Source organism: Blautia pseudococcoides, assembly GCF_001689125.2.
Lineage (GTDB): Bacteria > Bacillota > Clostridia > Lachnospirales > Lachnospiraceae > Blautia > Blautia pseudococcoides.
Genome location: NZ_CP015405.2, coordinates 3,026,805 through 3,084,475, shown reverse-complemented (window position 1 = coordinate 3,084,475; position 57,671 = coordinate 3,026,805). Strand labels below are relative to the sequence as shown.

The following is a 57,671-nucleotide window of genomic DNA, read 5'->3' as shown; positions in this document are numbered from 1 at the left end:
TTATTTTGCGTCCACCAATATTGACGGGGAAGGGAAGACAGGAATTTTTCTCTGCCAGGTGAATCCTTTTACGGGAGAGCGTCTCACGGAAAGTATCATAATAAGCAGAGGGTGCGGCGGCAGGTATGCGGAAGGCCCCCATCTGTATAAATGGTTCGGAAGATATTATCTCATGCTGGCTGAGGGCGGCACGGAATACGGGCACATGGAAACCATACTCCGGTCAGACAGTCCTTATGGACCCTTTGAGCCGTGTCCCCACAATCCTATTCTCACACACAGGGATGACATGAGGGAGGAGATTTATTGTACCGGCCATGCGGATATGATAGAGGATCACAACGGCAACTGGTGGATGGTATGCCTGGCAGTCCGTCCGTGCCAGGAGAAGAAAGACAGGGTGCTGCTTCACAATCTGGGGCGTGAGACATTTCTGGCACCGGTTGTATGGACCAAAGACGGCTGGCCGGTTGTGGGGGAAATGGGGCTGATATCTCCGGAGATGGACGGTCCTCTTCCCGGAGAACCGCCGCTGCCCGTGAACCGGGATTTTACAGATGATTTCTCAAATGACGTGTTCAGTACACATTATAATTTCCTCAGGAATCCATCTATGGAAAACTATTTAAGGGATACGGTGAATGGCCGGCTGATTTTAATTGGGACAAGTACCACGATCAATGAAATGGCAAGCCCTACCTGGATCGGGGTACGGCAGAAAGGGTTTGAAACGGTATCAACGGTAAAAGTCACCCTGCCGGATGCGGTGCAGGGAATGCGGGCAGGCCTTACTGCTTATTATAATGATTCTTATCATTATGAGATTTATTTAAGCAGAGAGACGGACAAATGGAAAATCTGCCTGGCAAAGCATATCCATGATATTTTTACTGTTACGGCATGCGCAGAAATAGCCGAGGCAGAAAATGTGATGCTGCGAATTGTATCGGATAAAACATATTATAGATTTTCTTATAGCCTGGACCAAGAGACATTTGTGGAACTGGGAAGCGGGCTGACAGTAGGGCTGTGTACAGAGAGTACCAGGTATATGACATTTACAGGAACTTATATAGGGATGTTTGCAGAAAACGGCTGTGCTGCCTTTGAGGATTTCCAGGTAAAGGTGCTGGATTACTGAGAACAGATGTACATTTGATCGTGATTTAAGAAAAAAGCAGACCGCCGGGAGAGATTCCGGCGGTTTTGAATGCTTATTTTGTGACTGCCTGCCCCAAATAAATGCTTCCACAGCACAGCGTAAACAGTTTTCAAAGACCCACTGATATTGTTCTTATTTTGTTAGAAAGAAATGCATAACGGCAAAATAGAATAACAGATATACAAAAAAATAGAAACAAAATCAGAACTTACAAAATAAACTTGAAAAATTGTTTGTAATGTGTTAGCATATATTCATAGATGAGAACAAATGTTCTATCTGCGGAAGAGGGGATTGGATGTTAGCAGAAGAGTTGAGAGATCTGGCCGCAAAGGTTCAGATACAGAGAGCAGAAGCCCAGTATATAGAAGTAAAAACTGCAAAGGACGGATGTCCAAAGAGACTTTATGATACTTTATCAAGCTTTTCCAATCAGGACAGCGGAGGCATCCTGCTTTTTGGACTTGATGAGAGAGCTGCTTTTCAGGCGGTGGGTGTGTATGACCTGCATGACCTTCAGAAAAAAGTAACAGAACAATGCAGCCAGATGGAGCCGCCGGTACGTGCTGTATTCACCTTTACAGAATACGAAGGGGTCAATATATGTTCTGCCGAGATACCCGCCATTGATCTGGCAGAGCGCCCCTGTTATTACAAGGGCGCCGGTAAAGTGAAGGGCGCATATGTGCGGGTGGGGGATGCCGATCTTCCCATGACAGACTATGAAATATACAGCTATGAGGTTTACCGCAGACACGTGCATGATGATGAACGGACCGTTGAGAGAATTTCAGTGGCTATGCTGGAACGAACAAGGCTCGAACGTTTTCTGAACGATAAAAAAGCGGAGCGCCCCCAATTCTCCATGCTTCAGGAGTCACAGATGCTGGAGATGCTTAATGTGACCAGAGGCGGTATCCCGACTCTGGCGGGAATTATGAATTTCTGCATCTATCCTCAGGGTATTTTTCCCCAGTACAGCATAACGGCAGTTGTAGTTCCCGGTTATGAGATCGGGGATGTGGGGGAAGATATGGAGCGGTTCATGGATAATAAGAGAATCTGCGGGACTATTCCAGAGATGGTAGAGGAGGCTGTGGGCTTCTGCAAGCGCAATATGAAGATAAAGACAATTATCGACCCGGATACGGGCAGGCGGAGGGATAAGGCGGAATATCCGCTGAATGCAGTCAGGGAGGCTGTCCTGAATGCGCTGATCCACCGGGATTACAGTGAGCATACAGAGGGTACACCTGTGCAGATCAACTTCTTTAAAGACCGGCTGGAGATCCACAGTCCGGGAAACCTTTACGGCAGGATGACAGTAGAACAGCTTGGGGTTGCCCGCCCGGATCTGCGTAATCCGGCACTGGCAGTTATGGCAGAGAGCCTTACCGGAGCGGAGAACCGTTATTCCGGCATCCCCACGATCCGCAAGGAAATGGCGGACGCAGGCCTTCCGGAGCCTGTTTTTGAGAACAGGAGGAATGAATTTGTTGTGGTGCTCTATAATGCTTCGGTCAGCTACAGGAATATTGCAGAGCAGCCTTCCGTAGTGAGAGAAAGCGCGCTGTATGCTGTGTGCGGCGATGATACAGGAGAGCTGCAGGAAGATAAAAATATCCGGGATCTGCTGGGATTTTGTGCACAGCCAAGAACTAAAATAGAAATTGCAGAATTTATGGGAGTAAAAACATTATATTATGCTATGAAAAAATATGTGAACCCGCTGCTGCAGAGCGGGGAGCTGGCGATGACTCTGCCGGAAAAGCCCCAGAGTAAGCTGCAGAGGTACTACACAATAGGGATACGCTGACTGTCTGAGAAGGGGGCATGCAGGAGAATGGATAGTCCTCCACAGGGGACTATCCATTCTTCTCTTTAGTGTAAAGCTGCGCGTTTCCGAAGGTTGATAAGTGCAAGAACATCGTTCATGATCTGCTCGTCCCGTACTTCCAGCATCAGCCATTTCTGCCCGTTACCGGTTTTCGTATCCTTGAATACTGTCTGTACATGATCAGAGCAAAGAGGCATCATGAGTTCAGCTTCTGTGAGTTCACTGTTTCCTATAACAACCAGTGCAATAAAATACCCCTGCATTGGATAAAGGGTGCAGAGCGATTTTCCGCTTTTTTTGTATTTGATATTCCAGCCGGCCTGCATGGAGCAGCGGCTGTATTCCATGCGGGGGGCACTGTGGTAAGCTGATTGGATACGATGATGAAACTCCGGCCAAATGGGACTGTTGATATACTCCGAAATTTGTTCTAAAGACGGTTGTTCTTTGTCTGTGTACAGCGATTTCCAATCCATTCCATCTTCCTCCTGCTTTCATACTTATACGGAATCCGGTAGCTGCCTGATGACTCAGAGTCCGGTATATGCAGCCAGTATACTATACAGTGCCGGAGGGAGTCAATATCTGTTACGGAAAAGACTTTTCTTCCGCCTTCCACTGTCCCGCGCCAGACTGCGGTTTGTGCAGTCTGTGTGCATGCTTTTGCTGCTATGAAGCCGGAAGGCTGAATCGTAACCTTCGGTTCCGGAAAACTATATCATCCATTATAAAAGAGGTCTGATACTGTTCAGTGCATTGAGCATTCTGGGGAATCCCATATACGGCATGGCGTGGAGCAGAGCCGCGAGAAGGTCCTCACTGGTGCTGCCGGATTTCAAGGCCCCCGCAGCATGGCTGTAAACCTGCAGGTCAGCACCCCCCAGTGCTGAGAGCAGGACAAAAATAAATAATTCCCGTTCTTTTTCATTAAGGCCTTTTCTGGTGTAAAAGTCACCAAAGCAGAATTCAGTCAGGAACCTGGGAACAGCCTCAGCGTATTCATCCGGCAGATAGGAATATTTTTCACGGATTTCCGAGCCGTAAAGAGGTTCCTGAACTGCAAGCCCGGCCTGATACCGTTCCTTATCCTGTATTGTTTCCTGGTTTTCGAGGGGGAGCGGTATATTTTGCGCCGTATAAACTTCATTCATGGCGGCTATTGCGTTCAGGGTCTTTGGAAAACCAATGAACGGTGCACACTGATAGATAACCTCCCGGATTTCAACCGGTGTGCAGCCCACATGCAGACCGGCTTTTACATGGGATTTTAACTGAGGGAGCGTTTGATTTACTGCCAGGACTGTAATAGTGATCAGTTCTCTTGTACGGTTGTCCAATTTACCTGTGTAACAGACCTCTCCGAAAATGAAGCGCTGCAGTATTCTCATAAACTCCGGGTCAGTACCTTCATTTTTCACAGGTGTAGTGCCGAATAATTCCATAAATTTTTCTTCACATTGCTGGATCCTATTCAATGTATTATCCTCCTTTTATGATAATGGCAGCGGTGCGTGTCTATAGAACTTACAGCTGCGCATATTCCTCATGTGACACCGGTTCCAGCCATTCGTTGAAAGCACCTTTTGCGGGAATCTCAACGGCAAGATGGGTGAACCAGCAGTCAGGTGCTGCCCCATGCCAGTGTTTCACTTCCGGCGGAATATTGACCACATCGCCGGGATGCAGTTCCTTTGCGGGTTTACCCCATTCCTGATAATAACCTCTGCCATCTGTACAGAGCAGGATCTGTCCGCCTTTGTGATGGATGTGCCAGTTGTTACGGCAGCCGGGCTCAAATGTAACATTACCGATGGAGAGGCGTTCTGTTGTCAGCATTTTCAAATAGCTTTGCCCTGTAAAATATTGGGCAAACGCATCATTTTTTCCTCCGATGGGAAAGAGGGGGTTAAATTCAATTTGATCCATGATCATCCTCCTTATGATATCGTATTTTTATTTGGGTACAGTGCGTTTAAGCGGTGCTCCGATGCGCCTGAAATCTGGGTATACTTTTGATTATGGAACCTATTATAGAGGATATTCCGTTGATGGGGAATCATCAGAATGTTAGTATCGTATTAACTGTCCGTTTATACAATGGGGGACAACTGCCCAATCCGCCCATGGGAATGAACCTGTTAATCTGCAAGGCGGTTTTTGATAGCTGGGGGAAATACCGGCTTTTTGATCTGGAGGGGGCCGTCTATAAAGAGAGCAAAGATGTGAAAGAGATGCTGGATTATCTCTTCGGCCTGGTGACTTATCCACACTATAAACTGAAATCTTTAAAAGAACTGGTGCATTTATTGGAAATGACCTACAGGAAAATAAGAGAAAAAGAAAGTATCACAGGTCTGGAGAAAACAGGATGTGAGAGACGAGCCCGCGGGGCGAAATATGAGATCGTTGTGTGAGATGTATTTGCAGAGATGTGGATACATCTCTTTTTGTGTTTTATAGAGGATCATTGGTGGGGATAAGTTACAGGAAAAGAGACCACTGTATAAAGACAGGGACAGGAGATACATGGACAGTCATGAGAAAGAAACTGGAAGACTGCCAAAGTGGGCCGCTGTAAAAAGAAAGGCCCTTTCACTGATCCGGCAGACAGAGTCCTATGTGGAGGAGGGAAAGGAGCAGCCGTTATACTCTCAATGACTGTAAAGCGAAATGGATGTTCAAGACGGCGCGGCGGAAGAGCCGGAACGTGCGGTGGCGATGTAGACAGGGGATACCCTCTGGCAGGATGCTGTGCCATATATCCTGGCGCTGGCCGGGGCGGGATTGATATCCGTGAATTGGCGGAAAATTTTTCGATTATCCGCATAAATGCTATACTTTCAAGCATTTTGAAGTATAACAAAACACTCATTTTACCACGAATTTACCACGATTGAATGATACCATTCTTCCTCACTGTCAAAGAAGTTGTCATAGTGTCCATGTTTCAATTTGGATTTGTAAAAAAAGAAGTAATTATCAATGGTAAAGTACAACTTCTTGTTATGCAAAGAGTTTGATAACTTTCAGTTTGTCGAGCAGTTAATCAAATAGATTAGTCTTCTGTAAAGAAACATTCAGCTTAATGTGACAGGCCCGCTTCAGCACTTCACATTATGTAAAACCCCTGTAACCGGTGGGCTTCTTCCGGTTACAGAGGCTTCAAAGGGGAGGATAAGTATTTCTACTTTTTCTTTTGTAATCCTCGAAGAGCGTCACATCTTTGTGCCTTCCCTCCGTGGACTACTTATAGTATGACCGGAAACAAACGTCCTATACAAAAGAAACAAAAAAAGTTAAAATAATTTTATATACCAGTTTTACCTCTTACAATATCAGGAGGTTTAAGGAGAAAAAAACGGGATTGGGATCATGACATATTTTACACAGATGAAAATCCGACATGCTATGGAAATGCTGGAAAGCGGAACAGGGATCAATGAGACGGCAAAGCGTCTTGGATTCTGTGACAGGAATTATTTCAGCACTGTCTTCAAACGGGTCACAGGCAAATCCCCCGCATCCTTTCTCCGGTGGTCAGGGCTATGACGGGAGTTTATATCTCCAAATCCATATAGAAATTTGTATACGGGTATGTTACAACTATGATATATAAAATACATAAGGAAAAGGAGCCGTTCAGATGGAAAAACTCAGAGTAGGGGTAATAGGACTTGGATGCAGGGGATACAGTCTTTTAAAAGACGTCATGCTGCATAGGATGGATGTGGAAATTGGCAACCGGATGCTGACTCTGAGCTCCATGGCATCGAAAGCAGAGGGGCTTTCGGAGTATCTGGCAGAATATGGGCAGGAAATCCCGGGATTTTCCCAGGGCGATGTGGTGAACACCACTATAAAATGCGCGGGAGGAGAAACGATCCTTCTCACCCTGAACACCACACTTCCCAGATTTTATAGCCGGGACTTTACGGTGTGGGGAACAAAGGGCATGTATGAGGAGGCAACCGATTCTGTATTTTTAAACGGAAAGGACACGGAGTATGACTTTAAATGGAAAGAGCAGTGGGGCAATGCTGTACGGTATGAGGCAGAGTATGAACATCCGGTGTGGAAAAAATTTCTGAATGACGGTATCCGGGGCGGACATGACGGAATGGACTGGCTGGTGTTTGATGCATTTTTTGACAGTGTGAAGAATCATAAACCATGCCCGATCGACGTTTACGATGCCGCTTCCTGGATGTGCATAAGCGCTTTGTCTGAGGAATCTATTGCCCTTGGCGGACAGCCGGCGGCGATTCCTGATTTTACCAATGGCAGATGGATTCTTTAAGGATTGTTAAGGAAATTTATCAGAAAAAAGTAAGGATTGAAAAAATCGGTCATATCGTATATACTATATCTGTCAGGCGTTTCGGGACGCCTCAAAATACGATAATAAGTAAAAGGTGGTAAAGATACATGGCATTATTACAGGAATGGAGAGATGTTGCCTATTCTCAGGAAGCAGACAAAGCGCAGCTGCAGAAATTCTGGACCAACTATTTTCTGATTGAAAAAGGGATCTATGAAAAACTTCTTGCCAACCCGGACGAAGTAGTTCGCGGCACAGTGAAAGACCTGGCAGATAAATTTGAAGTAGAAGTTATGACTATGGTTGGATTCCTGGATGGTATCAATGACAGTCTGAAAGTTCAGAACCCCATTGAGGAGATGGACGAGAATACAGAAGTCAATCTGGGATTTGACAAAGAATTGCTCTATAAGAACATGGTGGATGCGAAAGCAGACTGGCTGTATGAACTTCCCCAGTGGGACGAGATTTTCCCGGAGGAGAAGAAAAAAGAGCTTTATAAAGAGCAGAAAAAGTCCGGCACTATCGTAAAAGGTGCAAAAATCGGACGTAATGATCCGTGTCCATGCGGAAGCGGCAAAAAATATAAACACTGCTGTGGCAGAAATAAATAATTTTTAAGAGGGGCGGTGGAGAACCGCCTCTCTTTGTTTAGAAAGGATGTAACTGTTCAGTACCCTCACAGTTACAGGCAAAAATCCATGCAGAATCGCCCTTGGCGATGGGATTTTTGCTTGGCCGTGGTGCACTTTCTTACGGTCAGCGCAGTGAATGCGCAGACCTGCTGAATCGTTACGAAAGGATACAAATGAAGATTTTATGCATTATTCTGGGGAGCCTCTGCACCTTTTATTTTATAGGCATTGCCGTCTATGCAGGGCTTTCCTCTTTGTTTCCATGTATATGGGCAGCAGGGGGTGTGTTTTTTTACGGAATCGCGGTATTCCTGCATTTAAACAGTAAGCGCGGAATGCTGTCCGGGTTCGCACTCCCTGTGGCCTTGAAAAACGGACTTTTGGTGCTGGCAGCGCTTTGTGTACTTATTTTTGTGGCAGTGGAAGCCTTGATCTTTACAGGAATGTTTCACCAGCCGTCCAAAGATTTGGATTATATCATCGTATTGGGGGCCCAAGTGAACGGCACAAAACTGAGCAATTCTCTGAGACTGCGTGTGGAGCGGGCCAGGGAGTACCTGGAGGACAATCCTGAGACCTGTGCAGTTCTCTCGGGAGGAAAAGGGACAGGGGAGGATGTCACAGAAGCGGAGGCAATGTACCGTTATCTTGAGAAAAAAGGCATCTCCCCCAAGCGCCTTCTGAAAGAGGAACATTCCACAAACACCAGCGAAAATCTGAAATTTTCTCTGGAGATCATTGACACAAAGGAAGATGAGAAAGGTAAAGAGGCATCCATTGGCGTAGTGACCAACAATTTTCACGTGTACCGGGGCGTGGCCCTGGGGAAAAAACTGGGGTGCTCTTATATAGAAGGAATTCCTTCCAAAAGCAATAAATTTTTACAAGTCAATTACCTTGTGAGGGAGTTTTTCGGAGTGGTGAAGGACAAAGCAGCAGGAAACATGTGACTGTTGGAGGGAAAATACAATAATTTTGTAAATCGGAGAGGGAAAAATGTTAAAAATCAGCACGATCAAAGAAAACTGCTTTCCGGCAATGTATCAGCGGGGAAAACTGCTTGCCGAGAAAAAGGCTTATAAAAGTTTCCTGATCGAGGAAGGCGCGGAGGGGATAAAAGAGGTGAGCGCCCAGGTAAAGGGCAGCGGCAGCAAATGGTATGATGTGACGGTTACTTTTGATTCTCATGATGACATTATGGATTATGTCTGCAGTTGTCCGGCATATGGAAATTATTTTGGTATGTGCAAGCACTGCGCGGCTCTGGCACTTGCCTACAGGGACACCCAAACGCCGCGGGATTCCCGGGGGATCGTGGATTTCCCTGTGAGAAACCCAAGAAAACGGGAGACATCAGACACACTGAAAAATACCATTGCTAAGTATGCTGTGCGCGATAACGCGTATCTGCTGGGGGAATATTATGGCCAGGTCCGTCTGGAGCCAGTCATCACAACCTCATATAACTCTTTTCACATAGAATTTAAAATAGGAACGCGCAAACTGTATATCCTGAGAAATATCTGCAAAATGCTGGACAGCGTGGAATATGGCAAATATGATTCTTACGGCAAAAATCTGGGTTTTATCCATGACCGTTCTGCTTTTACCCCGGATGCCCTTTCCTGGATTGACCTTCTGTCTGATTATATGAAAATCCAGTATAATAATATGGAATTCAGTTCCCAGATATACAGCTCGAATTTCCGGAATCTTTCACTGAACAGTTATGGGATAGACAAAGTCATGCAGAAATATATGGACCAGACCATAGAAATAGACGGAACCCCTTACCACGTCAGACGCGGCAATCCGGAGATCAAAATGGAGATTGTCAAAACAGAGGAGCAGGGAGCCAATATTTATCTGCATTCACCAAAGTGGATAAAAGGAAATGTCCACGATTATCTGCAGAAAGACGGCATCATCTACCAGTGCACATCTGATTTTTCAAGAGATATGATGCCGATTGTCAAAGCTTTGAACACGGACAACGTACATTATTATACATTCCAATCCAGGGACCGTTCGATATTTCTCAACCGGGAAGACTATACAGCATTCTGCGGAACACTGCTTCCTGTTCTGGAGCAGTATGCGGATATTCAGATGAACGATATTGATTTTGACGAGTACCAGCCAAAAGAGGCGGAGTGCAATGTGTACCTGAGTATGGATGAAAAGTATCGGGATGCCATTCAGATGCGGGCGGAAGCTATCTATGGAAATACAGTCTGCAATCTGTTTGCAGAGATAGATCCGGCCAGCCAGTACCGTGACATACAGAGGGAAGGGGCCCTGAAAAAATGTCTGGAAGAATATTTCGACATAGAAGAAAGAGCAGGGGAAATCTATGGGTTCTGTACAGAGGAAGATAAAATATATGACCTTCTGGAACAGGGATTTCCGAAGATCCGGGAACTGGCAGCCCTATTTGTGGATGACAAAATCAAGGGGATGCGAATTCTTCCCACCCCAAAAGTCAATATCGGGATCGGCATGTCCGGGGAGTTGCTGAATCTGGATATTCAGGTGGAAGATATGGATCTGAGGGAGATGGAGCAGATACTCTCTGGATACCGCAGACGGAGAAAGTATTACCGTCTGAAAAACGGTGATTTCATCAGCCTTGAGGACAATGGCCTTTCCCTCATCTCCGAGCTGTCCCAGGGATTGGGGTTTGACAAAAATGATTTTGTAAAAGGCAGCTTTTCCGCACCAAAATACCGGGCTTCCTACATAGCCGAAACTTTAAAAGCGCAGACGGGCAAGGCAGATACCAGAAGAAGTCCGGAATTCAAACGGCTCATCCGTGAGATGAACAGCTATCAGGACAATGATTTTGAGATTCCGGAGGAACTTAATGCAGAACTCAGGGAATATCAAAAAAACGGGTTCCGTTGGCTGGCCATGCTGTCCCAGTGGGGGTTCGGCGGGATTCTGGCAGATGATATGGGGCTGGGAAAGACACTTCAGGTCATTGCACTGCTGGAAATGAAGAAAGAGGGCGCCTTGATCATATGCCCGGCTTCCCTGGTCTATAACTGGGAGAGTGAGATCAGCCGGTTCGCACCGGACCTTCCAGTCAGAGTGGCTGTGGGCAGCAGCCAGCAGAGGGAGGAGATCATAAAAAGCGCATCCGGCTCGGAAATACTTGTGACTTCCTATGACCTGCTGAAGCGGGATACAGAGCTGTATAGAGACAGGGTCTTCCCTTATATGGTCATAGACGAAGCCCAGTACATTAAAAACGCGGGCACACAGACGGCAAAAGCAGTGAAGGAAGTACAGGCTGTCCATCGTCTGGCACTGACAGGGACTCCTATAGAGAACCGTCTCAGTGATCTGTGGAGTATTTTTGATTTCATAATGCCCGGGTATCTTTACAGCTACAAAAAGTTCAGGGAAGAGCTGGAACAGCCTATTGTACAGAATGAGGACAAAAATGCCATGGAACGGCTGAAGCATATGGTAAATCCCTTTATTCTGCGCAGAAAAAAACAGGATGTGCTCAAAGACCTGCCGGACAAGTTAGAGAAGACCATCTATGTGAAGATGGAGGAGGATCAGAAGAAAATCTACGATGCCAGAGTCGCCAGGCTGCAGATGGAATTAAGCAGCCAGAGCGAGGAGGATTATCAGGCCCGGCAAATTAAGTACCTGGCGGAACTGACAGGACTGCGGCAGATCTGCTGTTCTCCAAAGCTTTGCTACGAAAATTACAGGGGAGGTTCCGCGAAACAGGAAAGCTGTGTGGAACTGGTTCAGGATTTGGTGCAGGCAGAGCACAGGATACTGCTTTTTTCCCAATTTACCACCATGCTGGAACTGCTGGCCGGAGAGTTTGACAAGGCGGGGATTTCCTATCTCTATCTTTCGGGAAAGAACACCAAAGAACAGCGCCGGGAGATGGTGAAAAACTTCCAGAATGGAGAGACCCAGGTCTTCCTTATCTCTCTGAAGGCAGGCGGCACGGGGCTGAACCTGACAAAGGCGGATGTTGTCATACACTATGATCCATGGTGGAACGTGGCGGCCCAGAACCAGGCCACAGACCGTACCCACCGTATCGGACAGGAGAATATAGTCACTGTCATGAAGATGGTGGTGAAGAACACCATAGAAGAGAAAATCCTGGCCCTCCAGGAAAAGAAGGCCCGCCTGGCCGAAAATGTTATGGAAGGGCAGGCCGTGGCGGACCACAGGATCAGCAGGGATGAGCTATTGGAACTGATAAAATAGTTGACAAAAATATTTCTGCGGCTATAATGAAAGATAGATTCATACAGAAAACGCGATGACAAGACGAGTAAAATGCGGAGGTTCCCAGAGAGGGCGGCATATGCTGGAAGCAGCCTGTTCAGGAAGCATTTGAAAACTACCTTGGAGCGGCCCTGATCCGGCCCGGTGATTCCGTTACCATCAAATGAGTGGTAAACCGGTCCTTCAAAAAAGGACAGTGTACAACAAGGGTGGAACCGCGAGTAATGACAGTTACCCGTCCCTTGCAGTCAGAAATGGCTGCATGGGACGGGTTTTTTGCGGTTTCCGGTCTGCCGCGTGTGAGCAGTACCGAATTGCACAAGAAATATGCCTAGTACAGCGTTGCATAAGTTCCAGTGATATAGCACCCGCTATTTACGCCAGTGCCGCGTTGCCGGAGCTAGTCGTAGGAACCGCTGCGCCGTCGCTTCGGCGCCTTGCACTGACGAAAATATCAGGCACTCTATCACTGTAACTTACGCAATGCTGTACTAGAGAAAAGGAGAAGCAGAGGAATTATGATTATCACATTAAAAGACGGGTCAAAAAAAGAATACGATCACGCTGTGTCTGTCCTTGATATCGCTTCCGATATCAGCGAAGGCCTGGCAAGAATGGCCTGCGCAGGGGAAGTAGACGGCCAGACCGTGGATTTGAGAACAGTAGTGGACAGCGATTGTGAGCTGAGTATCCTGACTTTCAATGATGAAGGCGGCAAGGCGGCTTTCCGCCACACCGCATCCCATATTATGGCCCAGGCGATCAAACGTCTGTATCCGGATGCAAAGCTGGCGATCGGACCATCCGTCTCTGAGGGCTTCTATTATGATATTGACAGGGAAATTCCCCTGACAGCGGAAGACCTGGAAAAAATCGAGGCGGAGATGAAGAAAATTGTGAAGGAATCCCTTCCCATTGAACGCTTCGAGCTTCCGAGAGAGGAAGCCATAGCGTTTATGAAGGAAAAAGAGGAGCCTTATAAAGTGGAGCTGATCCAGGACCTGCCGGAAGATGCGGTTATCAGTTTCTATAAACAGGGAGAGTTCACAGACCTCTGTGCAGGTCCTCACCTGATGACCACAAAACCAGTAAAAGCCTTTAAACTCACAAGCCTTGCAGGTGCTTACTGGAGAGGCAGCGAGAAGAATAAAATGCTTACCAGGATCTATGGCACGGCTTTCACGAAGAAGGCAGACCTGGAGGAACACCTGGCAAGGATCGAGGAAGCGAAGAAACGTGACCACAGAAAACTGGGCAGAGAGCTGAGCCTGTTCATGATGCGCGACGAGGGACCGGGATTCCCGTTCTTCCTGCCAAAGGGCATGGTGCTGAAAAATACCTTGCTGGATTACTGGAGGGAGATCCATACAAAAGCCGGCTACGTGGAAATCTCCACTCCGATCATGTTAAGCCGCCATCTGTGGGAGACATCTGGCCACTGGGACCACTATAAAGAAAATATGTACACAACCGTTATTGATGAGCAGGATTTTGCCATCAAGCCCATGAACTGTCCGGGAGGCATCCTGGCATACCAGTCTGAGCCACGTTCTTACCGGGACCTGCCCCTGCGTATGGGGGAACTGGGACTGGTGCACCGCCATGAAAAATCAGGACAGCTCCACGGACTGATGCGTGTGCGCTGTTTCACACAGGATGATGCCCATATATTCATGACACCGGAACAGATCCGTGATGAGATCAAAGGTGTTGCCAGCCTTATAGACCAGGTTTACAGCCTGTTTGGTTTCAAATACCATGTGGAGCTGTCCACACGCCCGGAGGATTCCATGGGAAGCGATGAGGACTGGGAAATGGCTACGGAAGCCCTGCGCGGCGCTTTAGATGACCTGGGACTGGATTATGTGGTCAATGAAGGGGATGGTGCCTTCTACGGACCTAAGATTGACTTCCATCTGGAGGACTCTATCGGCAGGACCTGGCAGTGCGGAACCATTCAGCTTGACTTCCAGCTTCCCCTTCGTTTTGAATTGGAATATATTGGGGCTGACGGAGAAAAGCACCGCCCGATCATGATCCACAGGGTGGCATTTGGCTCCATTGAGCGTTTCATCGGCATTTTGATCGAGCACTTTGCAGGTGCATTTCCGACCTGGTTATCCCCGGTCCAGGTGCGTGTCCTGGCTATCTCTGACAAATATATGGATTACGGCAAAAAGGTCCTGGCACAGCTTCAGGAGGCGGGGATCCGCGCGGATATGGATACAAGAGCTGAAAAGATCGGTTACAAGATCCGCGAGGCCAGACTGGAAAAAATACCTTATATGGTAGTGGTAGGCGCCAAAGAAGAGGAGGAGGGTCTTGTGTCCGTGAGAAGCCGCTTCCTGGGCGATGAGGGGCAAAAAGATCTGGGTGAGTTTATCACTTCCGTCAAAAAGGAGATAAAAAGCAGAGAGATCCGTGAAGTAAAGGCAGAAGGGCAGAAATGAATTTATAAAAAAATCCATGGTATAAAATCCAGCGGCCGGACGCATACTATTTCCGACGAAATTATAAGGAGGAAATGACTATGCCATTATTAAGCTGTACTGCAAGAACCTGTATTTATAACAAAGATGAATACTGCTCCAAAGGAGATATCCTGGTAGACGGAACCGATGCAAGAGTTGCGGACGAGACCTGCTGCCGCAGCTTTCAGGAAAGAGGAGAATCCGCGTCAAATAAAGCCGCTGCTGATAGCTGCGGATGCCGTACCATTGATGTGGACTGCCGTGCATGTACCTGTACCTTCAACAAAGAAGAGAAATGTCACGCGGACAAAATAACGATCACGGGCGGAAGTGCCTGCGACTGTGAAGAGACAAAATGCGGAAGCTTTGAAAAACGATAAGATGTAAAAAAGGAGCCATACCTGTAACCGAAATTACAGATATGGCTCTTTTTATCAGACTTTGATCCAGCCCATTGCCTCAGATACTGCGAAAATCAGAATCATGATCAGGCAGATAGGGGCGATCCATTTAAGCATGATCGTATAGAACTTTTTCATTTTAAAAGGCCCGTTCAGCTCCACTTCGTCATACACTGCCTTTGGCTTGATAAAGAAGCCGATGCTGATACAAGTCAGGATAGCCACTATCGGCATCAGCACACTGTTGCTCAGGAAGTCGAAGAAATCCAGAAGTCCCAGTCCGATGATCTGGATGAAATCCAGAGGTCCGAATCCGAGGGATACCAGTGCACCCAGAAGCAATACATATATGGTGACTGTGATCGTTGTTTTCTTTCTGCTCCAGCCCAGTTTGTCACGGATAATAGACACATTAGTTTCCATCAGTGAGATGGAGGATGTCAGTGCCGCGAACAGGACCAGAAGGAAGAAGACCGCACCAATGATGCCGCCCAGTGTCATATTGTCAAATACCTTTGGCAGAGTGATGAACATCAGGGATGGTCCCTTGCCCAGGGCCTCCTCGTTGCCGCCGGAGAATACAAATACGGACGGGATGATCATAAGGCCAGCCAGAAAAGCGATTCCGGTATCGAAGATCTCGATCTGACGGACAGATTTTTCCAGGCTGTTGTCCTTCTTCATATAGGAACCGTATGTGATCATAATACCCATTGCCAGTGACATAGAGTAGAACAGCTGTCCCATGGCAGCCAGCACAGTGGTTGCTGAGAAACGGCTGAAATCAGGCAGCAGATAATACTTTACACCTTCTGCGGCACCAGGTCTTGTGATACAGAAGATAGATATGCCCAGTGTAAGTACGATCAGTACCGGCATTAAAATCCTGCTGGCTTTTTCGATTCCTTTTTCCACGCCGGCGATCACGACGATGGAAGTCAGCAGAACGAAAACTGCAAACCACAGAACCGGTGAACCGGCCTGAGAAATAAAACCTGTAAAATAGTCATCTCCGGCAGCCGCAGATACGTTGCCGCTGACAAAGGTAATCAGGTATTTGATTACCCATCCGCCGATAACACAGTAATAGGGGGTGATGATAAAAGGAACGATACAGGCCAGATATCCAACGAAGCCAAATCGTTTGTCCAGCTTTCTGAAAGCACCTACTGCGCTGAGGCCTGTTTTTCTGCCTATGGCAATCTCTGTTATCATCAGGGTAAACCCAAGTGTTACGGCGAGAATTAGATAGACGAGTAAGAAAATACCGCCTCCGTATTTCGCTGCAAGGTACGGGAAGCGCCAGAGATTTCCAAGACCAACCGCGGAACCCGCAGCGGCAAGGACAAATCCCATCTTGTTAGAAAATGCTCCTCTTTTTTTCTCCATGATTCTCTCCCTTTTTTCGATGCTTTTCGCATCTTTTGTTGTATTGAAACATTATGCCATTTTTTCAGAAAAAAGACAAGAATTTTCTTGTAAAATTATAAATAAATTTATATTTTATACTTGACTCGATGAAATAGCTGTGTTAAACTTATCTAGTCTGAAGAAAAAGAAAGCAGAGTATCCACTCTCACCCTAGCACAATCGCGTGACTATGGTTAATATGGTAATAAACGAAGCGCCTTCAGCGTTTTCTTTATGCGGATATGTGGATAGTCGATTGTCGTCTATCCATTTTTTTCTTGTTTCTTTCAGGATGTTTTATGAGGTGGGGCCGCCTGACCGGCCAATAACAGAGTGTTTTATCAATATTATGGAGGTGCACTACAATTAGCGATTTAATGATCAATGAACAAATCAGAGACAAAGAGGTACGTCTGATCGGGGCGAACGGAGAACAGCTTGGAATCATGTCTGTCAGAGATGCGCAGAAACAGGCAATGGAGGCAGGGCTTGATCTTGTTAAGATTGCTCCGACTGCAAAACCACCCGTTTGCAAAATTATCGATTATGGTAAGTACAGGTACGAATTAGCCCAGAAAGAAAAGGAAGCTAAGAGGAAACAGAAAACCATAGAGATTAAGGAAGTGCGTTTGTCCCCTAATATTGAGGAAAACGACCTGAACACCAAGGTCAATAATGCCAGAAAGTTCTTATCTAAGGGAAACAAAGTCAAAGTGACCTTGCGTTTCCGCGGAAGAGAGATGGCACATATGTATAAGAGTAAACACATCCTTGATGAGTTTGCAGAGTCTGTAGCTGATATCGCGGTGATCGAGAAAGCACCCAAGGTGGAAGGCCGGACAATGACCATGTATTTGACAGAAAAACGTTAAACACGTTCACGAAAAGAGTCTAAGGAGGAATACAAACATGCCAAAAATGAAAACAACGAAAGCTGCTGCTAAGCGCTTCAAAAAAACAGGTACAGGATTATTAAAGAGAAACAAAGCCTATAAGAACCATATCTTAACAAAGAAATCTCAGAAGAGAAAGAGAAACCTGAGAAAAGCAGCTATCACAGATGCAAGCAATGTAAAAGCGATCAAGAAAATTTTACCATACATCTAATTACCGGATAGGTTCTAAAATAGGAGGAAATTCAGAATGGCAAGAATTAAAGGCGGATTAAACGCTAAGAAAAAACACAATAGAGTATTAAAGCTGGCGAAAGGCTACAGAGGAGCACGTTCCAAACAGTACAGAGTTGCAAAACAGTCTGTTATGAGAGCACTGGCTAGCTCCTATGCAGGAAGAAAGCAGAAAAAACGTCAGTTCAGACAGTTATGGATCGCACGTATCAACGCTGCAGCAAGAATGAATGGTCTGTCCTACAGCAAATTCATGTACGGCTTAAAGCTGGCTAACATTGACCTGAACAGAAAAGTTCTGGCTGATATGGCTATCAACGATGCAGAAGGCTTTGCAACACTGGCAGAGCTGGCTAAATCCAAAATCGCCTAACTCGTATGGAACATATGGCCGCTGCCCCAAGGTCTAATCCCGAGGCAGCGGTTTTTCTATGCGCTGAATGTACGCGCTGCACGGGCAGATGTGTGCCGGGTTTTTGTGTCTGTTATAAAAGAGGAGGAAAAGGGATGAAAGTCTACAAAAAAATCATGGATGTACTGGCTTCGGCTGAGAAGCTGATCCTGGCTGCATCCACACTGCTGATTCTGGTTCTGACTGTGGGAAATGTATTTTCCAGGAAAGTAATACACCGCTCCTGGTCATTTACGGAAGAGCTGGTCGTGGCAGTCTTTGTACTGATCACACTCATGGCAGCCGCTCTGGCCAGCCGGGAAGGAGAGCTGGTAAGCCTGACGCTGGTTACGGACAGGCTGCCGAAGAAGACAAAGAAACCCATGGTCATTCTTGTGACAGTGCTCTCTGTGGTATTTACAGTAATACTGTTTCGGTACGGTATGGACAAGGTGCTGACACAGCTTGCCAATGGAAAGAGGACCTATGTGCTGAACTGGCCGGAATGGATCTTCTGGTCTTTTGTACCTATTGGCGCAGTCTTCATGATCCTGCATTTTGTGGAATACTGTATTGATTTCTGCACGGATTTTAAATTTGTTAAGAGAAAGGGGGAGGCCTAAGTGGTAAGTGCGGTTTTATTTATTTCTTTTTTTATTTTCTTGATTCTCAATGTTCCGATCGCTATCTGTCTGGGCTTGTCCTCCGTGTGTGCTATCCTGTACTCAGGCACATCCCTGACGATCGTGGCTACCAATATGTATTCCGGTATCAGCAAATTCCTGCTGCTGGCGATCCCGTTTTTTGTCTTGTCGGGAAATATCATGGCCAAGGCCGGAATCTCCAAACGTCTTATTAAGTTTGTCAATACCTGTGTGGGACACAGAAGAGGCGGCATCGCTATTGTGTGCGTTATTGTAGCCTGTTTCTTCGGCGCTATTTCCGGTTCCGGTCCGGCTACGGTGGCGGCACTGGGCGCAGTTTTAATTCCAGCTATGGTGGAGGAGGGAGGGTTCTCCGCACCGTTTTCCACGGCTATGATGGCCACGTCCAGTTCTATAGCCATAGTCATACCGCCCAGTATTGCATTTGTGGTATATGCGTCCATCACCGGTGTGTCTATTGCGGATATGTTCGCAGGGGGGATTCTGCCGGGGATCCTCATGGGCCTTGCTCTGATTCTTGTCATCATGATCGAGGTCCGCAAAAAAGGCATACAGCCGACTACCCAAAAGGCGGGCTGGGGGGAGAGGCTCCGCGCGTTTGGTGATGCGTTCTGGGGCTTCTTGATGCCGGTCATCATTCTCGGCGGTATCTACGGCGGTATATTCACGCCCACGGAGGCGGCGGCTGTCTCTGTGGTATACGGCCTTTTTGTGGGTATGGTCATTTACAGGGAAGTAAAATTCAGGGATTTGATTGACATTTTCGTGGAATCAGCCAAGACTACCGGCGGTATCATGCTTATCGTGGCTTGTGCGTCCCTGTTTTCCTTTGTCTGCACAAAGTTCGGCATCTCCCAGGCGGCATCCGAGCTGCTGGGCAGTGTGGCTCACAATCAGTTTATTTTCCTTCTGATCGTGAACGTGATTTTCCTTATTGCGGGATGCTTTATTGACGCCAATTCCGCTATGTACATATTTATTCCCATTATGCTGCCGGTCTGCAAGGCTCTGGGATATGATCTGGTAGCCTTCGGTATACTGGCAACGGTCAATCTGGCTATCGGACAGGTAACCCCGCCTGTGGGTGTCAATCTGTTTGTGGCTATCAGTATTAAGATCAAAAAAGGACTGGAAGTCAGTCTGCAGCAGATCTCCAGGGCGGTTGTTCCTATGATAGCTGCCAGTGTAGCTGTGCTGCTGCTGGTCACATACATTCCGCAGATTTCTGTGTGTCTGCCGAAAGCGTTTGCCGGAAGCTCTTATACGGGAACCTCCAAGCTGAAGGACAATACAGGCAGCACAGTGGGAGACAACAGCTCTGAAGATTACAATGAAATGGGCGGCTACAGTGACTTGGGATGGGAAGAACAGACCTGGAACTTTGCCTGTTCTACCACAGAGACAAGCACATGGGCAAAAGCCGGGGAACAGTTCGGAAAGCTGATGGAAAAAGCAACAGGCGGAAAAGTACATGTGAATGTCTACGCAGCCGACCAGCTTACCAATGGAAACCAGTCAGAGGGCATCCAGGCTTTGATGAATGGCGACCCGGTACAGATATCCATGCATTCCAATCTGATCTATTCTGCTTTTGACCCGCGGTTTAATGTGGTATCCCTGCCCTTCATCTTTGATTCTGTGGAGGATGCGGATGCCAGGCTGGACGGTGAGGCAGGAGAGAAGCTGAATGCCCTTCTGGAGGAATACGGGCTGCACTGCATGGGTATGGCAGAGAACGGTTTCCGCCAGCTCACCAACTCTGTCAGGGAAGTGAAAACCGTGGATGATATGAAAAATCTGAAGATACGTGTGGCAGGTTCCAATCTGCTGATGGAATGCTACAAGAGATGGGGCGCTGACGCCACCAATATGAACTGGTCCGAGACCTACACTGCTCTGCAGCAGAACACTGTGGAGGGCCAGGAGAATCCGCTTCCGGCAATTGATGCGGCCAGTGTGCAGGAGGTGCAGAAATACTGCTCCATGTGGAATGCCAACTATGACTGCCTGTTCTTCTGTATCAACGAGGAACTGTACAACAGTCTGACACCCAAACAGCAGAAGGTAGTGGACGAGGCAGGCAGAAAGGCGGTTGATTATGAGCGCCATATTAACCGCTCCGGCGATGATGAGATCAAAGAGCGCTGGACAGAGCGAAACGGCGTGGAGATCACAGCGTATGAGGACCTTGATATTGATTCCTTTAAAAAAGCCGCAGCGGACATTCCGCAGTGGTATCAGGAGGAACTGGTAAGTGAAGGATATGATGAAGGGGAGGTGAAAGAGCTGATCGAAGCTTTTGCCGCCAAAACATCAGACGCCTATCAGGTGGAGGACAGGAGTGACCTTGCCTGGGAAGAGCAGACCTGGAACTTTGCCTGCTCCACCACAGAGACAAGCACCTGGGCCGAGGCGGGACGCAAATTTGGTGAAATGATGGAAGAGGCCACAGGCGGCAAGATCCATGTGAATGTCTACGCAGCCGACCAGCTCACCAATGGAAACCAGTCAGAGGGCATTCAAGCCCTGATGAACGGCGACCCGGTACAGATATCCATGCACTCCAACCTGATTTATTCTGCCTTTGACCCCCGCTTCAACGTGGTGTCCCTGCCCTTTCTCTTCGATTCTGTGGAGGATGCGGATGCCAAGCTGGACGGGGCAGCCGGTGAGAAGATGAAGGAAATCCTGGAGGGGTACGGTGTACATTGTATGGGCATGGCGGAGAACGGTTTCCGCCAGCTCACCAATTCTGTCAGGGAAGTAAAATCTGTGGATGATATGAAGAGCCTGAAAATCCGTGTGGCAGGTTCCAACCTGCTGATGGAGTGCTACAAGCGGTGGGGGGCTGACGCCACCAATATGAACTGGTCTGAGACTTACACAGCCCTGCAGCAGAACACGGTGGAGGGACAGGAAAATCCCCTTCCGGCCATCGACGCAGCCAGTGTCCAGGAGGTGCAGAAATACTGTTCCCTTTGGAACGCCAACTATGACTGCCTGTTCTTTGGCATCAACCGGGAAGTCTATGACAAACTGACTCCCGAGCAGCAGGAGGTTGTGGACGAGATCGGACAGAAGGCTGTCCGGTATGAGCGTGAGATCAACCGTGCCGGGGATGATGAGATCCTGAACCGCTGGCAGACAGAAAACGGTATGGATGTGACTGCTTATGATGATCTGGATATTGATTCCTTCAAAAAAGCAGTTGACGGGATTGATGAATGGTTTATCAAAGAACTGAAATCACAGGGATATGATGACGGCGAAGATTTAGTCAATGCTTTTAAATAACGAAGAATAAGAACTGCCGCTGGTGCCTGCATTCCGGAAAGGGAAGCCGCACCGGCGGCAGTTTTGCTCTGCTCATGAAATGGAAGAGATGCCGGCAGAGATATAATGTTTTACAGAATCAGCTTTACAGAGCAGCGGACTAGCAGCAGAGCTATGATAATATTAAATGCCATATAATATTTGTTGTACCATTTTTGAAAGATACTTCCGATCAAGGCCCAGACCAGATTTCCCGTGGCACCGAAAAATGTCAGGAAAAAAGCAAAGAAAATCAGCGCCGGGACACTGCTCTCGTATGGAAGAACATAGCTGCTCAGGGCAGAGATGCCGTACAGGATGACTTTCACATTGATAAACTGCAGCAGGAAACCCGAGACGAAGGAAGGGTCTTTTCCCGTGCCGTCATCAGCGCGCACAGGCTTTCTTTTGAGAACGGTAAATGCCAGATACAGGATATAAGCTGCGCCTATGTATTTCAGATAGGGAACCGCTCCGGGCAGTAGCCGGCCAAGCCCTACGCTGAAGACTGCACACAGAAGCATAATGGTCAAAAAACCGGTCCATATACCCGTGATCAGTTTCATACTCCGTTTCAGTCCGAATCGGCCGGTGGTACTCAGCAGCAGTACATTATTAGGTCCGGGCGACCAGCCTGTCACCAGAGCGTAGACAGCCAGTGAAGATAATACGTCAAATGTCATGTCAAAAATCCCTCCCTCGGCCTGGATAAACGCTTCTTTGGCCTTCATGAACGTGATAAAAATATTATTTGATATTTTATCATATTGACCTGGGAAGAGAAAGTCTTTTCCCCAAATTCTATACATATAAATAGAAGGAACAGTATGGCCGGAGTTGCAGTATGAGTAAAAATAAAATATGGCTCTGTCTGGCAGTCCTTCTGGTTCTGACAGCAGCGGCAGCACTGAAATACAGTACAGATTCTTTTTCAGAGCTGAATATACAGACAGTGGGGGAACTGTCGGATGAGGAGCACCCGAAAATCGCGCTGACTTTTGACGACGGTCCTCATCCGGTCTATACCCCAAAGCTTCTGGACGGTCTGAAAGAACGTGGTATCCATGCCACCTTTTTTTTGATTGGAAAAAATATAGAAGGAAATGAGGAGCTGGTCAACCGGATCCAGGAGGAGGGACATCTGATCGGCAGCCACACCTACAATCATGTGCAGCTTAATAAATTATCCGAAGCCAAGGCCAGAGATGAGGTGTTAAAAGGTTGCAATAAGATATATGAAACCACAGGCACCTATTCTTCCTTTGTCCGCCCGCCCTACGGTTCCTGGAAAAAGAACCTGGATTTCTGTATCACCATGATTCCTGTATCCTGGAATGTGGACTCTCTGGACTGGAAAACGCAAAATACTGAAAAAATTGTAAAAAGAGTAGTGAAAGATGTGGGGGAAGGTGATATTATTTTAATGCACGATATATTTGACACCTCTGTGGAAGCCGCCCTACAGATAGTGGATACGCTTACAGAGGAAGGGTACCAATTTGTGACAGTGGATGAACTGTTGCTGGAATAGGAGAAAATAATGGATTTATTTGATTATATGAAAGAACAGACTCTGGAGAATGAGTCTCCCCTGGCATCCAGGTTGCGCCCCACAACGCTGGAAGAGGTGGTGGGGCAGGAGCATATCATCGGTAAAGGGAAACTGCTTTACCGTGCCATCAAGGCGGACAAACTGGGAAGTGTACTTTTCTACGGACCTCCGGGTACGGGAAAGACTACACTGGCAAAGGTTATTGCCAACACCACCAGCGCCCAGTTCCAGCAGTTGAATGCAACGGTTGCCGGAAAAAAGGACATGGAGGAAGTAGTGAAAAAAGCCCAGGATTATCTGGGCATGTACGGGAAGAAAACCATTCTCTTTATTGATGAGATACACCGCTTCAATAAAGGACAGCAGGATTACCTTCTGCCTTTTGTGGAGGACGGGACGCTGATACTCATAGGCGCAACCACGGAAAATCCCTATTTTGAGGTCAACAGCGCCCTGATTTCCCGGTCTATTGTCTTTGAACTGAAGCCTTTGGAGCGTGAGGATATCAGCAGGCTTCTGATCCGGGCTGCCACAGATGTGGAGAAAGGGATGGGAAGCTATGACGTGGAGCTTACGGATGAGGCCAGGGAATTTCTGGCGGATATAGCGGGCGGGGACGCGCGTGCTGCCCTGAATGCCCTGGAGCTGGCTGTGCTGACCACCGAAAAGGCAGCAGACGGAAAGATACATGTGACCCTTGATGTGGCTTCCGAGTGTATCCAGAAGCGGGTGGTGCGCTATGACAAGACTGGGGACAACCACTATGACACGGTTTCCGCATTCATAAAAAGTATGCGTGGCTCTGACCCGGACGCGGCAGTCTATTACCTGGCTAAAATGCTGTACGCAGGGGAGGATATTAAATTCATTGCCAGGCGGATCATGATATGCGCTTCAGAGGACGTGGGAAATGCAGACCCCCAGGCACTGGTTGTGGCAGTGGCAGCATCCCAGGCCGTGGAACGTCTTGGGATGCCTGAGGCACAGATCACCCTCTCCCAGGCCGTGACTTATGTAGCCAGCGCACCGAAAAGCAATGCTGCCTGTATGGCGGTTTTCAATGCTGCTGAGTCCGTGAAGTCTGTACGCACAACTGTGCCCCCGCATCTCCAGGATTCCCATTACAAAGGGGCAGCCAAGCTGGGACACGGGATGGGATATAAATACGCCCATGATTATCCCAACCACTATGTGGAGCAGCAGTATCTTCCTACGGAGATACTGGGCAGCCGGTTTTACGAGCCTACGGAAAATGGATATGAAAAGAACATCAGGGATCATCTGGACAGGATCCGCAGAGGCCGGTGACGGGGCATACCTCAGGTTATAGCCTGGCGGACGCCGCGGGCACTGGTTCGGACCCGGAAAGAAAAGCCTTCCGGACATGCCCGGCGGGCATTGTGTAACTTATGGCACAGTCAATATGCCATAAGCCACGCAATGCTCACAGGAGCATATCCAGCAGGCTTTCATATACCTGTTTGCTTTTCTTTTTCCATGCCGCGCACAGAGCCTCTGCGGCTTCTTTTGTGGGCACGGTCAGTGTCATATCTATGAGAGGGATATCACGTTCCTTTGCCTGACAGCGGACAAGATAACCCTCCTTATCACTTTTGTAGTAGTCAGCCATGGCAGAGCGTTCCTCCTTCAGTTCCATGGAGTTCTCCTGGAAGAATTCCCTGATATCCTTTTTTATATCAGCGGAAACCTCCTCCCCAAAGTATTCCAATGTCTGATTCCCCGAATCTGTAATCTTCAGATAAGAGGCATTGCGCACAGTCTCGGAGCGCACCAGACCCGACTCGATCAGCTCAGAGATTGCCTGCTGGAGATGAAAGTAGTTGGTATATCCTTTGTCCAGTATAAATCCGGATATCTGGGCGTTGCTCAGTGGGAAATCCACTTTTTGCAGCATGTACAGTATTATCAGTTTGTATAAAGTGAGTGGTTCAGCCATAAAGAATCCTCCTTTTTCATGCCCTCTTGTGTACATTGGAATCTGTGTAAAGCCGTCCCTGGTAAGCGCCCCGGATCTTGCACTCATGATGCAGGGTGTTGAGGACGGTCTTCTTGGCGCTGCTCCAAAGCGGCGCTAAAAGAAGTTCTCTGGGCCCATCCCCGGTGAGTCTGTGAATGACAATGCGGGGGGACAGGTGTTCCAGGCAGGCAATGACAAGATCTATATATTCCTCCATTGTATAGACAGAGAATCTGCCGTCCTCATAATCCTTTGCCAAATCTGTGCCTTTCAGGACATGCAGAAGCTGCAGCTTGATTCCCTGGATATCCTGTGTATTCAGATAGGAGATGGTCTCCAGAATATCATCCTTAGTTTCACCGGGAAGTCCCAGAATGGTATGCACGATAACTTCCAGATTCCGTGCCCTCAGTCTTTGTACTGCATCCTCAAAAACTGAGAGGGGATATCCCCTTCGGATGTAAGCCGCAGTGCTGTCATGCATGGTCTGCAGTCCAAGCTCCACCCATACAGGCTTCTGCTCATTCAAACCAGCCAGCAGATCCAGCACATCCTCACCCAGACAGTCAGGCCGGGTCCCAATGGACAGTGCCACAATATCGGGATGGGAAACTGCCTCCGTAAAAATTTTCCGGAGATATTCCACAGGTGCGTAAGTGTTGGTGTACGCCTGAAAGTATGCAATAAAGTGGCCGGCATTCCTTTTGCTGCGTATTTTAGCAGCCTGTTCATCAATCTGCTGAGTGACAGGCAAATCCCTGTCGCCGGCAAAATCCCCGGAACCTCCTGCGCTGCAGAAGATACAGCCGCGGCTGTCCAGAGAACCGTCACGGTTAGGACAGGTCATCCCTCCGTTCAGAGCTACCTTATATATTTTCTCCGAAAACCATTCCTTCAGCATATGATCAAAAGAGTGATAGGGTTTTCCATTCCATGTATTCATATCCAGAGACCTTTCCGTTGTTAGCTGTAACAGTTCTATATTCTCACATTTACTGTTTGCTTTCTATTATCATACCAAAAGGAAAAATCTTTTACAAGTAAAAAAACAAACGTTCGGATTTAGGTATCTGATATCCCGCTCTAGTCTCATTTTCTTAAAATTTCCAAAGCCATTTGACAAAAAGTAGCAGGCATGTTATGTTTTTTTACGTGGATATGTTAAAATGCCGGGCAAAAGCAGACTGCCTCCGGACAGCCGCAGAGCCTGCACAAACATACCATTTATGATATTGTTATAGAAAGCAAAGAAAATGAGGTGGTTATCATTGAAGAAAAATAAATTTCGCCGTATCATCTGTGTTCTGGCCGCAGCCATCCTGACAGCCGCAGCCCTGACCGGATGCGGAACCAAAAAAGACTGTGAAGGGGAGGGAAAGATCACAACCATAGAAAAAGGCGTCCTGAAAGTAGGCATACATTTAGACGACGGTTCCATGGGTTATGTAGAAGAAAGCACAGCGAAACCAGCAGGCTTCGCCCCGGAGACAGCCGCCAAAATAGCAGAAAAACTGGGCCTGACCCTGGAAATCATAGACACAACAGAAGAAAACCTGTTAAATTCCTTAGATGCTGACCTATATGACTGCGTCATTACCGTAGGCACCACTGACTGGAACCGGGAACACTATTCCGCCACCAAACCCTACGCCGACGTCTCCGGCATCCAGGACAAGCTGGGCAAAAAAGCCGCTTACCCAAAACTTGCCATATTCGGCCCAAAAGGCAGCTGCCTAATCCCCGCCATCCAAAACCAGGCCCTGACCCCCCTGATAAAAGACGGCACCCTGACAGAAATCTCAAAAAAATACTTTGAAAAAGACATCATATTAAAATAACCGGACAAGACAGAACGCAGAGGACTGAATTCTGTCTTGTTTTTTGCCCTTTATCCCGCTTACAAAAGTGACATGCTTTTCACTTCCGGCAGAGAACGTCAGGGAGGAGGGGCGAACGTCTTAGCCGCAGTTATTGGTTAGCTCACAGGTTCTGGAACGTCGAGCAGCCGCAAATATCCACACCCCGCCCCTCCTCCAAAAAAACATTCACTTTTTTAAAAAAACATCTTGATTTTTCCCTCCGTCAATGGTAGCATAAGCATATAGTTTAATGGATAAACTAATTCCCAAGGAGGTCAATTCCCATGAAAATTTTAAACGTCAGGGATGCCCGGTTCAAGGCCTATGGTAAGGTCGTGGAAGGTCTTGATGTGAGCAGTCTTCTGAAAGCACTGGAGGAAACTCCGAAGCCGGACGATGTCATCTACGTTGCATCAGATGAGAAGCTGGAAGCCTGTGACTGTGCTGAGAAAATTGCTGATAGCCTGTTCGGCGGAATGCCCATTCAGATTGGCTACTGCAATGGCAGCAACTACCTGCTGAACGCTGTGGAATACCACAGAGACAGTGAAGTGAACGCAGCGCTGACAGACTTGATCCTGATTCTCGGAAAAGAGCAGGACATCGAAGCAGACAATACATATGACACATCGAAAATGGAAGCATTTTTAGTACCGGCAGGAACCGTGGTCGAAGTTTACGCCACCACCCTGCACTATGCCCCATGCAATGTAAACGGAAATAAATTCTGTACTGCAGTGATCCTTCCAAAGGGAACCAACACAGACGCGCCTGCTGTGCAGAACAACACCAGTGAAGATAAGCTCCTCTTTGCCAGAAACAAATGGCTGATCGCCCACAAGGACGCCAAGATCGAAGGCGCGTTCGAGGGACTGACCGGTGAGAATCTGTCCGTAAAAGACTGTTAATTTCGCTTCATCATAGGAGCAGGCAGCGAAGCGGATTACGAATATCCGTTTTGACTTGAAAGAAAAATCAATCAATATAAAATCAGGAGGATTAAGATTATGAATTTAACAAACATGCCGGAATTAAAACTGGGTATTGTGGCTGTAAGCCGTGACTGTTTCCCCATGTCTCTGTCTGAGAACAGAAGAAAAGCGGTAGCAGCCGCTTATAAGGGTGAAATCTATGAGTGTCCAACAGTTGTAGAGAGCGAGACTGACATGCAGAAAGCTTTAAAAGAGCTGCGTGAGGCCGGATGTAACGCACTTGTTGTATACCTGGGCAACTTCGGACCTGAGACGGAAGAGACTCTCCTGGTAAAATATTTCCACGGACCGTCTATGGTAGTGGCTGCTGCTGAGGAGAGAGGCGACAACCTGGTTCAGGGCCGCGGTGATGCATACTGCGGAATGCTGAACGCAAGCTATAACCTGAAACTGCGCAGCTTAAAAGCATATATTCCGGAATATCCGGTAGGAACTCCTGAAGAAGTGGCTGAGATGATTGCTGAGTTCGCACCTATCGCCCGTGCGCTGGTAGCTGTAAAAAACCTGAAGATCATCAGCTTCGGACCTCGTCCCACAAACTTCCTGGCATGTAACGCACCTATCAAACGTCTCTATGACCTGGGCGTAGAGATTGAAGAGAACTCTGAATTAGACCTGTTCGAGGCTTTCAACAACCACGCAGGGGACCCTAGAATCGCAGATGTTGTGAAAGAAATGGAAACAGAATTGGGCGAAGGCAACATGAAACCAGAGATTCTGCCTAAACTGGCTCAGTATGAGATCACGCTCCTTGACTGGGTTGAGGCTCACAAGGGCAGCAGAAAATACGTGACACTGACCACAAAATGCTGGCCTGCATTCCAGACTCAGTTTGGATTCGTGCCCTGCTATGTAAACAGCCGTCTGACAGGCCGCGGTATTCCCGTATCCTGTGAAGTAGATATCTGGGGAACTTTAAGCGAGTACCTGGGAACTGTTATCAGCCAGGATGCCGTTACTCTTCTGGACATCAACAATACCGTTCCGGCTGATATGTATGAGACAGAAATCAAAGAAAAATACAACTATACACATAAAGATACTTTTATGGGCTTCCACTGCGGCAACACAGCATCAGGAAAACTCTCCTTCTGCTCCATGAAATATCAGATGATTATGGCAAGAACTCTGCCGGAAGAAGTGACTCAGGGAACACTGGAAGGAGATATCATGCCTGGTGATATCACATTCTACCGTCTCCAGAGCACAGCAGACTGTAAACTGCGCGCTTATATCGCACAGGGCGAGGTTCTGCCGGTTGCAACCCGTTCCTTCGGAGCCATCGGTATCTTCGCAATTCCGGAGATGGGACGTTTCTACCGTCACGTGCTGGTAGAGAAGAATTACCCGCATCACGGCGCTGTAGCTTTCGGACATTTCGGAAAAGCACTGTATGAAGTATTCAAATACTTAGGCGTAGAAGTGGAAGAGATCAACTATAACCAGCCAAAGGGTGTTCTGTATCCAACAGAAAATCCATTTGCTTAAACCATAGAGCTATTTACTGACAAAATTCAGGAGGCTGCCCGAAAGAGCAGCCTCTAATAAGGAGAATATAGCATGTTATATATTGGCGTGGATTTAGGAACTTCTGCCGTAAAGCTGCTTTTGATGAACAGCGAAGGCAAAATAGAAAAGATTGTTTCCAGGGAATACCCCCTTTCCTTCCCCCATCCCGGCTGGTCTGAGCAGAAGCCGGAGGACTGGTGGAAAGAGAGCCTGGAAGGGATCAGGGAACTGACTGCAGACTGTGACAAGAGCCAGGTAGCAGGTATCAGTTTTGGCGGACAGATGCACGGTCTGGTTATTTTAGACGAGCAGGACAATGTCATCCGTCCCGCTATTCTGTGGAATGACGGAAGAACAGGCAGGGAGACAGAGTATCTGAACCAGGTGATCGGAAAGGATAAACTGTCCCGGTATACAGCAAACATTGCATTTGCCGGATTTACCGCACCTAAGATACTTTGGGTAAAAGAAAATGAACCGGAAAACTTTAATAAGATAAAAAAAATCATGCTTCCAAAAGATTATCTGGCATACAAACTGTCCGGTACACACTGCTGTGACATGTCAGATGCCTCCGGTATGCTGCTTCTGGATGTAAAGAACCGCTGCTGGTCAAAAGAGATGCTGGATATCTGCGGTATCACAGAAGAGCAGATGCCAAAGCTTTTTGAAAGCTATGAGACAGTAGGCACACTGAAGCCTGAACTTGCAAAGGACCTGGGTATCCCGGCTTCCTGTAAAATCGTGGCAGGGGCAGGCGACAATGCAGCCGCAGCGGTAGGTACAGGAACTGTAGGAGACGGCATGTGTAATATTTCTCTTGGGACCAGCGGTACCATCTTTATCTCCAGCAAAGAGTTCGGTGTGGACCCTAACAATGCCCTTCATGCCTTTGCCCATGCAGACGGATGTTATCACCTGATGGGCTGTATGCTCAGCGCCGCATCCTGCAACAAATGGTGGATGGATGAGATCATCGGAACCAAGGACTATGCAGAAGAGCAGGCAAAAATCCAGAAACTTGGCGAGAATAATGTATATTTCCTGCCATATCTGATGGGAGAGCGTTCTCCGCACAACAATCCAAATGCCAGAGGTACTTTCATTGGCCTTACCATGGACAGCACAAGAGCTGATATGACTCAGGCTGTACTGGAGGGGGTTGCTTTTGCCATCCGTGACTCTTTTGAAGTCGCAAAATCCCTTGGTATTAAAATTGAGCGCACAAAAATCTGCGGCGGCGGCGCAAAGAGTCCGCTGTGGAAAAAGATGATCGCCAATATTTTAAATATCAAGGTGGATGTCATCGAATCCGAGGAAGGCCCGGCTCTGGGCGGCGCCATGCTGGCCGCTGTGGCAAACGGGGAATTTACCTCTGTCCGGGATGCAGCCGCTAAGATCGTAAAGGTCACAGGCACCGTGGAGCCGGAACCGGAACTGGCAGCAAAATATGAGGAAAAATACCGTAAGTTTGCAAAGATTTACCCTACTGTAAAAGATCTTTTCAGTGAAATCATTTAGAAAGAACCGGTTAAAAAGCCAGGCGGACGGGAAACAGCCGTTTGGCGAGACACAGCGATAACTGCTGTCACAGGGCCTGACAAGTCCGTGACAGCAGTTTATTTTTGTCTCAAAATGCCTCCGCCTTTCCTCTGTATAGCAAACAGTCCTATAATTGTTGCTTTTCCACGGCAAAGTGTGATATACTGTCACAGTGTAATTGAGTGACAGATTTTTTACATAGAAAGCCGGTATCCTATGTTTTCTATTCAAATATGAGGTGAAGAAAATGAAATACGTTCTGGATGTACATACTCATACCCTTGCCAGCGGGCACGCATACAATACAATCCGCGAGATGGCAATGGCCGCTTCTGAAAAGGGGCTGGAACTGCTGGGGATCACAGAGCATGGGATTGCCATGCCAGGCACCTGCAATGCATTTTATTTTGATAACACAAAAATGCTGAACCGCAGCATGTTTGGAGTGGAGATGCTGTTTGGTGTTGAAGCGAACATTATGGATTATGATGGGAAACTGGATATGGAGGAACGTCTTATAAAGCGGATGGATGTGGTCATTGCCAGTATGCATATCCCCACGATCAAGCCGGGAACCAGAGAAGAGAATACCCATGCCTATCTGGGCGCTATGAAGAATCCTTATGTGGATATTATCGGGCACCCTGACGACGGGCGTTATCCTGTAGATTTCCTGGCACTTGTGCAGGCCGCCAAAGAGCACCATGTCCTGCTGGAGCTAAACAACAATTCCCTGGATCCCCGCTGCAGCAGGGAAAACGGGGAGGAGAACGTGAGGACCATGCTCCGTTACTGTATGGAATATCAAGTCCCCATTGTCATGAACAGCGATGCCCATGTGGATGAACTGATTGGCTGCCGCTGTTATTCGGAAAAGATTGTGGAGGCCATGGAGTTTCCGGAGGAGCTGATCGTGAACCGTTCTGTAGAAGAATGGAAGAAATATGTGCACAAATACAAAAATTAATAAAAATTTAATAGTTTAGCACAAAAAAATCGCACAAGACTGCTTTACTTTAAAATTTTAGTGTGCTACTATATATACGGGTAATGTGTTACCACACTTGGGGTGGAAACTAAACAATAAGGAGAATGTATGTATATGAGCAAGAAAATTCATACGGAGGCAGTAGACTCCCTGTTTGATGCTGTCCTCAGTTTAAAGAACAGAGAAGAATGTTATCTTTTTTTCGAGGATGTGTGTACAATAAATGAGATCCTTTCACTTTCACAGCGCTTTGAGGTTGCCAAAATGCTGAAGGATAAGAGGACATATCTGGATATCTCTGAGAAGACAGGAGCTTCCACAGCTACGATCAGCCGTGTAAACAGAAGCCTGAATTATGGCAATGACGGTTATGAGATGGTTTTTGAGAGATTAGCCAACAAAAAGGATGAAACAGAAGTATAAAAGGATGAGGCCGGAACTTTGAAAAAAGTTCCGGCCTTTCTGCATACAGACATTAAAAAACGCTTTGCGAGGGACAGGACGCACCATACATACTTTAGCGAAATAAAAAGGCAGTGTTTTACTTGACACTACTGAACATGTTCAGTATAATATAGACAAGATTCGACTGAACGCGTACAGTGAAAGAGAAGGCAATTAAATTCCAGCTCTTTTTTGGAAGTGCACACCAGGAAAGCGCTGCATATGGGAGGTAATAAAATGGGTAATAGGAAATGGGAACATCTGATCATTTCTCCGGATTATATACCGCCGGTCATGGACGATGTAAGGGACGACAAAGGAGATATCAAGACTGGAAGAACACTGGGGCAGACGTACAGCTCTTCGGATTTATTTCCTGATTGTAAGGTGAACATGAGCCTGTCTTGGTTCTATGAGATTCCCAATAAGAATCCTTATGTGGATGAACACGTTCATGATGTGGATGAACTGGTATTTTTCATGCCGAACTACAACGGCGTGGAGGATGACATCAACGCAGTGTGGGGGGAAGCGGATTTTTATATTGACGGAGAACCCTACACCATTACGAAAAATACATGTATCTACTGTCCGGCAGGGGTAAAACACTGTCCGATCGTTTACAAAAAGATTATCCGTCCTCACTGTTTTATGACTATTCTGCTCACCAGTGAATATGTGAGAGAGCAGGCCGGCAAGATTGTAAAGAATATTGGCGGAAAGTTTATTGAGGTAGGATAGGGAAAGTAGACAAGGGGAACATGCGTATGGAAGAAAAAGAGATTTTATGGGGCCTTACGGATGCCGATTCCATGGAGGAAATAAGGGAGAAGGCATTTGCGCTTATTGGAAAAATTCGTTTTATGCCTGCGGCAACTGTAAATGAGGGACAGCCTGAAAACAGGATTCTGGATTTCAACCGTTTGAGCGATGGAAACCTGTATTTCATGACATCCAAGGGAAAACCCACATATGAACAGCTTTGCAGACGCCCTCAGCTTGTGATGAATACGCTGATCGACGAGCGGTATTCCCTGCGTCTGCGTGCCTGGGTCAGCGAGACAAAAGACCAGGCGGTATGGGATGAATTTTTTAAATTAAATCCCGGCACAAAAGAAATGTACCGGAAAAATTTTGATATGGTGGCACTTTATAAAATTGACAGAGGGGAAGGGGAAATCTTCCACCTGTATGCCAATGAGAGAATACGCCGTCTGCGTTTTGCGTTTGGCGGGGAAGAGATAAGGCCCATGACCTACCGCATTACAGAGGAATGCGTGGGCTGCGGGATCTGTCAGGAAAACTGTGTAGAGCGTGCGGTCCATCAGAAGGAAGACGGGAAATATTACATAAAAGAGATGGACTGCGATGACTGCGGTATCTGTTACACCAAATGTCCGCAGGCAGACACGGCACTGATCTGCCGTTTGAAGGAAAAAAGGAAAACTTGAGGTTTGGGATGCGTGTGAGAGGTGAAAAATTATGGCTAAAACAAACGCTGATGGTTCAAAAAGTTTAGGCCGCGGGGATCTGCTTGCGATTGCGATCGGCAACGTGATTGGCGGCGGTGTTATGACAATGACAGGCCTTGCCATTGGAATTACGGGACGTTCTATTGTCCTGTCTTATATTATCTGTGCGGTTATGGTGACCATTGTGGCGCTGCCGCAGTTCTTCTTATCAGGAACGATCCGTATGAACGGTGGTTTCTATACACAGGCGGCTATGTTCGGCGGCAAGTGGTTCGCAGGCCTGTATTCTGTGGTATTTGTCAGTTATTTCTTCGGTGCGACTATGTATTCTGCATCCTTTGCAGACTACGTGCTCTCCGCATTTCCGGAGATTAACGGCAAGCTGGTTGCTTTTGCGATTCTGACCATATTTGTGGTTCTGAATCTCTGCGGTATCCAGGTGGCAGCAAAAGTACAGTATGCATTGGTGATCATTCTGGTTATCGCACTGCTTGTGTTTACAGGGTTTGGTATTGTCCATCTGGAACCGGGGTATTTTGATGAGAATCAGTTCTTTACGAGCGGATTTACGGGTGTGATGTCTGCGGCAGCATTGTTGTCCATGGCGACCAGCGGCGCAACCTTTATTATCAATATGAGCCGCGAGGCAAAGAATCCGAAAAAAGATATTCCGTTTTGTATTGTTGTAGGTACTGTGATCGTTACACTTCTGTACATCGGTGTGGGCGTAGTTGCAGCAGGTGTGTTCCCGGTTGAACATGTAGCCGGTCAGAATCTTTCTAAGGTGGCAAGGGAAATCCTGCCTACCCCGCTGTACATATTCTTCATCGTGGGCGGTGCCATGGTGGCTTTGGTCACATCCCTGAACGCGAACCTGGGATGGCTGCAGGCGCCTATCGCACAGGCCGCAGAGGACGGCTGGTGGCCAAAGATTTTTGCGAAACGTAATGATAAATTTGGTACGCCTCATTATATCATCCTGACCATTTATGTGCTCTGTTCTGTTATTATATTAAGCGGCATGAATGTGGGAGATATTGCGAATATCGGAAATACTTTGGCTAACTGTGTACAGGTTATCCTGTGTCTGGCAATTATCACTATGCCTAAGAAAATACCGGAAATCTGGAAGCGCTCTCAGTTCCATATCAATGACAAATTATACACATTTTTATGTGTGATGGGTGCCATTGTCAGCGCGGCATTTGTATACTATGAATGTCTGGAGATCCACATGAATTATGTGATAGGGATTTTAGTTTACCTGGCTGTGGCATGTATTTACCCGATGATCCGCCAGAAGTTCCATAAGGTGGAGATTGAGGTAAGCTACGAGGAAGCATAGAGGATACCAGAGATAAAATGTGATTGGGAGGAATTGTAATGTCAGATTTTGATCCAGCTCCGGCTTTGGGGCTGACAGAAGAAAGTTCCAATGAAGAAATAAAAAACGCAGCCTTTCAGTTTGTCCATGAAGTGGGCTATATGGTGTTCGGCACAACTGCGATTGATGGGAAAATGCCTACAGCCAGAGGTCTGGAGGTACACTATCTGGATGATGCAGGCAACTTTTATATTGGTATTGCAAAGGGAAAACCCGTGTATTATGAGCTTCAGAAAAATCCTTATGTGGTAGGGACCATTATCCGTGACACGGTGAAACGCTTATCTGCAAGTGTCAGGCTGAGTGCCCATGTGACAGAGGTTGACCCTGAAAAACATCCGGAAATTTATACAAAATACTGGGAGCTGAATCCCGGAACAAAGGCACTGTACAGGAAAGACCTGGATATGTTCCGCATATTCATACTGGACAGCGGGGAAGGAGAAATCTTTCACCTTCCGGATGATGACATTGTCTGCCGCCTGCGTTTCTGTTTCGGCGGCGCCTGCGTTCGTCCCTGGGCTTATGTGATCGCTCAGGAGCGCTGTGTGGGATGCGGTACCTGCGAGGAGGCTTGTATGGAGGATGTGATCCATCCTACGGCTGACGGCAAATATGAGATCAAACATTTTGGATGCCTGGAGTGCGGACGTTGTGCCATGAACTGTCCGAATGATGCCATAGACTGCAACTGCAGGTAAGAGAATATAGGTAATTGGTTGAAATAAAGGATTAAGCGGGAATCTCTCTGCCGGGGCAGGGGGATTTTCCGATTCACGGCAGAAAAGACAGTTGTTGTCCTGTCTCTTGGGTGTTTGTGGGGGATGCGTAGCTGCGGAAGTAAAGAGGTGGAAAGTGGACAATAATGGTTGACTTCTAAAAACAGGACTGCTATTATGGGAGTGCCGGAATATTTAAGAAAAGTCGAGGAAATATTTATGGGAGCAGCTGCAGGGGAAGGGAAAAAACAGGAAAACAAGAAAGAAGAGATTCTGAACGTATCCCGGAAATTTTTTATAGAGCAAGGATATGAGAAGACAAGTATGCGGCAGATTGCGGCTGCCGCGGATGTGAGTCTGGGGCTGGTAGCCTATCACTTTAAGACAAAACGTGACATTGCGCTGGAGATCGTACAGCGGATGTACCACCGGTTTGCTGCCTTTGCCAAAATGTATGTGAACCGGCACAGAAACCCCATCTTATACTCCGGGCTTCTGGTCAATCTGAATTACATGGTGTTATCCTCAGAAAAATATGAGGCCTTCTACAGAGATATACTGCGCAATGACATACTGCTTGATGTGATAGCCAAGTCAGGCGTGGAGACTTATATGAGTATCCGTGACAATTACAGACAAGATCTGTCTGATGAGGAAGCGGAGAAGATGGGATGGTACGGCAATTTTATTTCCGTCAGCATGGAGCGGACACTGGTGCTCTATGATGACAGCCTGGAGATGATGGAGGGAAGCATACCGGACGTTATCTTCAAGTCCTATATGGGCTTGTGGAGGTTTCCCGATGTGGATAGAATCATGGATGAGGTCTGTATAGAGAGCCAGGAACTGGCGGAAAAGATCCTGAGAGAGCATCCGGAGATCTACGGGTAGATTTGGGGATATGGGAGAGGCATGGAAAGGCTGCTGAAATTGTGGGCAGTCTTTCCATACCTTTCCTTTTTTTTGTTATAAAGGCAACTGAAAGTAACAGAATCTGTTAAGACAGATTGGTAGAACTATATGGAATCAGGGATTATACTGGATGGAAAGGAGTGTGAAAAATATGATTTCTGCGAATTTGAATACACTGCGCAGACAGAGGGGCTACTCCCAGGAGGAGGTAGCCGAGAAAATAGGAGTTTCCCGCCAGGCAGTGGCGAAATGGGAGCGCGGGGAGACGGTGCCGGATTTGGATAATACCATGGCGCTTGCCGAACTGTATGGGGTAAGTTTAGATGATCTGGTGAATTATCAGGCAAAAAAGGAGGGACTTCAGATACCGCCAAAGGGAAAACATGTATTTGGTTCTGTAAATGTTGGGGAGCGGGGACAGATCGTCATACCTAAAAAAGCGAGGGACATTTTTCGGATCAAACCCGGGGACAGTCTTTTGATACTTGGTGATGAAGAACAGGGGCTTGCCATGGTGAAGACGGAAGTTTTTATGGAGCTGGCAAAAGAGATCCTGGAAAAAGGGGGAAGATTTGATGAAGGCTATCGAGACGAATCATTTGATAAAGAAATATAAGGACGTGACCGCTGTGGACGCCCTGTGTCTTTCTGTGAAACAGGGAGAGTTATTTGCACTTCTGGGTGTAAACGGAGCGGGAAAAACAACCACCATTAAAATGTTATCCTGCCTCACCGCGCCCAGCGGGGGAGACGCTCATCTTTTGGGGGACAGTGTGGTGACTGCGCCTATGAAGGTGAAGGAAAAAATCAATCTTTCTCCCCAGGAGACAGCAGTGGCCCCCAATCTGACCGTGCGGGAAAATCTGGAGTTTGTCTGCGGTATTTACGGAATCGGAAAAGCGGAGGCTGGCGTTAAGGCAAAGGATATGATAGAGAGATGCAGTCTTGGAGAAATTGCGGGCAAAAAGGCCAGGATGCTTTCCGGAGGGTGGCAGAGACGGCTTTCTATCGCTATGGCGCTTATCTCAGAACCGGAAATTCTCTTTCTGGATGAACCCACACTGGGACTTGACGTGCTGGCAAGAAGGGAACTGTGGGACATGATTGAAAAATTGAAGGGGAAAGTGACAGTGGTGCTAACCACCCATTATCTGGAGGAGGCGGAGAACCTTTCCGACAGGATCGGTATTATGGCCGGAGGCAGGCTTTTTGCTGTGGGAACAGCAGAAGAACTGACAAAAAAGGCGGGTAAGGAAACATTTGAGGAAGCGTTTGTTGTGCTGTGCAGAGGAGGCGGTATATCATGAAAACAATGGCGTTTGCGTCACGTAACGCGAAGGAGATTCTGAGGGATAAAACGAGCCTGGGATTCGGCATTGGATTTCCTGTGATCCTTCTGCTGCTTTTGTCTCTTATTGGAGCCAATGCTCCGGTGGATATGTTTCAGATAGATAAGCTGACGCCGGGTATTGCTGTGTTTGGTATGTCATTTATATCGCTGTTTTCCGGTATGATCATTGCAAAAGACAGAACGAGTTCCTTTATTATGCGGCTGTTTGCCTCACCAATGAGGGCAGGGGATTTCATAGCGGGTTATACGCTGCCGCTGATCCCAATGACAGTAGTACAGGTATTGATATGCTTTGCAGCTGCAATGATCCTCGGACTTTCCCCCAGTTTCAATATTCTGCTGACTGTGGTGGTCTTCATACCGGCAGCGCTGTTGTTTATTGGAATTGGCCTGTTGTGCGGCAGTGTTTTTAATGATAAACAGGTGGGCGGTGCCTGCGGCGCACTGCTCACCAACCTGAGTGCATGGCTTTCCGGAACCTGGTTTGATCCGGCTATGGTTGGCGGAGTGTTTGAAAAGCTGGCTGAATGCCTTCCGTTTCTGCACGCTGTGGACGCGGGAAGATATGCGCTTGCAGGGGAATACAGCAGGATCATACCGGAACTTACATGGGTGCTGGTCTATGCGGCTGTAGTGGATGTGATAGCTGTGCTGGTGTTCAGACATAAGATGAAAAGTGAATAGCAGATAAAAATGCTGCTTTGGGGCATGTCCCCCAAAGCAGCATTTTTATTGTTTGTGACGTTGGAAAGCACTGAAGCGACAGCAGGTATGCGGAGCGTGCTTTTTCTATTTTTTTGGCTTGGCCATGTCATCAATGAGTTTTTCAATTACTTGTTTTTTTAGATATACGTCAAAGCTGAGCATACAGATAAATGCGAACTTTTTTAGAAAATCCTGGTTATCTGCCTCTGCATTTTCGTAGGAATCGCAGGCCATTTTGTATTTGCGCACAATGTCTTTTGTCAAAGGGTCTATCTGCTTGAGCTCCAGGCGCATGATTTCTTCATATATGTCCGTCAGGCTCATCTCACCGTTATGATTGAAGTATTTTTCCGTGAGCGGCCCCAGGAGAACCTGGATATCACTGATAGACAGAATGTTTTTAAAATAATAAATAAAGGTCAGCATCAGCAAATGTTCTTTTGAGTATTTCTTCTTCACTGGCGGGGGTAGAATGTCGTTCTTGGCATAGTTGTTTATCATGGTTTTGGTCAGGATCTTGTCGTCCGCGTGGCGCTTGGAAGCGGACAGTTGACTCTCCATGAATGTGGTTACCTGATCCATATATAAATCAATGCCCGGAATTTCCTCGGGTTTTATATAGTCAATGCGGGAAATACTAGCCAGAATACTGTTCAACATGTCTTTTGTATCAATTGTCATCTCATCACCTCTACGCTTTATTATATAGTTTTAAATACTCTTTGTAAATGGATTTTTCTGAAAACGGCAGAAATCCCCGGCAAATGCTTGCCTGCCCCGGAGAGCTGTGTTATATTGTAGGAACAGGTGTTTTGATGTTACTGCCAACCTATGTAGCCAGCGACACACTTTGCGATGCACAGCGCTGCCTTTTAGGGCAGTTCCGCCCTTCAGGGTGAGAATGCAGGAACCTGCATTTGGTGCTGGCTGACGCGGGGTTTTGCTGGGCATGGTGCAGCATCCCCTTGGGGAGACCGCGTCCAGGGATGGCGGCCTGTGAACAGTAAGGGTTTGATTTTCGGAGACAGAAAGTTCAGAGTATGCTGCTGCTATTCACAGCCCTGCCAAAAGAGCAGGCCTGTGAACAGTAACAGTGTGCTTTTTATCGTTATGGATTATGGAGGGACATTTTATATGAGTATATATGATACGTTGAATCCCCAGCAGAAGGAAGCTGTCCTACACACAGAGGGACCGGTGCTGATTCTGGCAGGGGCAGGTTCGGGAAAGACCAGGGTGCTGACCCACAGAATTGCTTATTTGATCGAGGAAAAAGGTGTAAATCCGTGGAATATCATGGCAATCACATTTACCAATAAGGCAGCAGGTGAGATGCGTGAACGTGTGGACAAGATTGTGGGATTTGGAGCGGAGAGTATCTGGGTTTCCACCTTTCATTCAAGCTGCGTGCGTATTTTGAGAAGATACATAGACAGACTGGGATTTGACCACAATTTCACCATTTATGATACAGATGACCAGAAAAGCTTGATGAAAGACATCTGCAAACGTCTGCAGATTGACACAAAGGTACACAAAGAGAGGGCAATTCTGTCTGCCATTTCCTCGGCAAAGGATGAGCTGGTGACTCCGGAGGAGTATGAGCTGAATAATATGTCTGATTTCAGCAAGAAAAAAATTGCCCAGGCCTATAAGGAATATCAGAAAGAGCTGAGAAAAAACAATGCGCTTGATTTTGATGATTTGATCGTGAAGACTGTGGAATTGTTTCAGGCATGCCCGGATGTGCTGGATTATTACCAGGAGCGTTTCCGTTACATCATGGTGGATGAGTATCAGGATACCAACACCGCGCAGTTTAAGTTTGTGAGTCTTCTGGCAAGCAAGTATAAGAATCTGTGCGTGGTGGGTGATGATGATCAGTCGATCTATAAATTCAGGGGGGCAAATATTGGCAATATCCTTGGATTTGAGAAAGTATTTTCTAATGCAATGGTGATTAAGCTGGAGCAGAATTACCGTTCCACCCAGAACATACTAAACTCCGCCAATGAGGTGATACATAATAATATGGGGAGAAAAGAGAAATCTCTGTGGACAGATAATGAGGAAGGTTCTCTGGTGCATTACAGGCAGTTCATGAATGCATATGAGGAAGCAGAATTTATTACAGGGGATATCAGCAGGAGGGTGCGGGAAGAGGACTGTCAGTATAAGGACTGCGCTATTTTGTACAGGACCAATGCCCAGTCACGTCTTTTCGAGGAGAAATTCCTTATGGCAAATATTCCTTACAAGCTGGTGGGGGGCGTGAACTTCTATGCCAGAAAGGAAATCAAGGATCTGCTGGCCTACTTAAAAACTGTGGACAACGCAAGAGATGACCTGGCTGTGCGCCGTATCATCAATGTGCCGAAACGTGGAATCGGGGCAACTACACTTGCGAAAGTGCAGGATTATGCGTCTGAGCATGATATGAGTTTTTATGATGCACTGAAGGAAGCGGAAAGTATTCCTACGCTTGGAAGGGCGGCTGGTAAGATTGAGCCGTTTGTTACATTTATCCAAAGCCTGAGGAGTAAAACAGAGTATTATTCTCCCTCAGAACTGCTCAATGACATTATTGAAGAGACAGGATATGTGATGGAACTGAAGGCAGAGGGGACGGAGGAAGCTGACGCCAGAATTGAAAATATTGACGAGCTGATTACAAAAATTGTTTCCTATGAGGAGGAAAATGAGGACCCCACGCTCAGCGGATTTTTAGAGGAGGTTGCTCTGATCGCGGATATTGATACTGTGGACGGGGATGGAAACCAGGTGCTTTTGATGACGCTTCACAGCGCAAAGGGGCTGGAATTTCCTTTTGTTTATCTAGCTGGTATGGAGGACGGGATCTTCCCCAGTTATATGACCATCACCGCGGATGATCCGACAGAGATTGAGGAGGAGCGCAGGCTTTGTTATGTAGGCATCACAAGGGCCATGAAGGATTTGACGCTGACTTGTGCGCAGCAGAGAATGATCCGTGGAGAGACGCAGTATAACAAGCCGTCCCGTTTTATCCGGGAGATTCCAAGGGAACTGGTGGATCTGGGAAGAGATTTTAAAGAGCAGAAGATTAAAGAAATTCCCCTTCCCAATACGATGAAACAGATGAAGCAGGCATTTAAGCAGCCGGCATTTATACCGAAGCAGTTTGAGGTGAAGAAATCAGCGGGGCTGTCCTATGATGTGGGCGATACAGTGAAGCATATTAAATTTGGTGTGGGCGTTGTGAAAGGCATTGTGGAAGGCGGCCGGGACTACGAGGTGACGGTGGATTTCGACAAGGCAGGGACCAAGAAAATGTTTGCATCTTTTGCAAAGCTGAAAAAAGTGGAATAAGGATTTAGGGTTTTGCAGAAGCTGTAGAAAGTGGAGGATGATTCCAGGGGTTTGCAGAGGGATCCTAATTACAAGATTTGCATAAGCGGAATTTAACAGAACTTTTTTGGTGGGTCTATGAGCAGATGAAATTGAGATTACAATTTATATTTCCGGAAATCAATATGAAAATATTGAATAAAGGATAGTAAAATTCTGCCTATCGTGATATAATATTAAAAACAAGCCGAATGAAATTTTTTTTATTAGGAAACCATAATAGAGAAATTAGAATCACATTCGGCACAGATTGACAGACAGCCGGCAGCAACTCCGGATAGGCGGGGCAGCAGTGCAGGATGTCATATGTAAGAGAGGATGGTGCAGGCTATGAATCGTATTGAGGATTTAATCACAGCATTACAGAAGAAAGAAGAAGAAAAAAATAAGAATACCGTCTTATGGATTCTGGCTATTATCGGAGCAGTAGCTGCTGTTGCCGGAATAGCATATGCAGTATACCGTTTCTTCACTCCGGATTATCTGGAAGATTTTGACGAGGACTTCGACGAGGACTTCGATGATTATTTTGAAGACGATGACGAGGATGAAGACAAATAGAAAAGAGTAATAGGGAGCTTCGGGAAACCGGAGCTTCTTTTTCTGTTCAATAATATCGGGAGGAATAGTTTTGAAAAAAGGAGAAATTTACGAAGGAATTATCGAAAAAGTGGACTTCCCCAACAAGGGACGAGTTGTGATAGATGGAAAGACCGTGATTGTGAAAAACGGAATTCCGGGCCAGAAGGTACGGTTTCTGATAAATAAAAAGAGGGGAGACCGCCTGGAGGGAAGGCTTCTGGAAGTGCTGGAGAAATCCCCCATGGAGAAACGCGGACCGGTATGCAGTATTTTTCCGGACTGCGGGGGCTGTATGTATCAGACTATGGAGTATGGAGAACAGCTGAAAATGAAGGCAGAGCAGGTTAAGAATATGCTGGATAAGGCCATAGCAGATGCCGGGCAGGTGGACGATGACGGGAACCCGGATTACGTGTTCGAGGGGATTAAGGGAAGTCCCATGGAGTTTGCTTACAGGAATAAGATGGAGTTTTCCTTTGGGGACGAATATAAGGACGGACCGCTGGCCCTGGGGCTGCATAAGAAAGGAAGCACGTATGATGTGCTGAATGCTTTTGACTGCAAGCTGGTGCATGAGGATATGACGAAGATCCTACGGTGTGTGGGCGGGTATTTCAGGAGCAGAGGTGTGAGCTTTTATAAGAAAATGCAGCATGTGGGGTATCTGCGGCATTTGCTTTTGAGGAGGGCGAATACTACCGGAGAGATTTTGGTGAATCTGGTCACTACAAGCCAGGAGGAGCATGATCTGGAAATGCTGAAGGAAGAACTGCTGTCGCTGCCCTTGGAGGGGGAGATTGTTGGATTTCTTCATATTATCAATGATTCGCTGTCGGATATGGTACAGAGTGATGAGACGCGGGTTTTGTATGGGAAAGATTATTTTTATGAGGAGATTCTTGGGCTGAAGTTTAAAGTGACGCCGTTTTCGTTTTTCCAGCCGAATTCATATGGGGCAGAGGTGCTTTATAATACGGCCAGAGAGTATATTGGGGATACAAAGGATATGACGGTGTTTGACTTGTACAGCGGGACGGGGACGATTTCACAGATTCTTTCGCCAGTGGCAAAAAAGGTGATTGGGGTTGAAATCGTGGAGGAGGCTGTGCAGGCGGCAAAGGAGAATGCAGAGCTGAATGGAATCTCAAACTGCAGGTTTATTGCGGGGGATGTGCTGAAGGTGATTGATGAGATTGAGGAGATGCCGGATTTCATTGTGCTGGATCCGCCCAGGGATGGGATTCATCCGAAGGCGTTGCCGAAAATTGTGGGGTATGGGGTGGATAAGATGGTTTATATATCCTGTAAGCCGAGTAGTTTGGCTAGGGATTTGGATTTGTTTTTGAGGGAAGGGTATCGGGTGGAGAGGATTTGTTGTGTGGATCAGTTTTGTCAGACGGTGCATGTGGAGACCGTCACGCTTCTCGTGCGGAAACCTTGATTCTAGGCGGGTTTGCGAGACTATTTGGAGAAAATGGAGTTGTGTTTTTGCGGAAGGTGAGATGGATAAGTTTCCGCAGATAAGGGGACGGGGTTAACGCCGGATAGTTTGAAAATGAGGGTTTTGTCGGGCAAAAGATACAATCTGGCAAAACCCATACTATTTGGCAAAAGTGTATACAAACTGGCAGAAGATATACTCTGCGGCAAAAATCCATATAACATAAGCTTATGTATTTGTTAATTAATCTTTACAATTACTTTATGGGGACTATAACGGAAATGGAAAACATGGAAGGAATAAATTGGTGTATAATGTAACTATTAATATCAGAAATGTGGTGGTTGTATGGATGTCCTTACTAAAGAACAACGGCGAAAAAATATGCAGAACATAAGGTCAAAGGACACTTCGATTGAATTGGCATTAAGAAAGGCTTTATGGAATGATGGTTATAGATATCGGAAAAATTATAAAAAACTTCCTGGTAAGCCAGATATTGCACTAACACAATACAAAATAGCTGTATTTTGTGATAGTGAATTTTTCCATGGGAAAGACTGGGATGCTCTAAAAACCCGGTTAGGCCGTTCCGAAAAAGGGGAATACTGGATAAAGAAAATTGAGAGAAACATGAACCGCGATAATGAAATAGAGAAAGAGCTTCATTATCTTGGATGGAAAGTAATACGTTTTTGGGGAAAAGATATAAAGAAAAACCCGGAAGCATGTGTTCAGGTCATAAGAGAAGCCATTTTTGAGCAAATGATGGAAAAAAGTGAATTAGAATAGAAGGGCTGGGTAGTACCGTTATGATAATCATAAAATATTATAACTAATGATTAAAGCACATCACATAATAACGTAAAAAAGATTGTAATAGTGAAAAGTATTTGATATACTTGGTACACTGGTTTTTTCCGCATTAAATTAAGGAAAAACCTAGAAAATTATAAATAAAAGACTTGCAATTTTTGGCTTTTTACGGGATATATGGTAGCAGTATATGCCTGTGAGAGGAGGATAAAGTTTACTTTTCTGTATACAGATGAAAAGTAAGGCAAGCTGTTAATATGAACGATACATAAAGGAGTTGACTAGATGAAAGTTTTTTCTTTCTTTTCTGGTAGTGGATTTTTGGATTTAGGATTTGAAACAAATGGTTTTGATGTAGCCTTTGTAAATGAGTATGATTCTGAATTTATGAGAGCATACCAGTATGCAAGGCAAAATATGGGAATTGAACCGCCAGAATACGGATATTATAGAGGAGATGTAAATGCATTTTTGACTGATGCAGAAAAGCGTGATGAACTTAGCAGAAATATCGAAGCAGCAAGGGCACGGGGGGAATTGGTTGGATTCATAGGTGGTCCCCCCTGCCCTGACTTTTCGATTGCAGGAAAGAACCGTGGCAGGGAAGGAGATAATGGAAAACTGTCACTTTCATATGTTAATTTAATAGTGGAAAGAAAACCAGACTTTTTCCTTTTTGAAAATGTGAAAGGATTATGGAGTACCAAACGCCATAAAGCATTTTTCGAGGAATTAAAAAATATGGTTCATGCAGCGGGATATAGTACCGCTGAGCGATTGACAAATGCTCTTGAATATGGAGCTCCCCAAGACAGAGACAGAGTTTTGTTTTTTGGAATAAAAAATGAACTGTTAGGTAAGAATCACATGGGAAATGAATTGATAGATTTTCCGTGGTTAAGATATCAGATATACACTATGGAAGAGATTAATGCATATCCTTGGCCGGAGAATCAAGATTTTGTAGAGGGAGGTACAAGGCCAGTGCCCGATGGCATTCCGGAAGAACTGACGGTACAATATTGGTTTGAACGGAATCATGTTGAAACTCATCCGAATGCACAACACCATTTTGTTCCTAGAGCAGGACTTGCTAAAATGCAGCTATATCAAGAAGGTGATGTTAGTAAAAAGTGTTATAAACGGCTTCACAGATGGAGATATTCGCCTACTGCTGCCTATGGTAATAATGAAGTTCATCTTCATCCGTATCATGCAAGGCGCTTGTCAGCAGCAGAGGCATTAGCGATTCAGTCGCTTCCAGAAAAATTTGTTTTACCGTCAGATATGACGCTGACAGCAATGTTTAAAACTATAGGGAATGGAGTACCTTATATGTTGTCAAGTGGAGTTGCAAGAACGATTCATGACTATCTAGATGAAATGGTTATTGGACAATAATTTATAGCCTGTACCCCGTTTATGAGGTACAGGCTTATTTTTAACGGTTTGTATAAACATCATCCAGAAAAGTTTCAATAAAAGCTTCGGTAATCCCTTTGAGCTTACGTTCCTGACAAAGTCCAAGAAGTTCACTGACTGCGGAATATGGAAAGTAGTACGCGTGAAGATGGGCAAATTCTGGCTTGTTGATTTCACGGGTTACTTTATCACGATATTCATCAGGTGCAACGATAATATATCTCATACCACGGTATTCAGGAAGAGTTTTCTTGAAATTTGACATGCGGGTCAGTCCTGACGTTACTCCGGTGGATTGCTCAACTTCAAAGACAGCAGGAATACTTTTGTTTCCTAACCAAATTGCATCAATAAGTTTTCCGGCATTAGCTGCACCATCAAAAGCCCCAATAGTAGGTATCTCGCTTAGACTTGTTACGATGTTATCGTGTTCAGTTAACATTTTTCCTTTATAACGTATACTGGAATCATTTTGAGCTATATAGGTTTTCAAGGAAAAACTGCACCCGATTTCATATATAGCCATTTGCATTTGAGAATGGATTCGGTCTTCATTTGTATCTACTTTACCCAATCGCGGAGTGTGAGCAGGTAACTCTAAAGCGTTGTAAACGACATTTTTGGAAGGTATTTCATTAATTTCAAGATGTTCTAATTTTTTTTCACACAGTAATCCCATTTCATGAGGTTCTTCTGGTAAATAAATAACATGCTTATGCCCGGACTTGATTTTTGTTTTTCCGTGAATCAATTCGATTCTTCCGGGATAGCAGTAGTAAAATGGCGGAGTATGACATAAAAGCGTTTCTAAGGCAGATCTCGTATTATACGATGCACCTAACAGCCTGTCGATATTAATTGGGGTTCCGCTCGTTATTGCATTTGCGACACGATTCATCATTGCCATTGAAATTGACAAAGGTTCTGCTACTTTTTTTGTTTCGCCTTTTGTGGGATCCCAACGCTTAATGGTTATGGGACCATAGTGGGATATAATCTCTTCAATTGTGACAACCGTATGTGTTGAATTATTTATATACGGATATTCTGCTCCTTTGGGAAGGGCACTTAATAGATTGATCATTTCTGCAACTGTAAATCCATTGTTTGTAATAACGCTCATATTTTTTCTCCTTTATGTGTTGGACAAGTTTTTGATGAATATAGAATAACATATTACAAAGGTTTTGTATACAATAAAAACCCTTAAAAATTATTAAAATTTTATAAAATATATCATATATAAATAAAAAAATGGAATAAAACTGGGTTTTTTAAAATAGAAAAACCTAGATATTAAACAAAAATAATAAAAGAAGTGTCCTAATATCTTGCTGAGACAGTATTTAAAATTTGTTTTGGAAATGTGGATTAAAGAGAAGAGTAGGTGAACAAATAGAAATTCTCCGAAATTAACGAGATAATACTTGAAAAATACTTGTCCATCATTTACACTATTTCTATCTGACATCACGGTTCTTAAATCACATCGTTCTGGGGTTCCCCGGTATATTCATTCATACAAAAAGACAAAGGAGAAACAGGTATGGCGTTTGGTTTTATTGATTTTGCAAAAGAGGTATTAGAGGCTTCGAACAGGCCATTATCCGTGGAGGAGATGTGGGCGGCGGGATGTAAACGGGGGCTTGACGGGAAGCTGGGTTCATCCGGAAAGACACCTGTCCGCACGTTATCGGCCAGGATTTACGTTGATCTAAAAAATAATCAGGAGTCGATATTTACACAGATAAGTAAAAGACCAGCGAAATTTTATCTGAAAGGAAAAGATTTCACATCAGACCTAGAAGAAATTCAGGAAACGGATAGCAGCAGGGAGACGGGCAGGTTTCATGAACGGGATTTACATATTCTTCTGTCCAGCTTTGTCTGTGCAGATGAGCATTTTAAATGCATGACAAAAACCATTTATCACGAAGTTTCCAAGAGGGAGAAAAGCGGTAAGAACAGATGGCTGCATCCCGATATCGTAGGGGTTCATTTTCCGTTTGATTCTTATACGGATAATACACTGAAGCTGTTCGATGTGCTGAAGGTCAATCCATATAAACTGTATTCCTTTGAGATGAAGATTAGTCTGAGTTTGTCCAACCTGCGGGAATGCTATTTCCAGGCAGTATCAAATTCAAGCTGGGCGCATGAGGGATACCTGGCTGCGCTACATATATCGGAGGAACCGGAACTGATGGATGAGTTGCGGAGGCTGAATAATGCCTTTGGCATTGGGGTAATCCGGGTGGACGCTGAACACTTTATGCAGAGTGAGATACTCTTTTCAGCGAAGGAGAAGGATTCCCTTGACTGGGATACGATAAACCGGCTGGTGGATGATAACCGGAATTTTAAAAGTTTTCTCAATGATTTGATGGAAGATATCAAGGTCGGGAAAATAAAAAGCAGATATGACAGGGTTTATGAAGACGAGGAGACCGCCAGCAGGGAGTTAAGAGAAAAAGGAATTATTGAATAACAGGAAGGAAAAGAAACAGTCAGATTATTTGGATTGTTTCTTTTTTATTACTTTGACCACAGACAAATTAATATAAGTTTTACCTGGAAGGGAATACTTCATATACATGGAAGTTTATGGTAAATAGGCTCATGCAACGAGCCATAGAAAACCATAGGCATTCTATGAATATGTGCGGTACTGCCGGAAAGGAGAGAGACAATGCCTGAAAATCAAAGGTGTTTATTCAAAATAAATATTTTTTATGAGATGGCAGTTACCCAAAAGACAATTATGATAAATATAGAATATATGTGCTATGTAATAGGAAGCACTTTTAAAAAGCGAATAAAACATCCACCGGGGCATGCCCCATGTGATAGTCATAAAATTTCAGACCGTAGGAAATCCGACCAATGGATTCCTGCGGTCTTTTTTTGCGCTTTGAAAGATGGCAGTCAGTTTTTCTGGCTTTACCGCAAGGTAAAGAGAGGAATGCTGAATGCAAAAAAGAAAGATCACTATCAAATATGGCAGGGAAGAAATCCAGATGGAGGTTACGGAGGAGGAATACCAGAGGTTTTATCGGCCATGGTGGCAGCAGAAAAAGAAGGAACAGAGGAATCGGGAGGCTATGGAGGCACAGGGATACAGGATGGAGTCTTATGAGGAATGGAATTTGGGTGTTCGGGGAGGCTACCGAGGGCATGGAACAGGAAATACGGTTTGCTGTGGAGCATGGCATCCACATCTGGTTTAAGGAAGATGCGGAAGGAGACAGTGGGGTATGAAACTGGCGATGGTTGTGACAAAGTTGACAGGAAATGAGGAGAATGACTGGGCGAGGGCGCAGGAGTATTGCCGTTATGCGGCGCATAAGGGTGTTATCCCGGTCAGTGCCTATCTGAACTTCCACGGAATGTTCCCGGATGAGCTTGGCGGGGCGGTGGAGCATCTTTTAATTTCCCGTCTGGCAAAATAGATGGATGAAATATGGGTGTTTGGGAATGAGACAGATGCGGAAAAAAAGAAACGAATGGAAGAAGCCTGCCGGGAGTACGGCGGCAGGGCAAAGTATTTTGACGCAAGGGAGATTGGGGAGGATTTATTGCGCTGTACCATGTTCTCCGAGGAACTGATTGAGAAGCTGGAAGAAATGGAGGAGTTTTAGATGGGAAGTGAATTGTTGAAGATGGCGGACGGGTTTGCTTTGGTTGCGGAGAGCCTGCGGGAGCTGGCAGAACAGGCTGTGGAAGAAGCAAAGGCGGAGACGAAACAGGAGAGCAAAACAGAGACGGGAATAGCAGATAAGAAAAAAAAGGAACAGAAGGTGGCTGTGGAGGATATCCGCGCGGTGCTGGCGGAGAAGTCACAACAGGGGAAGTCTAAGGAAATCAAGGGGCTGCTGGGAAAATATGGGGTGGAAAAGCTGTCTGCCGTGGAGGAAAAGGATTATCCGGCGCTGCTTGCGGAAGCGAAGGTGCTGTGATGGGGAGACATGCGCTGTTGTCTGCTTCTTCATCTAAGCGGTGGCTGAACTGTACGCCGTCCGCAAGGCTGGAGGAGCAGTTCACAGAAGATACGGGAAGCGTGTATGCGGAGGAAGGAACTGCCGCCCATGCTTTGGCGGAGCATAAGCTGAAGCGGATGCTGAAACGGCGTTCCAAACGCCCGGTATCGGATTATCAGTGTGACGAGATGGAAGAATGCACGGATGGGTATGTGGCTTATGCCATGGAGCAAATTGAACTGGCGAAGCAGAACTGCAAAGACCCGGTGGTGCTAATCGAGCAGCATCTGGATTATTCAACCTATGTACCGGAAGCGTTTGGAACCGGAGATTTGGTGATTGTTGCGGACGGGGTTTTAACAGTCATTGACCTGAAATATGGAAAAGGCGTGGCAGTGGAGGCGGAGCGGAACCCGCAGATGATGCTGTACGGGCTGGGAGCCTTGGAACTGTTTGATGCCATTTATGATATTGATACGGTGCGGATGACCATTTACCAGCCGAGACTGGAGAGCATCAGCACCTGGGAGATTTCTGTTTCTGAACTGATGGGCTGGGTGGAGAAGGAATTGAAGCCGAAGGCTGCGCTTGCCATTAATGGTGAGGGAGAATTCCGGTGCGGCTCCTGGTGCCGTTTCTGCAAGGCGAAGAATACCTGCAGGGCAAGGGCGGAGGAGTACCTGAAGTTGGCACAGATGGAGTTTCGGCCTCCGGCGCTACTGTCGGATAAGGAGATTGCGGAAGTTTTGAAAGTTGCGGATGACCTTGCCAAGTGGGCGGCAGATGTGTATGCCTTTGCCATGGATGAGGCAATCACCCATGGGAAGCAGTGGGCAGGCTTCAAGCTGGTGGAAGGCCGGAGCAACCGTAAGTATACGGATGAGGAGGAAGTGGCGGAGGCGGTAAAGGCTGCCGGGTACACGGATATTTATAAAAGTACGCTGGTGGGCATCACGGAGATGGAGAAGCTGATGGGCAAGAAGAAGTTTGCGGAGGTACTTGGGAAGCTGGTGTACAAGCCACAGGGCAAGATTACCCTGGTGACGGAATCGGATAAGAGGCAGGCAGTAGAAACGGCAACCGCAGAGGCGGATTTTAAGGAGGCAGAATAAGATGGGAAATGAGAATGCGAATGTAAATGTAACAAAAGTGATTGTACCCTGCAGGTTTTCTTACCTGCATTGCTGGGAGCCAAATGCAGTGAACGGGGGAGACCCGAAGTATTCGGTGTCAGCCATCATCCCAAAATCGGATGCGGAGACTGTGGAGAAGATTAAGAGGGCGATTGAGCAGGCGAAGAAGGATTCCGATTCCAAATGGGGCGGAAAGGTTCCGGCCAATCTGAAACTGCCGCTCCGTGACGGGGACATTGACCGCCCGGAGGATGAAGCCTATGCGGACAGTTATTTCTTAAATGCCAATAGTAGGCAGGCCCCACAGGTGGTGGATAAGAACGTGCAGCCCATTCTTGAGCAGTCAGAAGTGTATTCCGGGTGTTATGGCAGGATTAGTATGAATTTTTATGGGTTTAACAATAACGGAAACCGTGGGATTGCGGCGGGGCTGGGGAATATCCAGAAACTGCGTGATGGGGAATCCCTGGGTGGCAGGAGCAATGCGGATGAGGATTTTGATGCAATAGCAGATGAGGAAGATTTTCTTGGATAATGAGAACAGGGCGGCGGGTGACCGCTGCCCGTTATTCAAAATGCGGAGGAAAGGAGTTCTGTCATGGGAAGGATTTTAGAAATAGACATTGAGACATACAGCGATGTGGATTTGATTAAATGCGGGGTTTACGCTTATGCGGACGGCCCTGCTTTTGAGGTCCTGCTGTTTGCCTATTCCTTTGATGGAGGGAAAACGCAGGTGATAGATCTGGCGCAGGGAGAGGAACTGCCAGAAGAGGTGACAGAGGCTGTATTTGATGAAGGTGTGGTAAAGACGGCATTTAATGCAAATTTTGAGCGGATTTGTCTTTCTAAGCACTTTGGAAGACAGCTATCTCCAGAGAACTGGCATTGCAGCGCGGTACAGGCGGCCATGCTGGCATTGCCCCGTTCCTTGGAGGACGTTGGGGTGGTGCTTGGATTGGAACAGCAGAAGATGAAAGAGGGGAAGGAGCTAATCCGGTATTTTTGTGTACCGTGCAAGCCCACAAAAGCCAATGGTGGGAGAACACGGAACCTGCCCTGCCATGCGCCAGAGAAGTGGGAAATATTTAAGAACTACTGCATCCGGGACGTGGATGTGGAGAAGGGAATACGGAGAAAACTGCAGCATTTTCCGATTTCTGAAGGTGAGATGGAACTGTACTGTCTGGACCAGAAAATCAATGACAGGGGTGTTTTGGTGGACAGGGAACTGGTACAGCAGGCGGTATCCTGCGACCTGCTTTATAAGGATATCGTGACGAAACGGGCATATGAACTGACCGGGCTGGAAAATCCCAATTCGGTGGTGCAGATAAAGTCATGGCTGGAGGAGAACGGCGTGGAGATGGAAAGCATGTCAAAAAAAGCAGTGGCCGGGCTGATTGAAGAATCAGACGGGGAGGTGCAGGAGCTTTTAAGGCTTCGGCTTCTCATGGCAAAGACTTCTGTGAAGAAGTATGAGGCTATGGAGCGGTCTGTCTGTTCAGACGGGCGGGTGCATGGCTTATTGCAGTTTTATGGAGCCAACAGGACAGGCCGGTGGGCCGGGAGGCTGGTGCAGGTGCAGAATCTGCCACAGAACCATATCCCGGATTTGGAACTTGCCAGGAGCCTTGTAAAGCAGGGGAGGTTTGAGGATGTGGAACTGCTTTATGATTCCACGCCGAATGTGCTGTCGGAGCTTATCCGTACCGCTTTTATCCCAAAACCGGGATACCGATTTGTTGTGGCAGATTTTTCTGCCATTGAAGCAAGGGTGTTGGCATGGCTGCCAGGTGAGAAGTGGAGGTTGGATGTGTTTGCTTCCCATGGGAAAATCTATGAGGCTTCGGCATCTGCCATGTTCCAAGTGCCAATTGAAGAAGTGACGAAAGGCTCGCCGCTCCGGCAGAAGGGAAAAATTTCAGAACTGGCTTTGGGATACGGAGGTTCTGTAGGTGCGCTGACTTCCATGGGTGCTTTGGATATGGGGCTGGCAGAAGAGGAACTGGCTCCGCTGGTATCCACCTGGAGAAGTGCCAATCCACATATCACACAGTTCTGGTGGGATGTGGATGCGGCGGCAGTAAAAGCAGTAACAGAGAAAAAGAAAACAAGGGTAGGGAGAATCACCTTTGAATATAAAAGCGGGATTCTGTTTGTGGAGCTGCCATCAGGTAGGAAACTGTCCTATGTGAAGCCCAGGATGGCATTGAATAAGTTTGGCAGGAACGGGCTGACCTATGAGGGAATTACGGAGAACAAGAAATGGAGCCGGATAGAGACTTACGGTCCGAAGTTGGTGGAGAACATCGTGCAGGGGACGGCAAGGGATTTGCTGGCGGAAGCCATGCTCCGGGTGGAGGAAAAAGGCTATTCCATTGTCATGCACTGCCATGACGAGATTATAGCGGAGATGCCGGAGGGGTATGGTTCCGTGGAGGAGATGTGTGCGGTCATGACCGTACAACCAGAGTGGGCGGATGGGCTGCCGCTCCGGGCAGACGGCTATGAGTGCGCTTTTTATAAAAAGGAATAGGAGGCAGAGGAACATGAAGCTGTTTATTTCAACAGGGAACTCACGGATGGAGAAGCAGTGGAACGGCAGGGAGATGGAACTTGAGGAATTTATAGGGCGTATCTCCACCACCATCCGTACTTCGGAGACGGTGGGGCAGTACCGGAAGCTATCAAAAACAAAACAGGATAACATCAAGGATGTGGGTGGCTTTGTGCTGGGGAAGCTGAAAGGCGGCAGGAGGAAGAAGGACTGCGTGGTGTTCCGGTCTGCCCTCACATTGGATATGGATTATGCCACAGTGGATATCCCGGAGCAGATAGAACTGTTTTTTGATTTCCGTTGCCTTATCTATTCCACCCATAAGCACACGCCGGAGAGTCCAAGGCTCCGGCTGATTATCCCGTTGTCTAGAACAGTCACGCCAGATGAATATGTTGCAGTGGCGAGGAAGGTGGCAGAAGATATCGGCATGGAGCTGTTTGACGATACCACCTATGAACCGTCCAGGCTGATGTACTGGCCGTCAACTTCTGCAGACGGGGAGTTTGTGTTCCGGGACATTGAGGGGGAAATCCTGAACCCGGATCAGGTGCTGGCAAGATATAAGGATTGGAAGGATTCTTCGGAGTGGCCGGTGAGCAGCCGCCAGCAGGCAGTGGTGCAGAGGGAGATGAAGAAACAGGCGGACCCGCTGGAAAAGGATGGGGTGATTGGGGCGTTCTGCCGGACCTATGGCATTGAAGAGGCGGTTGCCGCTTTTCTGCCGGAGGTGTACCAGCCAAGTGCCATGCCGGGAAGATTTGATTATATCCCGGCGGATTCCCAGGCGGGTGTGGTGGTCTATGAGGGGAAGTTTGCCTATTCTCATCATGCCACAGACCCGGCCTGCGGGAAGCTGATGAATGCTTTTGACATGGTGCGCATTCATAAATTCGGGGAACTGGACAGCCACTCATCCAAGGATACAGACCCTGCAAAGCTGTCTTCTTTTAAGGCAATGAGTGAATTTGTAGTAAGTGATGAGAAGGTGAAACGCCAGTTGATGAGGGAACGGGAGGAATCAGCACAGGCAGAGTTTTCACAGGAAGAATGGCAGTCTGCTCTGGAACTGGACCGTCAGGGGAGGGTAAAGGATACGCTGGATAATCTGGTGACAGCCATAAGGTATGATGAACGTTTACAATCCATTGCGTTCAATCTCCACCGGGACGGCATTGACGCGGGGAAGGAATTGCCCTGGAAGCAGATCAAGCCGGGGTGGAATGATTCTGATTTTGCATCCCTGAAAGTGTACCTGAATAAAGGCTATGGCGTGTATTCCCCGTCCAAAACGAAGGATGCACTGCTTGCGGTGGCTTCGGAGCGGGCATATCATCCGGTGAAAGAATATCTGGATGGGCTTCCGGTCTGGGATGGGGTAAAACGGGTGAATACGCTGCTCACGGATTATCTTGGGGCAGAGGATTCTGAGTATACAAGGGCAGTCATACGGAAAACACTGGCGGCAGCGGTAGCAAGGATTTACCAGCCGGGGGCGAAGTTTGACAGTGTGCTGATTCTGAACGGTCCCCAGGGGATTGGGAAGTCCACGTTGTTTGCAAAGCTGGCGGGAGCCTGGTTTTCCGATAGCCTGACGCTCACGGACATGCGGGATAAGTCAGGACCGGAGAAACTGCAGGGCTATTGGATTCTGGAGTTGGGAGAATTGGCAGGAATGAAGAAGACGGATGTGGAGACGGTGAAATCCTTTTTATCCCGTGTGGATGATAAGTACCGTGCCAGCTATGGCCTGAATGTGGAGAGCCATCCAAGGCAATGCGTGATTGTGGGAAGCACCAATACGGAGAGCGGATTTTTAAGAGATATAACAGGAAACCGGAGATTCTGGCCGGTGCGGGTGAACGGGCAGAGCGTGAAGAAACCATGGCAGATTACACAGGAAGAAGTAACGCAGATTTGGGCGGAGGCTGTGGCAATTTTTAAAGGTGGTGAAAAACTGTTCTTAGAAGGGGATGTGGCGGCAATGGCAGCCTCAGAACAGGCGGAAGCCATGGAGACGGATGACCGGGAAGGTCTGGTCAGGACGTATCTTGAAAAGCTCCTGCCGGAAAATTGGAATGCCATGAGCCTTTATGACCGCAGGAATTTTTTAAATGGAAGCGAGTTTGGTGAGATGCAAAGAGAGGGTACTGTGAAACGCAGCAGAGTGTGCAACATGGAAATCTGGTGTGAGTGTTTTGGACGGGAGTCTTCCACTCTGAAAAAGATAGATTCCTACGAAATTAGCGGTATCATGCAGAAGATTGAAGGTTGGGAAAAGGCGGAGCGGGACACCTTTCCCCTTTATGGCAGGCAGCGGTGTTACCGGAAAAGTTGAGGACAAGCGGGACAAAGTGCAGAGATGTCCCGATAGGCTGTCCGCTAGGAAATATAAGCAAAAGCAGGAGTTTTGGACAAGTGGACAAGAAATCCATATTGGGATTAAAAAATAAGAAAAGAAGCTGATTGTGCCTGTGTAATATGTGTATGCGCGTATATAGGAAAACACTGTCCGCCCTGTCCGCTTGTCCTGAAAATAGATAGGTTACTATGAACAGCAGGTAATAGAAAATGAAGGAAAATGTAATTGAAAGACAGTTTGCTATGGCTGTGAAAAAGATGGGAGGCATGGCAGTGAAGTTCGTTTCTCCCGGATTGGATGGGGTGCCGGACAGAATTGTCCTGTTGCCGGATAAGAAAATGGCGTTTGTGGAGTTGAAGGCTCCGGGAAAGAAGCTCCGGCCTTTGCAGGAGAAACGCAGAAGGCAGTTGGAAGCTTTGGGTTTTTCGGTTTATGTGATAGATGGGGCGGAACAGATTGGAGGTGTACTGGATGAAATATGTTCCACATAAGTATCAGGAGTATGCAAAAGAGTTTATTGTGAAACAGAATATCAGTGCTTTATTTTTAGATTGTGGTTTGGGAAAGACCATCATTACTCTGACTGCCATAT

Annotated in this window: 56 protein-coding genes and 1 pseudogene (2 of these 57 cut by a window edge); 48 read left to right on the top strand and 9 right to left on the bottom strand. The window is 46.7% G+C overall.

Features of this window, described 5'->3' with window-relative positions; translation table 11 throughout:
* Both A4V09_RS14745 and A4V09_RS14740 read left to right on the top strand, forming a co-directional pair.
* Window positions 1-1,141: the 3' portion of a glycoside hydrolase family 43 protein gene (locus tag A4V09_RS14745; RefSeq protein ID WP_065543020.1), read on the top strand. 392 nt of this gene lie to the left of the window's left edge; the window shows 1,141 of its 1,533 coding nt (coding positions 393-1,533); its start codon lies off the left edge, out of view; the stop codon is at window positions 1,139-1,141.
* Between the two features lie 319 nt (window positions 1,142-1,460).
* The gene (locus A4V09_RS14740) at window positions 1,461-2,978 is read left to right on the top strand and encodes an ATP-binding protein (RefSeq protein ID WP_065543019.1); all 1,518 of its coding nucleotides are present in this window, start codon (window positions 1,461-1,463) and stop codon (window positions 2,976-2,978) included.
* Window positions 2,979-3,043: 65 nt separating this feature from the next.
* Here the strand turns inward: A4V09_RS14740 and A4V09_RS14735 are convergent, their stop codons facing one another.
* From A4V09_RS14735 to A4V09_RS14725, 3 genes are all read right to left on the bottom strand, one after another.
* Complete coding sequence (locus A4V09_RS14735; RefSeq protein WP_065543018.1) at window positions 3,044-3,475, bottom strand: DUF3788 domain-containing protein; 432 nt, start codon at window positions 3,473-3,475, stop codon at window positions 3,044-3,046.
* A 249-nt stretch (window positions 3,476-3,724) separates the two neighbouring features.
* Window positions 3,725-4,474, bottom strand: coding sequence for a carboxymuconolactone decarboxylase family protein (locus A4V09_RS14730; RefSeq protein WP_065543017.1), 750 nt, complete (start codon window positions 4,472-4,474; stop codon window positions 3,725-3,727).
* A 49-nt stretch (window positions 4,475-4,523) separates the two neighbouring features.
* Window positions 4,524-4,931 (bottom strand): cupin domain-containing protein, encoded by a 408-nt coding sequence (locus A4V09_RS14725; RefSeq protein WP_089280620.1) that lies wholly within the window; start codon window positions 4,929-4,931, stop codon window positions 4,524-4,526.
* A 116-nt stretch (window positions 4,932-5,047) separates the two neighbouring features.
* On the opposite strand from A4V09_RS14725, the gene A4V09_RS14720 reads away from it, so the two are divergent.
* The 8 genes from A4V09_RS14720 to A4V09_RS14680 all read left to right on the top strand — a co-directional run bounded on the left by A4V09_RS14720 (window position 5,048) and on the right by A4V09_RS14680 (window position 15,066).
* Window positions 5,048-5,413, top strand: coding sequence for a hypothetical protein (locus A4V09_RS14720; RefSeq protein ID WP_065543015.1), 366 nt, complete (start codon window positions 5,048-5,050; stop codon window positions 5,411-5,413).
* 958 nt (window positions 5,414-6,371) lie between these two features.
* The gene (locus tag A4V09_RS14710; protein WP_242963847.1) at window positions 6,372-6,548 is read left to right on the top strand and encodes a helix-turn-helix domain-containing protein; all 177 of its coding nucleotides are present in this window, start codon (window positions 6,372-6,374) and stop codon (window positions 6,546-6,548) included.
* 94 nt (window positions 6,549-6,642) lie between these two features.
* Window positions 6,643-7,296 carry a hypothetical protein gene (locus tag A4V09_RS14705; RefSeq protein WP_330396434.1) on the top strand — a complete coding sequence of 218 codons (654 nt, stop codon included), beginning with the start codon at window positions 6,643-6,645 and terminating at the stop codon, window positions 7,294-7,296.
* Between the two features lie 128 nt (window positions 7,297-7,424).
* Window positions 7,425-7,931, top strand: coding sequence for an SEC-C metal-binding domain-containing protein (locus A4V09_RS14700; protein ID WP_065543013.1), 507 nt, complete (start codon window positions 7,425-7,427; stop codon window positions 7,929-7,931).
* A 107-nt stretch (window positions 7,932-8,038) separates the two neighbouring features.
* Entirely contained in the window at window positions 8,039-8,902 is an 864-nt protein-coding gene (locus tag A4V09_RS25480) for a YdcF family protein (protein ID WP_242964139.1), read from the top strand.
* Between the two features lie 46 nt (window positions 8,903-8,948).
* Window positions 8,949-12,194 (top strand): SNF2-related protein, encoded by a 3,246-nt coding sequence (locus A4V09_RS14690; protein ID WP_065543012.1) that lies wholly within the window; start codon window positions 8,949-8,951, stop codon window positions 12,192-12,194.
* A gap of 539 nt (window positions 12,195-12,733) precedes the next feature.
* A complete protein-coding gene (thrS, locus tag A4V09_RS14685) occupies window positions 12,734-14,665 on the top strand; it encodes a threonine--tRNA ligase (RefSeq protein ID WP_065543011.1) in 1,932 nt (643 codons plus the stop codon).
* A gap of 80 nt (window positions 14,666-14,745) precedes the next feature.
* Window positions 14,746-15,066 (top strand): DUF1540 domain-containing protein, encoded by a 321-nt coding sequence (locus A4V09_RS14680; RefSeq protein WP_065543010.1) that lies wholly within the window; start codon window positions 14,746-14,748, stop codon window positions 15,064-15,066.
* 54 nt (window positions 15,067-15,120) lie between these two features.
* On the opposite strand, the gene A4V09_RS14675 is transcribed toward A4V09_RS14680, so the two are convergent.
* The gene (locus A4V09_RS14675; RefSeq protein ID WP_065543009.1) at window positions 15,121-16,476 is read right to left on the bottom strand and encodes a sodium-dependent transporter; all 1,356 of its coding nucleotides are present in this window, start codon (window positions 16,474-16,476) and stop codon (window positions 15,121-15,123) included.
* Window positions 16,477-16,874: 398 nt separating this feature from the next.
* Between A4V09_RS14675 and infC the strand changes: the two genes are divergently transcribed.
* From infC to A4V09_RS14650, 5 genes are all read left to right on the top strand, one after another.
* Entirely contained in the window at window positions 16,875-17,369 is a 495-nt protein-coding gene (gene infC / locus A4V09_RS14670; RefSeq protein WP_065543008.1) for a translation initiation factor IF-3, read from the top strand.
* Between the two features lie 37 nt (window positions 17,370-17,406).
* Window positions 17,407-17,604 (top strand): 50S ribosomal protein L35, encoded by a 198-nt coding sequence (gene rpmI / locus A4V09_RS14665; RefSeq protein WP_065543007.1) that lies wholly within the window; start codon window positions 17,407-17,409, stop codon window positions 17,602-17,604.
* 36 nt (window positions 17,605-17,640) lie between these two features.
* Window positions 17,641-17,997 carry a 50S ribosomal protein L20 gene (gene rplT, locus A4V09_RS14660; RefSeq protein WP_065543006.1) on the top strand — a complete coding sequence of 119 codons (357 nt, stop codon included), beginning with the start codon at window positions 17,641-17,643 and terminating at the stop codon, window positions 17,995-17,997.
* A gap of 134 nt (window positions 17,998-18,131) precedes the next feature.
* Window positions 18,132-18,638, top strand: a complete 507-nt coding sequence (locus tag A4V09_RS14655; protein WP_065543005.1) for a TRAP transporter small permease — start codon at window positions 18,132-18,134, stop codon at window positions 18,636-18,638.
* On the top strand, window positions 18,639-21,974 hold the full coding sequence (locus tag A4V09_RS14650; RefSeq protein ID WP_065543004.1) for a TRAP transporter large permease subunit: 3,336 nt from the start codon (window positions 18,639-18,641) through the stop codon (window positions 21,972-21,974).
* 110 nt (window positions 21,975-22,084) lie between these two features.
* Here A4V09_RS14650 and A4V09_RS14645 read toward each other — a convergent pair whose 3' ends face one another.
* Window positions 22,085-22,675 carry a LysE family transporter gene (locus A4V09_RS14645; protein WP_065544797.1) on the bottom strand — a complete coding sequence of 197 codons (591 nt, stop codon included), beginning with the start codon at window positions 22,673-22,675 and terminating at the stop codon, window positions 22,085-22,087.
* A 161-nt stretch (window positions 22,676-22,836) separates the two neighbouring features.
* Here A4V09_RS14645 and A4V09_RS14640 point away from each other — a divergent pair, with 161 nt between their 5' ends.
* The gene (locus A4V09_RS14640) at window positions 22,837-23,523 is read left to right on the top strand and encodes a polysaccharide deacetylase family protein (protein ID WP_089280619.1); all 687 of its coding nucleotides are present in this window, start codon (window positions 22,837-22,839) and stop codon (window positions 23,521-23,523) included.
* A gap of 9 nt (window positions 23,524-23,532) precedes the next feature.
* Window positions 23,533-24,852 carry a replication-associated recombination protein A gene (locus A4V09_RS14635; RefSeq protein WP_065543003.1) on the top strand — a complete coding sequence of 440 codons (1,320 nt, stop codon included), beginning with the start codon at window positions 23,533-23,535 and terminating at the stop codon, window positions 24,850-24,852.
* 136 nt (window positions 24,853-24,988) lie between these two features.
* Here the strand turns inward: A4V09_RS14635 and A4V09_RS14630 are convergent, their stop codons facing one another.
* Complete coding sequence (locus tag A4V09_RS14630; RefSeq protein ID WP_065543002.1) at window positions 24,989-25,501, bottom strand: DUF4364 family protein; 513 nt, start codon at window positions 25,499-25,501, stop codon at window positions 24,989-24,991.
* A gap of 16 nt (window positions 25,502-25,517) precedes the next feature.
* Entirely contained in the window at window positions 25,518-26,465 is a 948-nt protein-coding gene (gene mnmL / locus A4V09_RS14625; RefSeq protein ID WP_065543001.1) for a tRNA modification radical SAM protein MnmL/YtqA, read from the bottom strand.
* A 325-nt stretch (window positions 26,466-26,790) separates the two neighbouring features.
* On the opposite strand from mnmL, the gene A4V09_RS14620 reads away from it, so the two are divergent.
* From A4V09_RS14620 to A4V09_RS14555, 14 genes are all read left to right on the top strand, one after another.
* Window positions 26,791-27,360: a transporter substrate-binding domain-containing protein gene (locus tag A4V09_RS14620; protein ID WP_157766960.1), complete on the top strand. Its 570-nt coding sequence runs from the start codon at window positions 26,791-26,793 to the stop codon at window positions 27,358-27,360.
* A gap of 305 nt (window positions 27,361-27,665) precedes the next feature.
* Window positions 27,666-28,289, top strand: coding sequence for a DUF4867 family protein (locus tag A4V09_RS14615; RefSeq protein WP_065542999.1), 624 nt, complete (start codon window positions 27,666-27,668; stop codon window positions 28,287-28,289).
* A 99-nt stretch (window positions 28,290-28,388) separates the two neighbouring features.
* Entirely contained in the window at window positions 28,389-29,861 is a 1,473-nt protein-coding gene (locus tag A4V09_RS14610) for an L-fucose/L-arabinose isomerase family protein (RefSeq protein WP_065542998.1), read from the top strand.
* 72 nt (window positions 29,862-29,933) lie between these two features.
* Window positions 29,934-31,403, top strand: a complete 1,470-nt coding sequence (xylB, locus tag A4V09_RS14605) for a xylulokinase (RefSeq protein ID WP_065542997.1) — start codon at window positions 29,934-29,936, stop codon at window positions 31,401-31,403.
* A gap of 268 nt (window positions 31,404-31,671) precedes the next feature.
* Window positions 31,672-32,391: a phosphatase gene (locus A4V09_RS14600; RefSeq protein WP_065542996.1), complete on the top strand. Its 720-nt coding sequence runs from the start codon at window positions 31,672-31,674 to the stop codon at window positions 32,389-32,391.
* 135 nt (window positions 32,392-32,526) lie between these two features.
* On the top strand, window positions 32,527-32,835 hold the full coding sequence (locus A4V09_RS14595) for a YerC/YecD family TrpR-related protein (RefSeq protein WP_065544795.1): 309 nt from the start codon (window positions 32,527-32,529) through the stop codon (window positions 32,833-32,835).
* Between the two features lie 258 nt (window positions 32,836-33,093).
* Window positions 33,094-33,597 (top strand): cupin domain-containing protein, encoded by a 504-nt coding sequence (locus tag A4V09_RS14590; protein WP_065542995.1) that lies wholly within the window; start codon window positions 33,094-33,096, stop codon window positions 33,595-33,597.
* 26 nt (window positions 33,598-33,623) lie between these two features.
* A complete protein-coding gene (locus A4V09_RS14585; protein ID WP_065542994.1) occupies window positions 33,624-34,307 on the top strand; it encodes a 4Fe-4S dicluster domain-containing protein in 684 nt (227 codons plus the stop codon).
* 31 nt (window positions 34,308-34,338) lie between these two features.
* On the top strand, window positions 34,339-35,673 hold the full coding sequence (locus A4V09_RS14580) for an APC family permease (protein ID WP_065542993.1): 1,335 nt from the start codon (window positions 34,339-34,341) through the stop codon (window positions 35,671-35,673).
* A 38-nt stretch (window positions 35,674-35,711) separates the two neighbouring features.
* Window positions 35,712-36,413, top strand: a complete 702-nt coding sequence (locus A4V09_RS14575; RefSeq protein WP_065542992.1) for a 4Fe-4S binding protein — start codon at window positions 35,712-35,714, stop codon at window positions 36,411-36,413.
* Window positions 36,414-36,650: 237 nt separating this feature from the next.
* Window positions 36,651-37,322 carry a TetR/AcrR family transcriptional regulator gene (locus A4V09_RS14570; protein WP_157766959.1) on the top strand — a complete coding sequence of 224 codons (672 nt, stop codon included), beginning with the start codon at window positions 36,651-36,653 and terminating at the stop codon, window positions 37,320-37,322.
* A gap of 172 nt (window positions 37,323-37,494) precedes the next feature.
* Window positions 37,495-37,959 carry a helix-turn-helix domain-containing protein gene (locus tag A4V09_RS14565; RefSeq protein ID WP_242963846.1) on the top strand — a complete coding sequence of 155 codons (465 nt, stop codon included), beginning with the start codon at window positions 37,495-37,497 and terminating at the stop codon, window positions 37,957-37,959.
* Window positions 37,919-38,650: an ABC transporter ATP-binding protein gene (locus tag A4V09_RS14560; RefSeq protein WP_065542989.1), complete on the top strand. Its 732-nt coding sequence runs from the start codon at window positions 37,919-37,921 to the stop codon at window positions 38,648-38,650. Before A4V09_RS14565 ends, A4V09_RS14560 begins: the two co-directional genes overlap by 41 nt.
* On the top strand, window positions 38,647-39,378 hold the full coding sequence (locus A4V09_RS14555; RefSeq protein WP_065542988.1) for an ABC transporter permease: 732 nt from the start codon (window positions 38,647-38,649) through the stop codon (window positions 39,376-39,378). The genes A4V09_RS14560 and A4V09_RS14555 overlap by 4 nt, the downstream gene beginning before the upstream one ends.
* 105 nt (window positions 39,379-39,483) lie before the next feature.
* On the opposite strand, the gene A4V09_RS14550 is transcribed toward A4V09_RS14555, so the two are convergent.
* Window positions 39,484-40,080 (bottom strand): DUF1836 domain-containing protein, encoded by a 597-nt coding sequence (locus tag A4V09_RS14550; RefSeq protein WP_065542987.1) that lies wholly within the window; start codon window positions 40,078-40,080, stop codon window positions 39,484-39,486.
* Between the two features lie 453 nt (window positions 40,081-40,533).
* Here A4V09_RS14550 and pcrA point away from each other — a divergent pair, with 453 nt between their 5' ends.
* From pcrA to A4V09_RS14525, 5 genes are all read left to right on the top strand, one after another.
* Complete coding sequence (gene pcrA, locus A4V09_RS14545) at window positions 40,534-42,747, top strand: DNA helicase PcrA (protein WP_065544794.1); 2,214 nt, start codon at window positions 40,534-40,536, stop codon at window positions 42,745-42,747.
* 369 nt (window positions 42,748-43,116) lie between these two features.
* Entirely contained in the window at window positions 43,117-43,347 is a 231-nt protein-coding gene (locus A4V09_RS14540) for a hypothetical protein (RefSeq protein ID WP_065542986.1), read from the top strand.
* A 70-nt stretch (window positions 43,348-43,417) separates the two neighbouring features.
* Window positions 43,418-44,809, top strand: coding sequence for a 23S rRNA (uracil(1939)-C(5))-methyltransferase RlmD (rlmD, locus tag A4V09_RS14535; RefSeq protein WP_065542985.1), 1,392 nt, complete (start codon window positions 43,418-43,420; stop codon window positions 44,807-44,809).
* A 348-nt stretch (window positions 44,810-45,157) separates the two neighbouring features.
* Window positions 45,158-45,601, top strand: coding sequence for a very short patch repair endonuclease (locus A4V09_RS14530; protein ID WP_065542984.1), 444 nt, complete (start codon window positions 45,158-45,160; stop codon window positions 45,599-45,601).
* Between the two features lie 309 nt (window positions 45,602-45,910).
* Window positions 45,911-47,026, top strand: coding sequence for a DNA cytosine methyltransferase (locus A4V09_RS14525; protein ID WP_065542983.1), 1,116 nt, complete (start codon window positions 45,911-45,913; stop codon window positions 47,024-47,026).
* Between the two features lie 40 nt (window positions 47,027-47,066).
* Here the strand turns inward: A4V09_RS14525 and A4V09_RS14520 are convergent, their stop codons facing one another.
* The gene (locus A4V09_RS14520; RefSeq protein ID WP_084043606.1) at window positions 47,067-48,170 is read right to left on the bottom strand and encodes a type II restriction enzyme NmeDI-related protein; all 1,104 of its coding nucleotides are present in this window, start codon (window positions 48,168-48,170) and stop codon (window positions 47,067-47,069) included.
* A 423-nt stretch (window positions 48,171-48,593) separates the two neighbouring features.
* On the opposite strand from A4V09_RS14520, the gene A4V09_RS14515 reads away from it, so the two are divergent.
* The 12 genes and pseudogenes from A4V09_RS14515 to A4V09_RS14470 form a co-directional block, all read left to right on the top strand.
* Window positions 48,594-49,535, top strand: coding sequence for a COG2958 family protein (locus A4V09_RS14515; RefSeq protein ID WP_065542982.1), 942 nt, complete (start codon window positions 48,594-48,596; stop codon window positions 49,533-49,535).
* A 201-nt stretch (window positions 49,536-49,736) separates the two neighbouring features.
* The gene (locus A4V09_RS24525; protein ID WP_065542981.1) at window positions 49,737-50,183 is read left to right on the top strand and encodes a hypothetical protein; all 447 of its coding nucleotides are present in this window, start codon (window positions 49,737-49,739) and stop codon (window positions 50,181-50,183) included.
* Window positions 50,180-50,305: a hypothetical protein gene (locus A4V09_RS25785; RefSeq protein ID WP_274537174.1), complete on the top strand. Its 126-nt coding sequence runs from the start codon at window positions 50,180-50,182 to the stop codon at window positions 50,303-50,305. The genes A4V09_RS24525 and A4V09_RS25785 overlap by 4 nt, the downstream gene beginning before the upstream one ends.
* Window positions 50,302-50,496 (top strand): hypothetical protein, encoded by a 195-nt coding sequence (locus A4V09_RS25475; RefSeq protein ID WP_242963845.1) that lies wholly within the window; start codon window positions 50,302-50,304, stop codon window positions 50,494-50,496. The genes A4V09_RS25785 and A4V09_RS25475 overlap by 4 nt, the downstream gene beginning before the upstream one ends.
* Complete coding sequence (locus tag A4V09_RS25470) at window positions 50,497-50,685, top strand: hypothetical protein (RefSeq protein WP_242963844.1); 189 nt, start codon at window positions 50,497-50,499, stop codon at window positions 50,683-50,685.
* Window positions 50,686-51,003 (top strand): hypothetical protein, encoded by a 318-nt coding sequence (locus A4V09_RS14500; protein ID WP_065542980.1) that lies wholly within the window; start codon window positions 50,686-50,688, stop codon window positions 51,001-51,003.
* Window positions 51,003-52,136, top strand: coding sequence for a DUF2800 domain-containing protein (locus A4V09_RS14495; protein WP_065542979.1), 1,134 nt, complete (start codon window positions 51,003-51,005; stop codon window positions 52,134-52,136). Before A4V09_RS14500 ends, A4V09_RS14495 begins: the two co-directional genes overlap by 1 nt.
* A gap of 1 nt (window position 52,137) precedes the next feature.
* Window positions 52,138-52,692 carry a DUF2815 family protein gene (locus tag A4V09_RS14490; RefSeq protein ID WP_065542978.1) on the top strand — a complete coding sequence of 185 codons (555 nt, stop codon included), beginning with the start codon at window positions 52,138-52,140 and terminating at the stop codon, window positions 52,690-52,692.
* A 63-nt stretch (window positions 52,693-52,755) separates the two neighbouring features.
* On the top strand, window positions 52,756-54,696 hold the full coding sequence (locus A4V09_RS14485) for a DNA polymerase (RefSeq protein WP_065542977.1): 1,941 nt from the start codon (window positions 52,756-52,758) through the stop codon (window positions 54,694-54,696).
* 13 nt (window positions 54,697-54,709) lie between these two features.
* A complete protein-coding gene (locus A4V09_RS14480; RefSeq protein ID WP_198168544.1) occupies window positions 54,710-57,055 on the top strand; it encodes a virulence-associated E family protein in 2,346 nt (781 codons plus the stop codon).
* Window positions 57,056-57,288: 233 nt separating this feature from the next.
* The gene (locus A4V09_RS14475) at window positions 57,289-57,570 is read left to right on the top strand and encodes a VRR-NUC domain-containing protein (RefSeq protein ID WP_065542976.1); all 282 of its coding nucleotides are present in this window, start codon (window positions 57,289-57,291) and stop codon (window positions 57,568-57,570) included.
* Window positions 57,551-57,671: pseudogene (locus tag A4V09_RS14470) on the top strand (SNF2-related protein) (it continues 1,247 nt past the right edge of the window). Before A4V09_RS14475 ends, A4V09_RS14470 begins: the two are co-directional and overlap by 20 nt.

Bases quoted from the DNA above. Each gene is read 5' to 3' on its own strand.
- A4V09_RS14560 (WP_065542989.1), top strand. From the start codon at position 37,919: ATGAAGGCTATCGAGACGAATCATTTGATAAAGAAATATAAGGACGTG.
- A4V09_RS14570 (WP_157766959.1), top strand. From the start codon at position 36,651: ATGGGAGCAGCTGCAGGGGAAGGGAAAAAACAGGAAAACAAGAAAGAA.
- A4V09_RS14740 (WP_065543019.1), top strand. From the start codon at position 1,461: ATGTTAGCAGAAGAGTTGAGAGATCTGGCCGCAAAGGTTCAGATACAG.
- A4V09_RS25475 (WP_242963845.1), top strand. From the start codon at position 50,302: ATGAAACTGGCGATGGTTGTGACAAAGTTGACAGGAAATGAGGAGAAT.
- rplT (WP_065543006.1), top strand. From the start codon at position 17,641: ATGGCAAGAATTAAAGGCGGATTAAACGCTAAGAAAAAACACAATAGA.
- A4V09_RS24525 (WP_065542981.1), top strand. From the start codon at position 49,737: ATGCCTGAAAATCAAAGGTGTTTATTCAAAATAAATATTTTTTATGAG.
- A4V09_RS14710 (WP_242963847.1), top strand. From the start codon at position 6,372: ATGACATATTTTACACAGATGAAAATCCGACATGCTATGGAAATGCTG.
- A4V09_RS14590 (WP_065542995.1), top strand. From the start codon at position 33,094: ATGGGTAATAGGAAATGGGAACATCTGATCATTTCTCCGGATTATATA.
- A4V09_RS14550 (WP_065542987.1), bottom strand. From the start codon at position 40,080: ATGACAATTGATACAAAAGACATGTTGAACAGTATTCTGGCTAGTATT.
- A4V09_RS14530 (WP_065542984.1), top strand. From the start codon at position 45,158: ATGGATGTCCTTACTAAAGAACAACGGCGAAAAAATATGCAGAACATA.
- A4V09_RS14575 (WP_065542992.1), top strand. From the start codon at position 35,712: ATGTCAGATTTTGATCCAGCTCCGGCTTTGGGGCTGACAGAAGAAAGT.
- A4V09_RS14580 (WP_065542993.1), top strand. From the start codon at position 34,339: ATGGCTAAAACAAACGCTGATGGTTCAAAAAGTTTAGGCCGCGGGGAT.
- A4V09_RS14610 (WP_065542998.1), top strand. From the start codon at position 28,389: ATGAATTTAACAAACATGCCGGAATTAAAACTGGGTATTGTGGCTGTA.
- A4V09_RS14600 (WP_065542996.1), top strand. From the start codon at position 31,672: ATGAAATACGTTCTGGATGTACATACTCATACCCTTGCCAGCGGGCAC.
- A4V09_RS14485 (WP_065542977.1), top strand. From the start codon at position 52,756: ATGGGAAGGATTTTAGAAATAGACATTGAGACATACAGCGATGTGGAT.
- A4V09_RS14735 (WP_065543018.1), bottom strand. From the start codon at position 3,475: ATGGATTGGAAATCGCTGTACACAGACAAAGAACAACCGTCTTTAGAA.
- A4V09_RS14675 (WP_065543009.1), bottom strand. From the start codon at position 16,476: ATGGAGAAAAAAAGAGGAGCATTTTCTAACAAGATGGGATTTGTCCTT.
- A4V09_RS14705 (WP_330396434.1), top strand. From the start codon at position 6,643: ATGGAAAAACTCAGAGTAGGGGTAATAGGACTTGGATGCAGGGGATAC.
- xylB (WP_065542997.1), top strand. From the start codon at position 29,934: ATGTTATATATTGGCGTGGATTTAGGAACTTCTGCCGTAAAGCTGCTT.
- A4V09_RS14680 (WP_065543010.1), top strand. From the start codon at position 14,746: ATGCCATTATTAAGCTGTACTGCAAGAACCTGTATTTATAACAAAGAT.
- A4V09_RS14540 (WP_065542986.1), top strand. From the start codon at position 43,117: ATGAATCGTATTGAGGATTTAATCACAGCATTACAGAAGAAAGAAGAA.
- A4V09_RS14585 (WP_065542994.1), top strand. From the start codon at position 33,624: ATGGAAGAAAAAGAGATTTTATGGGGCCTTACGGATGCCGATTCCATG.
- A4V09_RS14475 (WP_065542976.1), top strand. From the start codon at position 57,289: ATGAAGGAAAATGTAATTGAAAGACAGTTTGCTATGGCTGTGAAAAAG.
- A4V09_RS14525 (WP_065542983.1), top strand. From the start codon at position 45,911: ATGAAAGTTTTTTCTTTCTTTTCTGGTAGTGGATTTTTGGATTTAGGA.
- mnmL (WP_065543001.1), bottom strand. From the start codon at position 26,465: ATGAATACATGGAATGGAAAACCCTATCACTCTTTTGATCATATGCTG.
- A4V09_RS14595 (WP_065544795.1), top strand. From the start codon at position 32,527: ATGAGCAAGAAAATTCATACGGAGGCAGTAGACTCCCTGTTTGATGCT.
- A4V09_RS14555 (WP_065542988.1), top strand. From the start codon at position 38,647: ATGAAAACAATGGCGTTTGCGTCACGTAACGCGAAGGAGATTCTGAGG.
- A4V09_RS25785 (WP_274537174.1), top strand. From the start codon at position 50,180: ATGAGGAATGGAATTTGGGTGTTCGGGGAGGCTACCGAGGGCATGGAA.
- A4V09_RS14495 (WP_065542979.1), top strand. From the start codon at position 51,003: ATGGGGAGACATGCGCTGTTGTCTGCTTCTTCATCTAAGCGGTGGCTG.
- A4V09_RS25480 (WP_242964139.1), top strand. From the start codon at position 8,039: ATGGGATTTTTGCTTGGCCGTGGTGCACTTTCTTACGGTCAGCGCAGT.
- A4V09_RS14725 (WP_089280620.1), bottom strand. From the start codon at position 4,931: ATGATCATGGATCAAATTGAATTTAACCCCCTCTTTCCCATCGGAGGA.
- A4V09_RS14655 (WP_065543005.1), top strand. From the start codon at position 18,132: ATGAAAGTCTACAAAAAAATCATGGATGTACTGGCTTCGGCTGAGAAG.
- A4V09_RS14635 (WP_065543003.1), top strand. From the start codon at position 23,533: ATGGATTTATTTGATTATATGAAAGAACAGACTCTGGAGAATGAGTCT.
- A4V09_RS14640 (WP_089280619.1), top strand. From the start codon at position 22,837: ATGAGTAAAAATAAAATATGGCTCTGTCTGGCAGTCCTTCTGGTTCTG.
- A4V09_RS14565 (WP_242963846.1), top strand. From the start codon at position 37,495: ATGATTTCTGCGAATTTGAATACACTGCGCAGACAGAGGGGCTACTCC.
- A4V09_RS14490 (WP_065542978.1), top strand. From the start codon at position 52,138: ATGGGAAATGAGAATGCGAATGTAAATGTAACAAAAGTGATTGTACCC.
- pcrA (WP_065544794.1), top strand. From the start codon at position 40,534: ATGAGTATATATGATACGTTGAATCCCCAGCAGAAGGAAGCTGTCCTA.
- A4V09_RS14645 (WP_065544797.1), bottom strand. From the start codon at position 22,675: ATGACATTTGACGTATTATCTTCACTGGCTGTCTACGCTCTGGTGACA.
- infC (WP_065543008.1), top strand. From the start codon at position 16,875: ATGATCAATGAACAAATCAGAGACAAAGAGGTACGTCTGATCGGGGCG.
- A4V09_RS14500 (WP_065542980.1), top strand. From the start codon at position 50,686: ATGGGAAGTGAATTGTTGAAGATGGCGGACGGGTTTGCTTTGGTTGCG.
- A4V09_RS14700 (WP_065543013.1), top strand. From the start codon at position 7,425: ATGGCATTATTACAGGAATGGAGAGATGTTGCCTATTCTCAGGAAGCA.
- A4V09_RS14690 (WP_065543012.1), top strand. From the start codon at position 8,949: ATGTTAAAAATCAGCACGATCAAAGAAAACTGCTTTCCGGCAATGTAT.
- A4V09_RS25470 (WP_242963844.1), top strand. From the start codon at position 50,497: ATGGATGAAATATGGGTGTTTGGGAATGAGACAGATGCGGAAAAAAAG.
- A4V09_RS14520 (WP_084043606.1), bottom strand. From the start codon at position 48,170: ATGAGCGTTATTACAAACAATGGATTTACAGTTGCAGAAATGATCAAT.
- A4V09_RS14615 (WP_065542999.1), top strand. From the start codon at position 27,666: ATGAAAATTTTAAACGTCAGGGATGCCCGGTTCAAGGCCTATGGTAAG.
- A4V09_RS14630 (WP_065543002.1), bottom strand. From the start codon at position 25,501: ATGGCTGAACCACTCACTTTATACAAACTGATAATACTGTACATGCTG.
- A4V09_RS14480 (WP_198168544.1), top strand. From the start codon at position 54,710: ATGAAGCTGTTTATTTCAACAGGGAACTCACGGATGGAGAAGCAGTGG.
- A4V09_RS14515 (WP_065542982.1), top strand. From the start codon at position 48,594: ATGGCGTTTGGTTTTATTGATTTTGCAAAAGAGGTATTAGAGGCTTCG.
- thrS (WP_065543011.1), top strand. From the start codon at position 12,734: ATGATTATCACATTAAAAGACGGGTCAAAAAAAGAATACGATCACGCT.
- rpmI (WP_065543007.1), top strand. From the start codon at position 17,407: ATGCCAAAAATGAAAACAACGAAAGCTGCTGCTAAGCGCTTCAAAAAA.
- A4V09_RS14720 (WP_065543015.1), top strand. From the start codon at position 5,048: ATGGGGAATCATCAGAATGTTAGTATCGTATTAACTGTCCGTTTATAC.